The organism is Synechococcus lacustris str. Tous, from assembly GCF_003011125.1.
GTDB lineage: Bacteria > Cyanobacteriota > Cyanobacteriia > PCC-6307 > Cyanobiaceae > Synechococcus_D > Synechococcus_D lacustris.
The window spans coordinates 1-56,501 of the sequence record NZ_PXVC01000003.1 but is presented as its reverse complement, the minus strand read 5'-3'; the positions used below and the strand labels follow the sequence as shown (position 1 = coordinate 56,501).

At 54.4% G+C, this 56,501-nt stretch carries 66 protein-coding genes, 1 tRNA gene and 1 pseudogene (1 of these 68 running past the window's edge); 30 read left to right on the top strand and 38 right to left on the bottom strand.

The genetic code is table 11. The annotated features are described in order from the left end of the window. The 4 genes from C7K08_RS01530 to C7K08_RS01515 all read left to right on the top strand — a co-directional run. Positions 1-796, top strand: partial view of an ammonium transporter gene (locus C7K08_RS01530; RefSeq protein WP_193464800.1) — the 3' portion only. 629 nt of this gene lie to the left of the window's left edge; the window shows 796 of its 1,425 coding nt (coding positions 630-1,425); its start codon lies beyond the left edge, outside the window; the stop codon is at positions 794-796. A gap of 43 nt (positions 797-839) precedes the next feature. Continuing rightward, positions 840-1,178 carry a P-II family nitrogen regulator gene (locus C7K08_RS01525; RefSeq protein WP_106498888.1) on the top strand — a complete coding sequence of 113 codons (339 nt, stop codon included), beginning with the start codon at positions 840-842 and terminating at the stop codon, positions 1,176-1,178. 36 nt (positions 1,179-1,214) lie between these two features. Further along, positions 1,215-2,411: a 4-hydroxy-3-methylbut-2-enyl diphosphate reductase gene (locus tag C7K08_RS01520; RefSeq protein ID WP_106498900.1), complete on the top strand. Its 1,197-nt coding sequence runs from the start codon at positions 1,215-1,217 to the stop codon at positions 2,409-2,411. Positions 2,412-2,485: 74 nt separating this feature from the next. Continuing rightward, positions 2,486-3,001: a DUF1997 domain-containing protein gene (locus C7K08_RS01515; protein WP_106498899.1), complete on the top strand. Its 516-nt coding sequence runs from the start codon at positions 2,486-2,488 to the stop codon at positions 2,999-3,001. Between the two features lie 3 nt (positions 3,002-3,004). On the opposite strand, the gene C7K08_RS01510 is transcribed toward C7K08_RS01515, so the two are convergent. After that, positions 3,005-3,463, bottom strand: a complete 459-nt coding sequence (locus C7K08_RS01510; protein WP_106498887.1) for a DUF4079 domain-containing protein — start codon at positions 3,461-3,463, stop codon at positions 3,005-3,007. 55 nt (positions 3,464-3,518) lie between these two features. After that, positions 3,519-5,042, bottom strand: a complete 1,524-nt coding sequence (gene purH / locus C7K08_RS01505) for a bifunctional phosphoribosylaminoimidazolecarboxamide formyltransferase/IMP cyclohydrolase (RefSeq protein ID WP_106498886.1) — start codon at positions 5,040-5,042, stop codon at positions 3,519-3,521. A 67-nt stretch (positions 5,043-5,109) separates the two neighbouring features. Between purH and C7K08_RS01500 the strand changes: the two genes are divergently transcribed. Further along, positions 5,110-5,682: an alpha/beta hydrolase gene (locus C7K08_RS01500; protein WP_106498885.1), complete on the top strand. Its 573-nt coding sequence runs from the start codon at positions 5,110-5,112 to the stop codon at positions 5,680-5,682. Between the two features lies 1 nt (position 5,683). On the opposite strand, the gene C7K08_RS01495 is transcribed toward C7K08_RS01500, so the two are convergent. Further along, positions 5,684-6,052 (bottom strand): DUF3155 domain-containing protein, encoded by a 369-nt coding sequence (locus C7K08_RS01495; protein ID WP_106498884.1) that lies wholly within the window; start codon positions 6,050-6,052, stop codon positions 5,684-5,686. Between the two features lie 400 nt (positions 6,053-6,452). Between C7K08_RS01495 and C7K08_RS01485 the strand changes: the two genes are divergently transcribed. After that, the gene (locus C7K08_RS01485; RefSeq protein ID WP_241536955.1) at positions 6,453-7,583 is read left to right on the top strand and encodes a sensor histidine kinase; all 1,131 of its coding nucleotides are present in this window, start codon (positions 6,453-6,455) and stop codon (positions 7,581-7,583) included. Here the strand turns inward: C7K08_RS01485 and C7K08_RS01480 are convergent. Then, the gene (locus C7K08_RS01480) at positions 7,558-8,316 is read right to left on the bottom strand and encodes an adenosylcobinamide-GDP ribazoletransferase (protein WP_106498882.1); all 759 of its coding nucleotides are present in this window, start codon (positions 8,314-8,316) and stop codon (positions 7,558-7,560) included. The two genes, C7K08_RS01485 and C7K08_RS01480, sit on opposite strands and share 26 nt — an antisense overlap. A 65-nt stretch (positions 8,317-8,381) precedes the next feature. On the opposite strand from C7K08_RS01480, the gene tgt reads away from it, so the two are divergent. Then, the gene (gene tgt, locus C7K08_RS01475; RefSeq protein ID WP_106498881.1) at positions 8,382-9,518 is read left to right on the top strand and encodes a tRNA guanosine(34) transglycosylase Tgt; all 1,137 of its coding nucleotides are present in this window, start codon (positions 8,382-8,384) and stop codon (positions 9,516-9,518) included. A gap of 37 nt (positions 9,519-9,555) precedes the next feature. Beyond that, positions 9,556-9,699, top strand: coding sequence for a photosystem II reaction center protein K (locus C7K08_RS01470; RefSeq protein WP_117434625.1), 144 nt, complete (start codon positions 9,556-9,558; stop codon positions 9,697-9,699). Here the strand turns inward: C7K08_RS01470 and C7K08_RS01465 are convergent. After that, positions 9,638-10,411: a WecB/TagA/CpsF family glycosyltransferase gene (locus C7K08_RS01465; protein ID WP_106498879.1), complete on the bottom strand. Its 774-nt coding sequence runs from the start codon at positions 10,409-10,411 to the stop codon at positions 9,638-9,640. The two genes, C7K08_RS01470 and C7K08_RS01465, sit on opposite strands and share 62 nt — an antisense overlap. A gap of 32 nt (positions 10,412-10,443) precedes the next feature. Here C7K08_RS01465 and C7K08_RS01460 point away from each other — a divergent pair, with 32 nt between their 5' ends. Next, complete coding sequence (locus tag C7K08_RS01460; RefSeq protein ID WP_106498878.1) at positions 10,444-13,608, top strand: glycoside hydrolase family 15 protein; 3,165 nt, start codon at positions 10,444-10,446, stop codon at positions 13,606-13,608. A gap of 1 nt (position 13,609) precedes the next feature. Here C7K08_RS01460 and C7K08_RS01455 read toward each other — a convergent pair whose 3' ends face one another. From C7K08_RS01455 to C7K08_RS01445, 4 genes are all read right to left on the bottom strand, one after another. Then, positions 13,610-14,605 (bottom strand): Gfo/Idh/MocA family protein, encoded by a 996-nt coding sequence (locus C7K08_RS01455; protein WP_106498877.1) that lies wholly within the window; start codon positions 14,603-14,605, stop codon positions 13,610-13,612. Between the two features lie 37 nt (positions 14,606-14,642). Continuing rightward, positions 14,643-15,947, bottom strand: coding sequence for a hemolysin family protein (locus C7K08_RS01450; protein ID WP_193464799.1), 1,305 nt, complete (start codon positions 15,945-15,947; stop codon positions 14,643-14,645). A gap of 61 nt (positions 15,948-16,008) precedes the next feature. Then, positions 16,009-16,081: transfer RNA gene (locus tag C7K08_RS15350), tRNA-Ile, on the bottom strand. A gap of 21 nt (positions 16,082-16,102) precedes the next feature. Then, positions 16,103-16,546 (bottom strand): Occludin/ELL family protein, encoded by a 444-nt coding sequence (locus tag C7K08_RS01445; protein WP_106498896.1) that lies wholly within the window; start codon positions 16,544-16,546, stop codon positions 16,103-16,105. Positions 16,547-16,608: 62 nt separating this feature from the next. Here C7K08_RS01445 and pyrE point away from each other — a divergent pair, with 62 nt between their 5' ends. Continuing rightward, entirely contained in the window at positions 16,609-17,157 is a 549-nt protein-coding gene (pyrE, locus tag C7K08_RS01440) for an orotate phosphoribosyltransferase (protein WP_106498876.1), read from the top strand. After that, positions 17,150-17,998 (top strand): CAF17-like 4Fe-4S cluster assembly/insertion protein YgfZ, encoded by an 849-nt coding sequence (gene ygfZ, locus C7K08_RS01435; protein WP_106498875.1) that lies wholly within the window; start codon positions 17,150-17,152, stop codon positions 17,996-17,998. The genes pyrE and ygfZ overlap by 8 nt, the downstream gene beginning before the upstream one ends. On the opposite strand, the gene C7K08_RS01430 is transcribed toward ygfZ, so the two are convergent. Further along, on the bottom strand, positions 17,956-19,368 hold the full coding sequence (locus C7K08_RS01430) for a TM0106 family RecB-like putative nuclease (protein ID WP_241536954.1): 1,413 nt from the start codon (positions 19,366-19,368) through the stop codon (positions 17,956-17,958). The two genes, ygfZ and C7K08_RS01430, sit on opposite strands and share 43 nt — an antisense overlap. Positions 19,369-19,397: 29 nt before the next feature. Here C7K08_RS01430 and C7K08_RS01425 point away from each other — a divergent pair, with 29 nt between their 5' ends. Then, entirely contained in the window at positions 19,398-20,846 is a 1,449-nt protein-coding gene (locus C7K08_RS01425; protein ID WP_106498874.1) for a phosphohexomutase domain-containing protein, read from the top strand. On the opposite strand, the gene C7K08_RS01420 is transcribed toward C7K08_RS01425, so the two are convergent. Further along, the gene (locus tag C7K08_RS01420; protein WP_106498873.1) at positions 20,825-21,616 is read right to left on the bottom strand and encodes a glycosyltransferase family 2 protein; all 792 of its coding nucleotides are present in this window, start codon (positions 21,614-21,616) and stop codon (positions 20,825-20,827) included. The genes C7K08_RS01425 and C7K08_RS01420 overlap by 22 nt on opposite strands. A gap of 339 nt (positions 21,617-21,955) precedes the next feature. Between C7K08_RS01420 and rdgB the strand changes: the two genes are divergently transcribed. Beyond that, positions 21,956-22,591 carry an RdgB/HAM1 family non-canonical purine NTP pyrophosphatase gene (gene rdgB, locus C7K08_RS01415; RefSeq protein WP_106498872.1) on the top strand — a complete coding sequence of 212 codons (636 nt, stop codon included), beginning with the start codon at positions 21,956-21,958 and terminating at the stop codon, positions 22,589-22,591. Here rdgB and C7K08_RS01410 read toward each other — a convergent pair. From C7K08_RS01410 to C7K08_RS01400, 3 genes are read right to left on the bottom strand one after another with little or no spacing between them, the layout of a single operon-like run. Further along, positions 22,565-24,034, bottom strand: coding sequence for a carotenoid oxygenase family protein (locus tag C7K08_RS01410; RefSeq protein WP_106498871.1), 1,470 nt, complete (start codon positions 24,032-24,034; stop codon positions 22,565-22,567). The two genes, rdgB and C7K08_RS01410, sit on opposite strands and share 27 nt — an antisense overlap. Before the next feature lie 40 nt (positions 24,035-24,074). Beyond that, positions 24,075-24,695 (bottom strand): imidazoleglycerol-phosphate dehydratase HisB, encoded by a 621-nt coding sequence (hisB, locus tag C7K08_RS01405; RefSeq protein WP_106498870.1) that lies wholly within the window; start codon positions 24,693-24,695, stop codon positions 24,075-24,077. Between the two features lie 4 nt (positions 24,696-24,699). Next, a complete protein-coding gene (locus tag C7K08_RS01400; RefSeq protein ID WP_106498869.1) occupies positions 24,700-25,566 on the bottom strand; it encodes a bestrophin family protein in 867 nt (288 codons plus the stop codon). Positions 25,567-25,763: 197 nt separating this feature from the next. Here C7K08_RS01400 and C7K08_RS01395 point away from each other — a divergent pair, with 197 nt between their 5' ends. Then, entirely contained in the window at positions 25,764-26,285 is a 522-nt protein-coding gene (locus C7K08_RS01395; RefSeq protein ID WP_241536953.1) for a carbonic anhydrase, read from the top strand. 27 nt (positions 26,286-26,312) lie between these two features. On the opposite strand, the gene fabI is transcribed toward C7K08_RS01395, so the two are convergent. After that, positions 26,313-27,095 (bottom strand): enoyl-ACP reductase FabI, encoded by a 783-nt coding sequence (fabI, locus tag C7K08_RS01390; RefSeq protein ID WP_106498894.1) that lies wholly within the window; start codon positions 27,093-27,095, stop codon positions 26,313-26,315. A gap of 54 nt (positions 27,096-27,149) precedes the next feature. On the opposite strand from fabI, the gene C7K08_RS16285 reads away from it, so the two are divergent. Next, positions 27,150-28,490 (top strand): FAD-binding domain-containing protein, encoded by a 1,341-nt coding sequence (locus C7K08_RS16285; RefSeq protein WP_106498867.1) that lies wholly within the window; start codon positions 27,150-27,152, stop codon positions 28,488-28,490. Position 28,491: 1 nt separating this feature from the next. On the opposite strand, the gene C7K08_RS01380 is transcribed toward C7K08_RS16285, so the two are convergent. Beyond that, complete coding sequence (locus tag C7K08_RS01380) at positions 28,492-29,013, bottom strand: hypothetical protein (RefSeq protein ID WP_341272122.1); 522 nt, start codon at positions 29,011-29,013, stop codon at positions 28,492-28,494. Between the two features lie 57 nt (positions 29,014-29,070). Here C7K08_RS01380 and C7K08_RS01375 point away from each other — a divergent pair, with 57 nt between their 5' ends. Continuing rightward, complete coding sequence (locus tag C7K08_RS01375) at positions 29,071-30,267, top strand: DegT/DnrJ/EryC1/StrS family aminotransferase (RefSeq protein WP_106498866.1); 1,197 nt, start codon at positions 29,071-29,073, stop codon at positions 30,265-30,267. A gap of 2 nt (positions 30,268-30,269) precedes the next feature. Here C7K08_RS01375 and C7K08_RS01370 read toward each other — a convergent pair whose 3' ends face one another. The 9 genes from C7K08_RS01370 to C7K08_RS01330 are packed head-to-tail and all read right to left on the bottom strand — an operon-like array spanning position 30,270 to position 37,699. Continuing rightward, a complete protein-coding gene (locus C7K08_RS01370; RefSeq protein ID WP_106498865.1) occupies positions 30,270-30,740 on the bottom strand; it encodes a CYTH domain-containing protein in 471 nt (156 codons plus the stop codon). A gap of 15 nt (positions 30,741-30,755) precedes the next feature. Beyond that, complete coding sequence (locus C7K08_RS01365; RefSeq protein WP_106498864.1) at positions 30,756-31,703, bottom strand: NAD(+) kinase; 948 nt, start codon at positions 31,701-31,703, stop codon at positions 30,756-30,758. Between the two features lie 6 nt (positions 31,704-31,709). After that, entirely contained in the window at positions 31,710-32,030 is a 321-nt protein-coding gene (nuoK, locus tag C7K08_RS01360; RefSeq protein WP_161955792.1) for an NADH-quinone oxidoreductase subunit NuoK, read from the bottom strand. Beyond that, entirely contained in the window at positions 32,027-32,647 is a 621-nt protein-coding gene (locus C7K08_RS01355; RefSeq protein ID WP_106498862.1) for an NADH-quinone oxidoreductase subunit J, read from the bottom strand. Before C7K08_RS01355 ends, nuoK begins: the two co-directional genes overlap by 4 nt. Continuing rightward, complete coding sequence (ndhI, locus tag C7K08_RS01350) at positions 32,647-33,246, bottom strand: NAD(P)H-quinone oxidoreductase subunit I (RefSeq protein WP_106498861.1); 600 nt, start codon at positions 33,244-33,246, stop codon at positions 32,647-32,649. Before ndhI ends, C7K08_RS01355 begins: the two co-directional genes overlap by 1 nt. A 47-nt stretch (positions 33,247-33,293) precedes the next feature. Next, positions 33,294-34,427, bottom strand: coding sequence for an NADH-quinone oxidoreductase subunit NuoH (gene nuoH / locus C7K08_RS01345; protein WP_106498860.1), 1,134 nt, complete (start codon positions 34,425-34,427; stop codon positions 33,294-33,296). A gap of 23 nt (positions 34,428-34,450) precedes the next feature. Continuing rightward, complete coding sequence (locus tag C7K08_RS01340) at positions 34,451-35,632, bottom strand: citrate synthase (RefSeq protein ID WP_106498859.1); 1,182 nt, start codon at positions 35,630-35,632, stop codon at positions 34,451-34,453. 38 nt (positions 35,633-35,670) lie between these two features. Beyond that, positions 35,671-36,168, bottom strand: coding sequence for a SixA phosphatase family protein (locus C7K08_RS01335; protein ID WP_106498858.1), 498 nt, complete (start codon positions 36,166-36,168; stop codon positions 35,671-35,673). Positions 36,169-36,172: 4 nt separating this feature from the next. Next, the gene (locus C7K08_RS01330; RefSeq protein ID WP_106498857.1) at positions 36,173-37,699 is read right to left on the bottom strand and encodes a DUF3352 domain-containing protein; all 1,527 of its coding nucleotides are present in this window, start codon (positions 37,697-37,699) and stop codon (positions 36,173-36,175) included. A gap of 48 nt (positions 37,700-37,747) precedes the next feature. On the opposite strand from C7K08_RS01330, the gene C7K08_RS01325 reads away from it, so the two are divergent. Next, on the top strand, positions 37,748-38,089 hold the full coding sequence (locus C7K08_RS01325) for a rhodanese-like domain-containing protein (RefSeq protein ID WP_106498856.1): 342 nt from the start codon (positions 37,748-37,750) through the stop codon (positions 38,087-38,089). 18 nt (positions 38,090-38,107) lie between these two features. Next, positions 38,108-39,139 (top strand): HrcA family transcriptional regulator, encoded by a 1,032-nt coding sequence (locus tag C7K08_RS01320; protein ID WP_106498855.1) that lies wholly within the window; start codon positions 38,108-38,110, stop codon positions 39,137-39,139. Here C7K08_RS01320 and trpB read toward each other — a convergent pair. Both trpB and C7K08_RS01310 read right to left on the bottom strand, forming a co-directional pair. Next, positions 39,119-40,366 (bottom strand): tryptophan synthase subunit beta, encoded by a 1,248-nt coding sequence (gene trpB, locus C7K08_RS01315; protein ID WP_106498854.1) that lies wholly within the window; start codon positions 40,364-40,366, stop codon positions 39,119-39,121. The genes C7K08_RS01320 and trpB overlap by 21 nt on opposite strands. Positions 40,367-40,390: 24 nt before the next feature. Continuing rightward, positions 40,391-40,594 carry a hypothetical protein gene (locus tag C7K08_RS01310; RefSeq protein WP_133165136.1) on the bottom strand — a complete coding sequence of 68 codons (204 nt, stop codon included), beginning with the start codon at positions 40,592-40,594 and terminating at the stop codon, positions 40,391-40,393. Positions 40,595-40,632: 38 nt separating this feature from the next. On the opposite strand from C7K08_RS01310, the gene C7K08_RS01305 reads away from it, so the two are divergent. Continuing rightward, complete coding sequence (locus C7K08_RS01305; RefSeq protein ID WP_106498852.1) at positions 40,633-40,965, top strand: translation initiation factor; 333 nt, start codon at positions 40,633-40,635, stop codon at positions 40,963-40,965. Here the strand turns inward: C7K08_RS01305 and C7K08_RS01300 are convergent. Beyond that, positions 40,962-41,384 carry a hypothetical protein gene (locus tag C7K08_RS01300; protein WP_106498851.1) on the bottom strand — a complete coding sequence of 141 codons (423 nt, stop codon included), beginning with the start codon at positions 41,382-41,384 and terminating at the stop codon, positions 40,962-40,964. The two genes, C7K08_RS01305 and C7K08_RS01300, sit on opposite strands and share 4 nt — an antisense overlap. Before the next feature lie 27 nt (positions 41,385-41,411). Here C7K08_RS01300 and cysC point away from each other — a divergent pair, with 27 nt between their 5' ends. Beyond that, positions 41,412-42,029 carry an adenylyl-sulfate kinase gene (cysC, locus tag C7K08_RS01295; RefSeq protein WP_106498850.1) on the top strand — a complete coding sequence of 206 codons (618 nt, stop codon included), beginning with the start codon at positions 41,412-41,414 and terminating at the stop codon, positions 42,027-42,029. Here cysC and C7K08_RS01290 read toward each other — a convergent pair. Together C7K08_RS01290 and purE are read right to left on the bottom strand one after the other, a co-directional pair. Further along, positions 42,007-43,056, bottom strand: coding sequence for an AI-2E family transporter (locus C7K08_RS01290; RefSeq protein ID WP_106498849.1), 1,050 nt, complete (start codon positions 43,054-43,056; stop codon positions 42,007-42,009). The genes cysC and C7K08_RS01290 overlap by 23 nt on opposite strands. A 1-nt stretch (position 43,057) precedes the next feature. Then, positions 43,058-43,582, bottom strand: coding sequence for a 5-(carboxyamino)imidazole ribonucleotide mutase (gene purE, locus C7K08_RS01285; RefSeq protein WP_106498848.1), 525 nt, complete (start codon positions 43,580-43,582; stop codon positions 43,058-43,060). A gap of 38 nt (positions 43,583-43,620) precedes the next feature. Between purE and C7K08_RS01280 the strand changes: the two genes are divergently transcribed. Both C7K08_RS01280 and bchM read left to right on the top strand, forming a co-directional pair. Beyond that, complete coding sequence (locus C7K08_RS01280) at positions 43,621-44,787, top strand: N-acetylglucosamine-6-phosphate deacetylase (RefSeq protein WP_106498847.1); 1,167 nt, start codon at positions 43,621-43,623, stop codon at positions 44,785-44,787. Positions 44,788-44,798: 11 nt separating this feature from the next. Further along, positions 44,799-45,503, top strand: a complete 705-nt coding sequence (bchM, locus tag C7K08_RS01275) for a magnesium protoporphyrin IX methyltransferase (protein ID WP_106498846.1) — start codon at positions 44,799-44,801, stop codon at positions 45,501-45,503. Between the two features lie 313 nt (positions 45,504-45,816). On the opposite strand, the gene C7K08_RS01265 is transcribed toward bchM, so the two are convergent. From C7K08_RS01265 to C7K08_RS01255, 3 genes are read right to left on the bottom strand one after another with little or no spacing between them, the layout of a single operon-like run. Continuing rightward, positions 45,817-46,788, bottom strand: coding sequence for an RluA family pseudouridine synthase (locus C7K08_RS01265; protein WP_106498844.1), 972 nt, complete (start codon positions 46,786-46,788; stop codon positions 45,817-45,819). Next, positions 46,785-47,549 (bottom strand): response regulator transcription factor, encoded by a 765-nt coding sequence (locus tag C7K08_RS01260; protein ID WP_106498843.1) that lies wholly within the window; start codon positions 47,547-47,549, stop codon positions 46,785-46,787. The genes C7K08_RS01265 and C7K08_RS01260 overlap by 4 nt, the downstream gene beginning before the upstream one ends. 5 nt (positions 47,550-47,554) lie before the next feature. Further along, complete coding sequence (locus tag C7K08_RS01255; RefSeq protein ID WP_133165135.1) at positions 47,555-48,052, bottom strand: hypothetical protein; 498 nt, start codon at positions 48,050-48,052, stop codon at positions 47,555-47,557. A 59-nt stretch (positions 48,053-48,111) separates the two neighbouring features. Between C7K08_RS01255 and C7K08_RS01250 the strand changes: the two genes are divergently transcribed. Continuing rightward, positions 48,112-49,251 carry a cysteine desulfurase family protein gene (locus C7K08_RS01250; protein WP_106498841.1) on the top strand — a complete coding sequence of 380 codons (1,140 nt, stop codon included), beginning with the start codon at positions 48,112-48,114 and terminating at the stop codon, positions 49,249-49,251. A gap of 10 nt (positions 49,252-49,261) precedes the next feature. Here the strand turns inward: C7K08_RS01250 and rsmH are convergent, their stop codons facing one another. Next, complete coding sequence (rsmH, locus tag C7K08_RS01245; RefSeq protein ID WP_106498840.1) at positions 49,262-50,149, bottom strand: 16S rRNA (cytosine(1402)-N(4))-methyltransferase RsmH; 888 nt, start codon at positions 50,147-50,149, stop codon at positions 49,262-49,264. A 94-nt stretch (positions 50,150-50,243) separates the two neighbouring features. Between rsmH and C7K08_RS01240 the strand changes: the two genes are divergently transcribed. Together C7K08_RS01240 and C7K08_RS01235 are read left to right on the top strand one after the other, a co-directional pair. Next, entirely contained in the window at positions 50,244-51,428 is a 1,185-nt protein-coding gene (locus C7K08_RS01240; RefSeq protein ID WP_106498839.1) for an NAD(P)H-quinone oxidoreductase subunit H, read from the top strand. Between the two features lie 106 nt (positions 51,429-51,534). Beyond that, a complete protein-coding gene (locus C7K08_RS01235) occupies positions 51,535-51,846 on the top strand; it encodes a DUF2752 domain-containing protein (RefSeq protein ID WP_241536952.1) in 312 nt (103 codons plus the stop codon). Between the two features lie 6 nt (positions 51,847-51,852). Here C7K08_RS01235 and C7K08_RS01230 read toward each other — a convergent pair whose 3' ends face one another. Then, complete coding sequence (locus C7K08_RS01230; protein ID WP_106498837.1) at positions 51,853-52,527, bottom strand: hypothetical protein; 675 nt, start codon at positions 52,525-52,527, stop codon at positions 51,853-51,855. 85 nt (positions 52,528-52,612) lie between these two features. On the opposite strand from C7K08_RS01230, the gene C7K08_RS01225 reads away from it, so the two are divergent. Genes C7K08_RS01225 through C7K08_RS01215 form a run of 3 tightly spaced genes read left to right on the top strand, consistent with a single transcriptional unit; the run spans position 52,613 to position 53,787 of the window. Then, positions 52,613-53,047: an acyl-CoA thioesterase gene (locus C7K08_RS01225; RefSeq protein WP_106498836.1), complete on the top strand. Its 435-nt coding sequence runs from the start codon at positions 52,613-52,615 to the stop codon at positions 53,045-53,047. Between the two features lie 9 nt (positions 53,048-53,056). After that, positions 53,057-53,395, top strand: a complete 339-nt coding sequence (locus C7K08_RS01220; RefSeq protein WP_106498835.1) for a nucleotidyltransferase domain-containing protein — start codon at positions 53,057-53,059, stop codon at positions 53,393-53,395. Next, the gene (locus C7K08_RS01215) at positions 53,392-53,787 is read left to right on the top strand and encodes a HEPN domain-containing protein (protein ID WP_106498834.1); all 396 of its coding nucleotides are present in this window, start codon (positions 53,392-53,394) and stop codon (positions 53,785-53,787) included. The genes C7K08_RS01220 and C7K08_RS01215 overlap by 4 nt, the downstream gene beginning before the upstream one ends. Before the next feature lie 116 nt (positions 53,788-53,903). On the opposite strand, the gene C7K08_RS01210 is transcribed toward C7K08_RS01215, so the two are convergent. Continuing rightward, on the bottom strand, positions 53,904-54,170 hold the full coding sequence (locus C7K08_RS01210; RefSeq protein WP_106498833.1) for a hypothetical protein: 267 nt from the start codon (positions 54,168-54,170) through the stop codon (positions 53,904-53,906). Positions 54,171-54,311: 141 nt separating this feature from the next. On the opposite strand from C7K08_RS01210, the gene C7K08_RS01205 reads away from it, so the two are divergent. Continuing rightward, entirely contained in the window at positions 54,312-54,611 is a 300-nt protein-coding gene (locus C7K08_RS01205) for a nucleotidyltransferase family protein (RefSeq protein WP_106498832.1), read from the top strand. Positions 54,612-54,776: 165 nt separating this feature from the next. Next, positions 54,777-54,935, top strand: a pseudogene (locus C7K08_RS01200) (HepT-like ribonuclease domain-containing protein); the annotation flags it as partial. Positions 54,936-54,942: 7 nt separating this feature from the next. On the opposite strand, the gene C7K08_RS01195 reads toward C7K08_RS01200, so the two are convergent. Next, a complete protein-coding gene (locus C7K08_RS01195) occupies positions 54,943-55,152 on the bottom strand; it encodes a hypothetical protein (protein ID WP_106498830.1) in 210 nt (69 codons plus the stop codon). A gap of 74 nt (positions 55,153-55,226) precedes the next feature. Beyond that, a complete protein-coding gene (locus C7K08_RS01190) occupies positions 55,227-56,375 on the bottom strand; it encodes an AMP-binding enzyme (RefSeq protein ID WP_106498829.1) in 1,149 nt (382 codons plus the stop codon). Positions 56,376-56,501: the final 126 nt, after the last annotated feature.

The window sequence follows — 56,501 nt, the reverse complement described above, 5'->3', positions numbered from 1 at the left end:
CGGACCATTTGGTGAAATTGGCGCCATCGACTTCGCTGGTGGCACCGTKGTKCACATCGCYGCCGGTGTGGCAGCCCTRGTTTCAGCTGCAATTGTTGGACCYCGCASCAGCTAYCCRGAATCAARSCGKCCACCCCACAACGTGCCRTTCATTCTTYTAGGWGCTGGYCTGCTCTGGTTTGGTTGGTTTGGTTTCAATGGCGCTAGTTATTTCGCTGCTAARGGTGCTGGTTTCTCTTTCCTCACCACCACCGCCTCTGCTTCAGCTGCCTTGCTCACCTGGTGCCTAATTGARTGGTTCACCGATGGCAAACCAACAGCTGTTGGTGCTGCAACCGGTGCGGTGGCAGGCCTTGTGGGTATTACCCCCGCTGCTGGTTTTGTTTACATGGGCCCCGCCCTTTTGATCGGTGCCCTTTCCGCTACGGCCTGTTTAATTGCCGTGCGGGTGAAGATGGCCACAAAACTAGATGATTCCTTGGATGCCTTCATGGTGCATGGCATCGGTGGCACCGTTGGTGCCTTGCTCACTGGCTTATTAGCTGCCCCAGCGCTTGTGCCCGCCGACTACTTCCCAAAATCCGCTGAAATCCTGGCCAAAGGCGGCAATATCGCCCTCTTTGGAGCCCAGTTCAAGGCAGTGCTAATCACCTTCGGCTTTGTGGGCCTTGGYACRGCRATCATCCTTTGGATTGTTGGYKCTGTAGTKGGTTTGCGKGTTAGCCCCMAGGAAGAGGAGCGTGGGCTCGATTTTGTTGCCCATGGCGAAGAGGCCTACGACCCGATGACTTTTTGATATCTAGTTTTTTCTTTTCTCCTAAATCCTTTGCTGTACTGCCATGAAATTGATCACGGCTGTGATTCGTCCATCCCGTTTAGATGCGGTAAAAACCGCCTTGGTTGATGCCTCAATTGTTGGGATGACAGTGTCCGAGGTGCGGGGCTTTGGCCGTCAGAAGGGTCAGGTGGAGCGCTACCGCGGCTCCGAATTCACGATTGATTTTTTGCCCAAGGCAAAAATTGATGTGGTGGTGGAAGACGGCCAAGTTGAAACAGCGATTGCCGTGATCGAAACCGCAGCCCGCAGCGGTGATATCGGGGATGGCAAAATTTTTGTTGTTCCGGTGGAGCAGGTGGTGCGGGTGCGCACCGGTGAAAGGGGCTCCTCTGCCCTTTAAACCAATAGATTGGCYYAACCGGCGCTTTTTCCTGCCATGGACACCCGCGCCTTTAAGCGCTCCCTCCACCATTCGGAGCGTTATAACCGCCGCGGGTTTGGCCGGGCAGAAGAGGTGGCCAGCAGCCTTGAGGAGGCTTACCAGAGCGATCTGATTCAAAGCCTTCGCGATAACGGGCATCAGCTTCAACAGGGTCGGGTAACGATCCGCYTAGCCCAGGCCTTTGGTTTCTGTTGGGGGGTGGAGCGGGCCGTGGCAATCGCCTACGAAACCCGTCGCCATTACCCCACAGAACGGATCTGGATTACCAACGAAATCATCCATAACCCATCCGTTAATGCCCACCTGCGCCAGATGGATGTGCTTTTTATCCCWGTGGAAGGTGGCGTAAAGGATTTTTCAGCTGTTGATAARGGMGATGTGGTGATCCTGCCGGCCTTTGGTGCCACCGTGCAGGAGATGCAGCTTTTAAATGAACTGGGCTGCCACATYGTGGACACCACCTGCCCTTGGGTTTCAAAGGTGTGGAACAGCGTTGAACGCCATAAAAAGGAATCATTCACCTCTGTTATTCACGGCAAGGTGAAGCACGAGGAAACCCTTGCCACCAGCTCTTTTGCTGGCACCTATCTGGTGGTGCTTGATYTAGCGGAAGCCCAATTGGTTTGCGACTACATCCTTGGTAATGGCAACCGCAGCAGCTTTTTAGAAAAGTTTGCCGGTGCCACCTCCCCTGGATTTGATCCCGACCTTGATTTGGTGCGCATTGGCGTTGCAAATCAAACCACCATGCTCAAAAGCGAAACGGAGGAGATCGGCCGCCTATTTGARCGCACCTTGCTGCGTCGTTATGGCCCCACCGAGCTGAACAACCATTTCCTYGCCTTCAACACCATCTGTGATGCCACCCAGGAGCGCCAAGATGCGATGTTTTCCCTGGTGGATGAACCCTTGGATTTGATGGTGGTGATCGGTGGTTACAACTCCTCAAATACCACCCACCTGCAGGAAATCGCCATCAGCCGCGGCATTGCATCGGTGCATATCGATGCACCCGAACGGATCGGCCCTGGTAATTGCGTTGAGCACAAACCATTGGGTGGTGAGCTCACCACCATGAGCCCATTTCTGCCCGAAGGTCCCCTGCGCATCGGCATTACTTCTGGGGCCTCCACCCCTGATCGGGTGGTGGAAGGCGTAATCGATCGATTGTTGCAACTCTCTGAGCTGTAGCGCCCGTTAGATTGGTTGAACCAAGGGTGGATAAAGAGAAGTTGCGCCGTTATGTGAGCAATTTTGCTGATGTGATGGAGATGCGGGCCCCGGCAGCAGCGGTGGCTTCCTACCTCGATGTGCATCAGGGCTGGTTTGTTAGGTGCGCTGCACCGATGCAGGTTGAACCGGTGGGGCAGAACGGCTACCACCTGATCTTGGGTAAGTTTGGCAATTTTGGCTTTGAACTTGAGCCGAGTATTGATCTCGAACTGCTTCCCCAAGCGGAGGGGATCTATCGGATTGAAACGATTCCCKCCTCCCGTTTAGCGGTGGAAAAAGATGGYTATGCCGTTGATTTYCAAGCCAGCCTCCAACTTGTTCCAGAAGGCGAATACACCTTGGTTGAGTGGGAGCTAGACCTTGAGGTGGCAATTCGTTTGCCCGCCTTTATCGACCTGTTGCCCGATGGCTTGGTGCAATCGAGCGGCGACCATCTGCTGCGACAAATTGTGCGGCAGGTTTCCCGGCGGCTCACCTGGAAGGTGCAGGAAGACTTTCACTCCCAGGCTGGGCTTGTGTGCCCTCCCCAAAAAACAGCTTTGTTTTAAGCCTTAACGGTTGGTCCAGATCTTATTAACGATCTGCACACCGCTCACCGCCTGCCAAAGGAAAAGGGTCATCACCAGCATGTTCATGCCCACATGGGCTTTACGGGCAATCAAATTGCCCTGCTGCATCAAAGGTGCAAGCGAGGCTGCTATGGCGATCAAAGCAGTCATGCCAAGGCCCGCTAGCAGGTGGGGCCCCACAAATAATTTGCCGTTGTTTAGGTAAGTAACCGCCATCCCGCCGATGCTGCCCAGCACCATCACCGCCAACACCAGGCTGCCCATGAAGTAATGCCGTTGGGCGAATTTGCCTTTAATCAGTTCCTTGCGCTGTTCTGGGGTGCCGGTGCGGGTTTTCTTTGCCTTGATGCCAAGAAATAGGGCATAGGCAGAAGCCGCCAGCAGGCTCCACATCAGCAGGGGATGCACAAAATTGAGATTAAAGGCAAGGGCCTCAGGCATGGGAAATAACGAAACTGATTTCAACTGTATGGGTAGGGGGCGGCTAAAAATCGGCTTAATGCAAAAAATGACGGCGGCCCGTGAACACCATCGTTAAACCGGCAGCGTTGCAGGCTGCTATCGAATCGGCATCCCGTTTGCTGCCCCCGGGTTGGATAAAGGCGCTAATGCCATGCTGAGCAGYATTTTCTACGGTGTCGCTAAAGGGRAAAAAGCCATCGCTTGCCAAGCTCGCCCCCTTTGCTGCTTCCCCAGCGGCCCCAAGGGCGATCGCCGCTGAACCCACTCGGTTCATTTGGCCAGCTCCAATGCCAAGGGTTACCCCCTGGCGGGCAATAACAATGGCATTGGAGTGCACATGCCGCACCACCCGCCAGGCAAAGCGCAGATCAAGCCATTCCTCTGGGCTGGGGGAGCGWTCTGTAACCACTTGCCATTGCTGCTCCTGTTGAGGTTCGTGGTCTTGTTGCTGGGCCAGCACACCACCTAAAACGGAACGCAGCTGTAGATCAGCTGCTGTGTTGCATAGCTCCGCCGGTAGTTCCAGCAGGCGCAAATTTGGTTTTGCCGCCAGTATTTGCCTTGCTTCTTTGCTGATSGCGGGCGCCACTAAACATTCCAGAAATAAACCCTCCAAGCTGGCGCAGGCAGCTGCATCGAGGCGTTGATTAACTGCCACGATGCCGCCAAAGGCTGATATGGGATCAGCGCCAATCGCTTTTGCTAGGGCTTCAGCCAAATTTTCGGCGATGGCAACACCACAGGGRTTGGTGTGCTTCACCACCACAGCGGCCGCGGCTTCAGCCGCGGGGAAGCGCAGCAGCGCCCCTTGGGCAGCATCGAGATCCAACAAATTATTGAAGCTCAGGGCCTTGCCCTGCAGTTGCAGCGCTGCCCCCCAGCCCTGCTCTGGCTTGCTAAACCAATTAGCTGCCTGGTGGGGGTTTTCGCYGTAGCGCAAACTTTCGCGCAGGGGCAAGCAAAGCTGCAGCTGCGCTGGTTCCCCCAATTGAGCCGCAAGCCAGGTGCTGATGGCAGCGTCGTAGGCGGCGGTGTGGCGGAAGGCTTCAAGGGCAAGTTTTTGACGTTCCTCAAGGCCAATGGGCCAGGCCGCCAGGAAGGTTTCGTATTGGTTGGGATTGGTTAAAACCGCTGTGTGCTGATGGTTTTTTGCTGCGGCCCTCACCATGGCTGGCCCGCCGATATCAATTGTTTCGATCGCCRTTGCCCAACTCACATCAGCCTGGGCAATGGTTTTTTYAAACGGATAAAGATTCACCACCACCAGATCGATTTTTGCTATTTGCTGGGCTTCTAAATCAGCCAGATCAGCCGCTTCATCCATGCGGGCCAAGATGCCGCCATGGATGCGGGGATGGAGGGTTTTAACCCTGCCCCCCAACATTTCGGCAGCGCCGGTGTGGTCTGCCACTTTGGTAACGGGAAGCCCAGCTGCAGCAAGGGCGGCGGCGGTGCCACCGCTGGAGATCAAGGAAAATCCATGCTTTTCCACCAGGGACCTGGCGAATTCCACCACCCCTTGCTTATCGGAAACGCTGATTAGGGCTAAAGGGGCCATGGCCAGTGCTTAAGGGAAAACCGCAATAGGAATGGTATGGGTAGAAGCTGCAGTGGCAGCTTGAACCATGCGGCTAATCCTTTTGCACGGTTGGGGTGCCAGCGGYAATGATCTGGAGCCGYTGGGGGAAAACCTGTTGCAATTGCTGGGGTTAAACCCTGCTGTTGCAACCCTGCGYTGCCTGGAGGCACCAGATCCGCACCCGGCCGGTGCTGGCGCACGCCAGTGGTACAACYTGCAGCAGCCGGGTTGGCCTGAGCTGCCAGCGGCAGTGCAGGCTTTGAAATTGAGGTTGGAGCAGGAAATATTGGCTGCTGGCAGCGATCCCGTGGTGGTGTTGGGTTTTTCGCAAGGGGGCGCSATGGCCCTTGAAGTGGCCACAYCAATGCCTGTGGCTGCCGTTTTGGCATTTAGCGGTTATCCCCATCCGGATTGGCAGCCTGGAKYAGATGGGTTGGCGCCCGTGTTTTTGGCCCATGGCAGCAATGATCCTGTGGTGCCCCTAGGRGCCCACCAAGAAATCTGCAAACGACTGGAAGCAGCTGGCGCTACGCCGGTTTCCTATGTGTTTAACGGTGAGCACAACATTCCCCCTGGGGCCGTGGCGGCGGCGGCCAAATTCCTCAAGGGGTGCCTTTAATTCAAACGAAGGCGTATTCGTACTCTTCCATTTCTTCCCAATCGTCGGCAACGGCCTCTAGGCCGGCAAACAGGGTTTCTTCACCCACCGAGTCAACGATGGAGCGCAAAGAGGGAAAGAGGAAATGATTTTCTTCAGCGTATTGCGCGCTAAACAAGCCCTTTTCGCCCCAAAAGAAGCGATCGGTGGTGTGCTCATTACGGCGCACATTGATTAGAGCCGGCGGCATCAAGCTTGATTCAGCGATGTAGCGCCGCGCGGCTGTAACCGGTTTGTGTTCACCGGTTTCAAGGTTGAAAGTTGGCACGTGAGCTAAAACCCGCTGGCCTGCTAGGCGGCGGCGGCTGACGCGTTTGCGCTTCTTCGACATGACAAAACCCCCCAACTTGGTGGAGGCGTAATCGGAACGGGATTTTCAAGTCGCTCGGGGCCGCTAAGGCGGACCGGTTTCGGCTTGGGAGCAGGTGGGCCTGCGGCGCCCAAACGTCTGTTGTGCGGAAATTGATCAAAAGATCAAAACCCAGGGGGTGGAGCGAATCCGCCCGTTGCTGCCGCAAAACGGCGAACAACAGAGAGTGAACTACATCTGGTGTAGCCTTTTCGAGAGAAAAGCGCCACAAAAGCTGCAGTGTGTGCTGGATCCAACTCCACGGCACCAGGCTTTCGGCACTGTGAAGTGTTGGTCGTAACRATGATCTTAAGACTTTCTCCGGATTTTGCAACCCCCCTGGGTCACTCGTTTTTTGATCTTTTTTCGGCTTTGAGCGGCTGTGGCTTCTGTGATTTCTGAGGGCTTTCGCCGCTTGGTAAGCCAGCAATTAGTCCAATTTTTAGACCGGCCTGAATTGATTTCCTTAGGGGTTTACCTGGCGGTACCCGATGCCTCCGGGGAACTGCAATTGCAGCCAGTGGAGGTTTGGCCCGCCAATGCAGAGCGGCTTAGCCCCGCCGCCAGCGATGAATCCCTGCTGCTTGCCGAGCAGCAGCGCCGTTGGTTGCCCCTRAGGCGGGAATCCCTGGTGATTGGTGCCCTAAGAGTTGATAGCAACATCAACCCTTGGCCCCAGTTGCTGCAGGAGCGCCTGCTGGGGGCGGCCCAGCTGCTCACGGAAGCGCGGCTWTTGGATCTTGAGCAGCAGCGCTGCCAGGCCCAGCTCCAGCAAGATCGGCGCCAGCGCTCCCTTCTGGTGCATCAAATGCGCAACCCCCTTGCGGCTTTGCGCACCTTCACCCAGCTGCTCTTAAGAAGGCTCGATCCCGCCGAWGAACGTCGCGATTTGGTGGAACACCTGCTGCAGGAGGAACTCGCCCTCGACCGTTATCTCGAGGCCCTAGCCCAACCGGAAGCCAGCCCCAGCCTCWCCGCTGAACCGGAAGCTCCCTTGTTGYTGCCGCCGGCCCTCACCCCCGACCGGGCTGAACCCCTTAGTGCTGCTTTGCAACCCCTCATGGCCCGGGCCAGCGCCACCGCCAGCCTCCAGGGGCGCCCTTGGCATGGGCCCCAGCAGTTGCCTCAGCTCAATCTCCCCGGCGCGGCAGCGGTGGCCGAAATCCTTGCCAATTTGCTTGAAAATGCCTTTCGCTACAGCGATTCCCAAGCACCACTTGGGCTTTGGTGCCAACGGCGCGATCAATCCCTTGCCCTTGCCATCTGGGATAGCGGCCCAGCCATCGCCTTGGCTGAGCGGGAACGCATTTTTCAGCGGGGCCAACGGGGCAGCAGCAGCCAGCAGCAGCCAGGTTCAGGCCTYGGTTTGGCCCTGGCCCGCGACCAGGCCCAGGCACGGGGCGGCTCCCTTGAGTTGATTGTTCCCGCCAGCAAGCTTGATCCRAAACTGCCCGCCGCCGGCAATGCATTTCTGCTGSTGCTTCCCCTCAACCCMAACCGAGCAAACCAATAAGCCAAATCAGCCATAGGGCTAKGGCTTCTGTCCATTCAACACAGGCGCCATAGCTATCACCGCTGTGGCCCCCGAGGCGCTTGCCAAGCCAAAATGGCACTGCCACAGCTGGAATTAGGCCGCTGATGCCCGCCCCCAGGGGCAGGTTGGGAACRGCAAGGCTCAAGCCCACCATKAGGGCAAAGGCAAAGGCGCTTGGCCGTAGTTCACGGCTGAGGCCCTSRCTATGTTCCCGGTGAAAGCCAGCGCTGCCGCCGGGCCTTAGRTAWGGGAAATGGGCAATCGCCAGCAATGGCGAAACCCTGCCCCAAAAGGCGCTCCACAAMAGCGCTGCAGCCGCAGCTCCTGGGGCTAAAGCGATCARGGCAGCACCCTTGAGCAACAGCAGGATYAACCCCGCCACCAGGCCACTGGCGCCGATGCGGCTATCGGCCATGGCTTCCATTTGGCGCTTGCCAGCGCCGAGGCCATCGCCGCAATCCAGCACTCCATCAAAGTGCAAGCCACCGCTCAGCCAGAGGCCAAAGGCAATCACAAGGGCTGCCAGGCTTGCGGTTGGGAGCCCTAGGGCGCTTCCAGCTAGCCATAGGCAGGCCTGGGCGCCACCTATGAACAGGCCAATCCAGGGGGCAAACCTGGCGATTCGTTCAAAGCGCGGTTGCAGATTTTTGGCTGCCGGTAGGCAGCTGTAGTAGATCCAGCTGCCAAGCAGATCGGGCCACCATTGGGGCACGGCCGCGCCATGCGATTACCACCATCCTGGCGGCCCATAGGGTTAGGTAATTCGACGGCATCAATGTGACCAGCAGCGCCGCTCCGTTTAGCTACGAAGTGCTGCATCAATGCCCCCATACCAAAGCCCGCGTGGGCCGTTTTCACACCCCCCATGGGGTTGTTGATACGCCGCGCTTTATGCCCGTGGGCACCGCCGCCACGGTRAAGGGAATCAGCAKTGATCAATTGCGCAGCACCGGAGCGCAGATGGTGCTCAGCAACACCTTTCACCTGCACCTGCAACCGGGGGAGGCAGTTGTTGCCGCCGCCGGTGGCCTGCATCGCTTCATGGGTTGGCACGCACCAATGCTCACCGATTCCGGCGGCTTTCAGGTTTTTAGCTTGGCCAGCCTCAATGCCATCTCCGAGCTAGGGGTAACTTTCAAATCCCCCAGAGATGGCCTGGTGGTGGAGCTCACCCCAGAGCGGGTGATGGCGATTCAAAACAGCCTTGGCGCCGATGTGGCAATGGCATTTGATCAATGCCCGCCCTATCCGGCCAGCCATGCCGATGTGCAGGAGGCAACGGAGCGCACCCATCGCTGGCTTGAGCGTTGTGTTGCCGCCCAYAACTGCGCCAACCAGGCCCTGTTTGGCATCGTGCAGGGCGGCTGTTACGAGGATTTGCGCAAGGAATCRGCCCGGGTGGTGGCTGGWTTYRATCTGCCCGGWGTGGCKATTGGTGGGGTGAGTGTGGGGGAGCCTGCCCTTGCAATGCATGAGGTGGTGCGCTGGGTGACACCGCTGCTGCCACTCCACAAACCCCGYTATTTGATGGGGGTGGGCACCTTGCCGGAGATGGCCCAGGCGGTGGCCGAGGGGGTGGATTTATTTGATTGTGTGCTGCCCACCCGCCTTGGTCGCCATGGGGCCGCCCTGGTGGGTGGTGAGCGCTGGAATTTAAAAAATGCCCGCTTCCGCAACGACCACAGCCCCTTAGACAGCACTTGCCCCTGCCCCACCTGCCAGCAGCACAGCAGGGCCTATTTGCATCACCTAATCAAGAGCGATGAAATCCTTGGGCTCACCCTATTGAGCCTCCAYAACCTCAGCCAGCTTTTGCGCTTTACCAATGCCATGGCCATGGCCATCAGGGATGGTTGTTTTGCAGAGCATTTCGCTCCGTGGGAGCCGGGCTCCGCGGCTGCTCACACGTGGTAGCGTCGCTTGGTTTCACCCCCTGATGGTGACTGCTGTTATGCCATTGGCTGTTCTTACCCACCTGGCCCAGCTGCCTGAGGCCTATCGCGCCTTCGCACCCCTGGTGGATATCTTGCCGATCATCCCCTTGTTTTTCCTGTTGCTTGCTTTTGTTTGGCAGGCTTCGGTGGGTTTCCGYTAAGCACCGCTAAGGCRAATTGGGGCAAGGCCAACATGCGGCGCCAACGGCTTGGTTCTTGAACGAGTCGGTAGAGCCATTCGATTTGTAGGGCCCCCATCCAACGGGGAGCCCTTTTCTTTTGGCCACTCCACACATCAAAACTGCCGCCAACCCCCATCCAAAGGCCAGCCTGGCCCTGATGCAGGTGATTGATCCAGGTTTCTTGGCGCGGGATGCCAAGGGCCACCAGCACCAGATCTGGCTGCAATTGCAGCAGTTKTTGCTCCAATTGCGGCCAACGCTCCCTGGGTTGGTAGCCATCAATTGTTAGAACAAGTTGGAGGCCAGGGTGTTTTTGGGGCAGCTGTTTTTTTAGTAGCTCCATTACCGCTGCTGAACTACCCACCAGGGCTACCCGCCAGTTGCTGCGAGCGCTATGGGCCAACAACTGATCCGCCAATTCAATGCCGGGGCTGCGTTTTACGCGAATGCCTTGACGCCTCAGGGCCCACACCACCCCAGCGCCATCGGGAATCACCAGCTCCGCTTGGCTGATCGCAGCCCCCAGCTCCGYTTGGGCCAGGGCGGCCATGGTCATTTCAGCGTTCAGCGTTACCAGCTGGCCACCACCTCTGCTGTGCAAAGCAACAGCCGCTGCCAACACATCAGCGCTCACGTCAACTGGCAAGCCGAGCACTTGGCAGCGTTGGGGGATTGTGGGAATGGCTGCCATGGAATTTGGAGTTACCGGAGAGAATCTGGCGGATGACATCACCACTGACAACAAAACAGCTCGCTGCCCTGGGGCAAATCGATGCGGCCGTTGATCGGGTGTTGCTGCAAAGGCAGCATCCAGTGTCTGGTTTGCTGCCCGCCAGCACCGCCCACAACATCCACGGCAATTACGGCGACGCTTGGGTGCGGGATGGGGTTTATACGATCCAGGCGGTGTGGGGGCTGGCAATCGCCTGGCGCCGGGAGGGTTCCAGGCCCCAGCGGGTATTTGAACTAGAGCAAAGCGTATTGGCTTTGATGCGCGGCTTGTTGCGGGCCTTGATGGGCCAGGCGGCCAAGGTGGAACGCTTTAAGCAAAGCCTTAAACCCCTAGAYGCCCTCCACGCCAAATACAACACAGCCACCGGTTTGCCTGTGGTTGCCGATAACGCTTGGGGGCACTTGCAGCTTGATGCMACCGCCCTGTTTTTGTTGCAGCTGGCCCAATTCAGCCGTGCCGGTTTGGTGGTGGTGGCCAATCGCGCCCAGGTGGCCTTTGTGCAAAACCTGGTTTTCTACCTCAGTAGGGCCTATCGGGTGGCCGACTACGGCATCTGGGAGCGGGGCGATAAGGGCAATAACGGTGCTCCAGAACGCAATGCCAGCTCGATCGGTTTGGTGAAAGCTGCCCTGGAGGCGGCCCAAGGTTTGGATCTCTATGGGCCCGAGGGAGATGGCAGTGCCCTGCTTTGGGTGCCACCGGATGCAATCGTGCGGTTGAGGCGGGCCCTGGAGGGCCTGCTGCCGCGGGAATCCGCCAGCAAGGAGGTTGATAGCGCTTGCCTCACCACCGTTGGTTATCCCGCCTGGGCCGTTGATCGCCCCGACCTGCGCCAACGCACCTTGGAGGTGATCAGGCGCCAACTGGCCGGCAGCTATGGCTACGCCCGCTTTCGCCGCGATGGCCATCAAACGGTGCTGGAAGACAGCAGCCGTTTGCACTACGAACCGGATGAACTGGCYTGTTTTGAAGCGATTGAATGCCAATGGCCCCTGTTTCTTGCCTTTGAACTGMTCAGTGCCTGCATGGAGGAGCGCTGGGAAGARGCCAGCGCCTTTCAGCAACGGCTCACCGCTTTGGCCTTGCCCCAGGGCAGTGAATTGCTACTGCCTGAGCTCTACCGGGTGCCCTTGGAATTCGTTGAGGCCGAACGCCGCTATCCGGGCAGTCAACCGCGCCAACCAAATGAAAACCTGCCCCTGTTTTGGACCCAAAGCCTTTGGTTGTTGGGGCAATTATTGCTAGAGGGTTTGGTGCTGCCTGAACAGCTCGATCCCTGCGGCAGGCGCCTGCCCCGGGTGTTGGGTTGCAACAAGGTGAGGATTGTTTTGGTGCCAGGCGATCAAAGCGTTGCTGCAGCCCTGGCGGCAGAGGGCATCCCCATGGCCACACCAGGTGATGCTGGGGTGGAAGTGCAGCCCTCGGCCCGTTTAGCTGAGGCCTTGGCTGGGGTTGGGGCATGGCCTGCCCTGGGCCTATCCGGGCCAGGGGTTGGTGGGGTGGCCACCTTGGCCGTAACAAGGCTTTATCGCTGCGGTGGCGTGCCCACAGCATTTCTGCCGCCCGTGTTGGAGGAGGGCATTTTTTATCTGGCCGACGACCCGGAACARCTGGCTGATGCGGTGCTGGGCGAATTGCGCATGTTGCAACGCCATTGGCGYGATCAAGGCGATCCCYTRTTGCTTGTGCCCCTGGCGGCAACTGCATTTGCCAGGCAGCCAGCCGGTTTTATGGCCCTGGCGCGGCAAYTSCACAGTGGATCCCTTGATGGGGTGGCCGTAGCTGTGGGCACCTTGGCSGARCACTTGCCGGCTTTGTGCTGGGAGCCGATCCAGTTGCCAGCCCTGTCGCGGGTAATGCCAGCGCGGGTAAGCCCGCTGCGGCTGGCGGAAGCGCGCGGCCACCGCTCCCTCTCCGTTGCCCAAGAGCAACAACTAGAGCTGGAAACCACCTCCGTGCTTGATCTGGCGGCCCAGTTGTGGAGCAGCACCCTGTTGCGGGAACAGGCGGAATTATTGGAGCAATTGCAATTGCGCCTAGGCCCAAGCGGACAACTACAGGCCCCCGACCAGGGCCTGCCCGTTGCCCTATCGCAACTGTTGGAGGCTGTTTATCACCGCAGTTTGGAGGCGGGCGATTGGGAGCCGGTGCGCCGCTGCGCCGGTTTACTCGGTTTGGTGCATCCCCACCTGGAGGATGCCTTAGATGATCTACTGGCCCGCCATAAACAATTGGTGGTGGGCCGTAATTACACGCACCAATCACGGATTAAAGAACCCCTTGATAGTGCTGGCATTGCAGCCCGCATCAGGCGTTTCAGCGGTGAGGACGGCCGCGAAACGATCCTKCAGCAGGAATTGCTGTTGGCCCTTGAGGGCTTAGCAAGGCAAAGGCCAGCCCTATTGCAAGGCACGCTCACATTTCAACTTGGCCAGTTGCTTTTGTTGCTCACCAGTGAACTGGCTACAGAACGCCAACTCACCCCCTCGGAAGCCTTTGAAGCCCTCTGCGCTCTGCCACCCCATGGCATTTCACGGCGCTTGGGGGTGGTGCTAGCCGACCTGGATCGAGCCAGGGCTGCTTTGGATCGTTGCGAGCAGTTGCATGTGAGTGGCCAGGTGCTCTGGCAAGCGCCGGCTCCAGCGGATGAAAAACCGATGGGCGGCTGCTGGTTGCAACACCGCATGCGCCAGGGGGCACTCCAACGGGTGCCAAGGGATTTTTATCCAGGTGTGTGGGGGCTATTGCAACACTGCCGCGGCCTATTAATTGGAGATAAATTAGAGCGACGCAATCGCTTAGATAGTGATTTATTAGCTGAAAAAACACCGGGGGAACATAATTTTGCTGTTCTTGTGGATCACTTGCTCAGCAAGATAGAAGCACCTGAATATCGTCAACTTACGATTGAAGCACTGCTTTCTTTAATGGCATTTTTTGAAGCAAACCCAAAGGTTCGCTTTGAAGATCAGTTGGCCCTTGATGTGGTGATTGGCCATGGGGTGAGGCTTGGCTGGCTAGATGAAAACCAACAACTTCCTGCGGCCGCCTACGGTTCCCATAAAGCTGCTGCCTGGCAATCTTTTTACCGTTATTCCCCCACCCGCTGCCGTGAATTGGTGGTGGCAGCATTGCGTCAATTAACTGGCGTTTAGTTCAAAGGGGTTGGGGTAGTTGTTGCAAACTTTGTTGCGGCTGCTCCACCGCTTTTTCGATTAGATCGGCCAGCTGTAGGGCCCTTGAAGCCTGCAAACCATCCACCGCTGGGATTTCAAGGCCCCTCACGCATTGGAGGAAATGCTCCAGTTCTGCATAAAGCGGTTCGGTTGGAGTGATGCTTACCTCTTCAATAAAGCCATCGTGGCGATAGAGCAGTTCACCCCTGTTGGCTGAATACGACTCCTGGGCGCGGCGATGAATGCGTAGGTTGCGATGTAAAAAATCAGCTTCGATCAAGCTGCCGCGGCAATGGGCGCTCAAGCTGCGYACTTTGCGGTGGCTCATCTTGCTGGCGGTGAGGCTGGCGGCCACCCCATTGGCAAAGGAAAGGGTGGCTGTTACGTAATCGATGGGTCCCTCGGTGCTTCTACCACCGGCGGCGGCAAAACCCACCACTGGCGCCTGGGCTAGTTCCAGCACCAGATCGATGTCGTGAATCATTAAATCCAACACCACAGACACATCATTGGCCCGATCGGCATGGGGGCTATGGCGCCTGCTTTCAAGCACCATTACCTCCTCGTTTGTAACCACATTCAGCAATTCGCGAAATGCGGGGTTAAAGCGTTCGATATGGCCCACCTGCAATAGGCGTGAGGCCGCACTGGCGGCAGCGATTAGTTCTGAGGCTTCCTGCTGGCTGGCGGCAATTGGTTTTTCAATCAGCACATGCACCCCAGCCTTGAGGCAGGCCATGCCCACCGGGTGATGCAACAGGGTGGGAACAGCGATGCAAACCGCCTCCACCTCATTGATCAAGCTGCTGTAATCGGCATACCAGCGGCAGTTGAATTGGGTGCTGGCAAGGCGTCCCCGCGCTTCATCGGGGTCGGCAACACCAATTAACTCTGCATCACGCAASAGGCTCAGCACCCGGGCGTGGTGCCAACCCATGTTGCCAATACCGATCACACCTACCTTTACCGGTTTCATGGGCGGGTGTGGGTGCAGGGTTGTGAGTGCAAGGTATCTARTCCTTCTGGGGGGTCATTATCACTGCATTCTCGCGGTGGCCTAGCCAGATCTTCACTTCTTCGATRCGAGGCCCATCCATGGTTAGCACTTCGAAGTGATGGCCCCCCCAKCGCAAGGCCTCACCGGGGGTGGGGATGTGTTGCAACCTCTCTAAGAGAAAACCAGCCAARGTGTGATGYCCATCGGCTTCAGGCAGCTTTAACCCMAGCTGACGGTTGAGTTCAAAAATCTCCAGATCGCCCGCCACCAGCCAAAGATCTTTGCCGAGGGGTTGCAGATCCGGCGGACTGCCGTCGTCTTCCAATAATTCATCACCAACGATTTCACCGGTGAGATCGGCAATTGTTACGAGCCCTTCGGTGCCGCCGTGTTCATCAACCACCACCAGCAGGGGTTCGCCATTGCGGATCACCGGCAGCAATTCAGCCAGGGAAGCACTCTCTTGAATCCGTTCCACATTGCGGATGTAKGCGGCCAATGGGGTGTGTGGTTGCAGTTCACCGCGGGAAAGTGGTTCCGCCAACAGCCTTAGGTCGAGCAGGCCGCGCACATCATCCAAGGAATCKCCGATCACAGGGAAACGGGCATGGTTGGTGCTGAGCACCGCCTGCATCAATTCGGCAAAGCTCACCCCGAGCGGGAGGGTAACCATGCCGTTGCGGGGCACCATCACCTCCCGCACCTGGGTATCWCGCAGCGAAAACACCCCCTCAAGGATGTTGCGTTCATCCGGTTCTAAACCGGTTACTGCATCGTTTTCAATCAAATTTTCCAATTCACCCGCCGACAGSGCTGGCACTAAACGGTCCCATTCCCGCGGGAGGCCAGTGAAAAGCAAGAGCATTTCCGCCAGCCGCTCCAGCGGCGCCAATAGCGGCGTTAAGCATCGATTAACCGCCTCCAGCAAGGGGCCTATCCGCAGGGCTGAAGCCTCTGGATCCCGAAGCACCCAAGCCTTTGGCAGCACCCCACCCAACAGGGTGGCAACGATGGCAAGGCTTAAAAAAACCAACAGCTCCAAGTAGGGATGAAGGCCGTTGGTTGCCAGGCCCACCAAYAATTTGTGAACGCCCCAGCCGAGGGCCAATAGAGAAAGGCTTACCCCTAATTGGGTTGCCACCAGGGCGCGCCGCAGGTGCCTTTGTAAGCGTTCAACGGCCAGGGCCCCGTAACTGCCATTTTCAGCTAATTCCTGCACCCGGGTGGGCCGCAGGCGAATTAGGGCAAATTCCGAGGCAACAAAAAATGCCAGCAATGCCAGCAGCAGCACCAGGCCAAGCAACCGCAGGCTTAAACCCATGGAAACCGCTTACCGCGATAACGAACTAAGTGAATTATGGATGTAGAGCGAAAAATTGGAATGGGGGTCCCGAGGATCGAACTCGGCTAAGGCGAATTATGAGTTCGCTGCATTCACCAGATTGCTAGACCCCCACGTTTCTATTCTTCCAGATTCTATTTACCCATGTTGTTGGGGCTATCAGCCACCCGCAGGGGAATCGGTTTGCTTTGCTCTTGCATGAGGGCCTTGGTGGTGTTTTCAACGGCACTGCCGTCCCAAACGATGGTTTGATCGGGAAAACCAAAACCCATCACCTTGGTGCCATCGCCACCACCCATGCTGATGCCGAGGATATCGGTGATTTGATGGGTGATATCAATGCCTCTGGCATAGGGGGAGCTGTAGGAGAAAAAGCGTTGTTCGATTAATTCATTGCTGGTTTGCACTGCACCGCAACGGGTTACCTCCACAGGCATCAGTTTTGAATCAACGCTGCTGGCGGATGGTGCTTCAAAACTGGTGGTGCACACCACAGGGCCAGCAATTGCACTGGAGCTGTTAGTAATGGCTACCAGGCCAAGCAGTCCCAACAGGGTGCAGCGGGAGCTGAAATTCATGCTTGGTGCCACCTTGCTTACGGGCCAGGTTAAAAACAAAGCATCCATTTCGCCAGTGAGCAATTTTGAGCGCTGATCCCCTACTTCAACTACTGGCGATCCATGCCTATCGGCGTGGCCAGTTCACCTTGGCTTCCGGTGCCAGCAGTGAGCACTATGTGAATTGCAAACCAGTAACCCTTAGCGGTAGRGGTGCCCTGCTTTTGGCACCGCGGCTGTTGGAGCTGGTGGAGCCTGAAGCGCTAGCGGTGGCAGGGCTCACCCTTGGGGCTGATCCAATGGTGAGCTGGGTTGCCCATGCTGCTGCCTTAGCCGGCCGCAACCTCGATGCATTGATCGTGCGTAAAGAAGCAAAGGGCCATGGCACCGGCGCTTGGCTTGAAGGCCCCCTACCCCCAACTGGTTCATTGATCACCCTTTTGGAAGATGTTGTTACCACTGGTGGCTCAGCCCTTAAGGCGGTGCATCAATTGCGGGCGGCAGGCTATGTGGTGCAACGGGTGGTGGCGATTGTTGATCGAGAGGAGGGTGGTGAAGCAGCCCTAGGGGCCGAAGCTTTGCAATTGCATTCGCTATATCGCCTCACTGAGGTGGCTGCMGCCCATGGCTAGTGAAGATTTKAATCCATGGGCCTTGATGCCATTGCCCTGGCGGTTTTGTTTTGAAGTAACCCGCTTGCCAATGCAGGGCCAGGGCAGCTTGCGATTACTCCACGGCCAAACCAGCCAAGCTCTTTTGGATTTAGCGCCTGGGCAGCAGCGTTCCACCTGTTGCCTCAATGCCACAGCCTGGTTRTTTGCCCTTGGTGAGGTATCAGCAACAGTTRACGGAGCGGAATTGCTGRTTACCGCAGGGGYGGGCGCTGAGGTTTATCGCGCTTTGGATCGGGTTATTTTTCCGGCGGATCAGGTGCACTTGCAACAGCCAGAGCAATTGATTTGGCATGGCTTAGTGGAGGCGGARGGGCCCCCAAMTCAAGCGGGTTGGGGTTTRCCKGGCCGCCATTGGCTGCTGCCACCAGAAGCGCCYCTGCCGGAAGCGCTGCAGCAGGTGAAGCAATTAACGGCCCCTGAGCAGGAATGGTTGCGCTTTCGCCAGGGCATTCCAGCCGTACCTGGCGAACTAAATGCAGGCTTAAATCCATTTGAATTGGGCCTTAACGAGCGGGTAAGCCTTGAAAAAGGTTGTTATTTAGGCCAAGAAACCCTTGCAAAATTGCAATCCAGATCTGGGCTAAAGCAGCAACTMCGCCGTTTTTATGCACCACCAGGGGTAAACATCCCAGAAACGGGAGCCAAGCTCTTTGGCCCCGGCGGTGAACGGGCTGGCACGGTGAGTTCCTGCCAAGCCAATTGGGGCCTTGCCCTAATTCGCCGTGATTGGTGGCAATGCCAGGAATTGGCAGGTGTTCAGTTGTCGCTGCCGGAGGCGGTGCTGTTYAACAGCCAGTGAGCCACTGCCCAGGTGGCAAGGCAGTCGTCGCGGTTGTATTGAAATATGCGTTTTAGTTGGTGGCGATTACCGCGAGCTAACCATTGGCGCCACCAGAGCACGCAACGGGCGCCCTCCGCTGTTGGTTGGCTCCAGCGAAAACCCCGCCAGCTGGCWACGGCCTTAAGGCCGTAGCTATCCACGGGTAAACGCCAGTGTTGCCGCACCCTTTTATGGAGGTCGATCAACCCCAGCGGCGCTTCAGCACCCTGCCTTGCGGCTAACCGGCTCAGGGCAATGGCCTCTGTTTCGCCGTAGTGCAACACCGGCCAGCCTGGGTAGGCGGCAAAAAGGCGTTGCAGCCGCAGCCATAGGCGAGCTTCGCCATGGTGTTKGAGGGCGAGCAGGGGCCGGTAGGAGGCGTTAGCCGCGCTGGGCCATTCAGGCTTGGCACCCCTGCGCAGGATTAAAAAGCCGTGTAAGAAATCATCTCTGGCATCGGGGTCGGATTCGATGTCGTAGATCAAAACGCCTGGTGCCGTAGCTAATTCAGGCAGGCCATTTTCATCAGCTTGGCTTAGGCGTTCAGCCTGGCCTGCTTCCTGCACCCTGGCCTGGGCAATCAATTCCAGCGCTAATTCCGGGCGTTGTTCACCATTGGCTTCCAGTTGCGCCATCAAGCGATTGGGATCGATGGCGGCAAGGGCGGCGCGGTTGGCAATACCCAGTTGCTGTAGTAGCTCTTGACGCTTACCGCCAATCCCGCTCACTTGGCTCAACTCCCCTGCGGCCTCTGCCACTTGGTTGCAACTGCGGCGCCAGCAGCAAAGGGTGCACTTTTTGCGGTCTTGGGTGAGGGGTGGTGCTTGYTTTTGTTGAAGGTCGATGGCAACGCGGCTAAGGGCTTGATCCAGTTGACGGCTGATTTGGCCGCYTAAGTTCACCGGCTCCTGTTGACCTTGGGGGGTGATCAGGAGTCCGTGGGATACGGCAGCGCCCTGGTGGTGTTCCACTAAACGACCCCAAAAAGCAAGGGTGAGCCGATGTTCGCGGGTGCCGTGGCGGCCCGGCTGCAGTAGTGCAGGTTGATAACTGAAGTTGCCCAGTTGGCTGGCTTTTGGCCTACGCAAGAGCAAGGTGGGTCTACCGAGCAATCGGCCGTGCTGCAGCAGCATTTGCCTGATGGCGCCTGGATTTTGCATTTGCGCTTGCAAGCGCAGTTCCTGGTCGGCTAACTGCAGAGCCCGATGGGGATTCCAGATTTTTTCATTGGGGTTGCCGTGGCGATCGAGCCAGGCTTTGCGGTGGCAGCGCAGCCAGCTACGCAATTGCCGGTCGGTGAGCAGCTGGGTCTCCGGCACCTGCCAACCCCTAGCGGCGGTATTGATCACCCACACTATGGCCAGCTGAATCCAGCCTGATGGCCTCYGTTCCTCTGCCGTTGGAGGCAGCTCCAATCGCCTTTGGCACCGATGGCTGGCGCGGCATCCTCGGCGTAGACATAACCCTGGAGCGTTTATTGCGGGTAGCTGCAGCCGCAGCAGCGGAATTGGCCCATTCCGCCCCCGCAGGGCTTGATAGCCGCACGGTGATAATTGGTTTTGATCGACGGTTCCTTGCCCCTGAATTAGGGGCTGCCATTGCAGCGGCAGTGCGCGGCGTGGGTTTAGAGCCGCTGCTGGCCCAAGAGCCCCTACCCACCCCCGCGGTTAGTTGGGCGGTGGTGGAGCGCAAAGCCTTGGGCGGTTTAGTGATTACGGCAAGCCATAACCCCGCTGAATGGTTGGGTTTAAAGATCAAGGGCCATTTTGGTGGTTCGGTGGAGCCGGAATTCACCGCCAGGGTGGAAAAACGTTTAGCTGCTGGTGGCATCAGCKTGGCGGARGCGGGAGAAACCGAATGYTTCGATGGTTGGGCTGAATATTTAAAGGGCCTGCGCAGCAAAATAGATCTCAAGGCCCTAAGCCACGGCCTAGAAGCAATGAATATTGCCGTGATTGTTGATCCAATGCATGGTTCTGCCGCCGGCGGYTTACCTGCATTACTTGGCAATAATGTGCAGGAAATACGCTCAAATCGCGAYCCATTATTTGGCGGAAATCCMCCTGAACCATTAGCTCCTTATTTGAGTGAATTAATAACAGCTGTAAAACAATCCACGGCAGCGGCTAAACCAGCAGTGGGAATTGTTTTTGATGGAGATGGTGATCGGATTGCCGCAATCGATGAACGGGGAMGATATTGYAGTACGCAGTTATTRATGCCCTTATTTATTGAYCATCTCGCCAGGGCAAGGAATCTGCCAGGCAAGGTGGTGAAAACGGTTAGTGGATCGGATTTAATGMAGTTGGTGGCTGAAGATCTGGGTAGGGAAGTTTTGGAGATGCCGGTGGGATTTAAATATATTGCCACTGAAATGTTGAGCTCTGAAGTGTTGGTTGGCGGTGAGGAATCCGGCGGGGTTGGTTTTGGCATGCACCTGCCAGAACGGGACGCCCCCTTTGCGGCACTKCTATTGCTCGAGGCTTTGGTGGAGGGTGGTAARCCCCTGGGCGAAAGGTTGGATCAATTGCAAGCCCGTTGCGGCGGGGCCAGTTTTTACGATCGCTTAGATCTACGCCTTAAAGATATGGCGAGYAGGCGGCGGCTTGAGCAGCAATTGGCMGAGGCACCACCAGCTGAGGTGGCCGGTGTTGCAGTTAAGGAATACATCCGCACCGATGGCTTGAAATTAAGGTTGGGCTTAAACCATTGGTTGATGCTGCGTTTTTCAGGTACGGAACCCTTGCTCAGGCTTTATTGCGAAGCGCCAGATMCTGAAAGGGTTGCGCTTGTATTGAAATGGGCTCAGCAGTTTGCAGAGGCGTGATTTAAAGTTKGAATTGAWCCAGTTATTACTGATCCAGWTGCTACCGATCCATTTGAMGTTAATTTRTTCGATTGCTTGATGATATTTTCACCCCKCGCCCAGGCGGCATTGCGGGATAGAAGTTCTAATTCATCAAACCAAGTGGTTTTAGTCATTTGGCCAGGGTGAATGCGTATGTGATACACATAGGAATCAACAATAATACCCGGTGCCGTTGATGTAACCGCGATCATCATGCCTATATCTTCCCCCTGGGGAAGCCCCATCCAGCCGCCCACACTTTTTAAAAGGTTCGATTCAACCAGGAGAGTTGTGGGGCCGAGCGGAATACTTGCTTTTGGTGTGGGCCAAGCGCGCCAAACATCCCCGGCGGAGCWGGGGCCTGCTGCGATAATTATTGGATCGAGTTTRTGGTCATCGGTGCAGTAGCCCGCAGCCCACTTAGCAGCTTGAGAGCTGTTAATAGCCGCTAATCTTTTATCTATTGATAGGGGATATAGCCAGTCGTCATCGTCGGCGCTTGTGATCCAATTGCCACGGGCAATAACCAAACCTAAATTGCGSGCCGCCGCTTGCCCGATGGGCCTTGCGGTTGAAATGATGGTTGCTTGCTTGGCAAGATCACCAGGTAAATTTGCGGCRTCTTTACCGTCTATMACAATTACATGTTCCACATCGCAGTTATTACTGCTAAGGCTTRCGTTAAGTTCCACCAGCATATCAAGCCGATCAGGCAAAAGCCTGGTGGGGGTGATCACGCTAACGCTCATTTATTTGCCTGGAAAGTAGTTAGAAGTTAAAAAGATTAAATATGCTTACAGCTAAACAAGCCTTTGCTCATAAGCCCTTTAAAAGTATAGTACATTTTTGCTAAAATTGCCCGTGATATGCATTAGAATTCGAATTCATTGCTCAAAACCTACCCTTGGCYGATAACAACAAAAAATCYGCCCCCTGGGCTGGCCCCTTGATTACCTTGGCTGGATTAGGTGGTTTTGCTCTGCTGGCCTGGCTAAGCATTGTGATGCTTGATCTAAAGCACCTCAATACCTCTGGCTTTACACTACCCTGATAATAGCTTACCTTGGGAAATAGCTAATCTTGATAAAATGATTGAAGCGACTTCTTTTGATTTTAGTAAACTTATCATTGCAACCAATAACATTGGCAAGCTCAGGGAGTTTGAGGCATTGCTAGTTGATTTGCCGCTAGTGATTGCAGGGCAACCACAGGATTTAGATGTGGATGAATCCGGCAATAGCTTTGCAGCTAATGCACGCATAAAAGCKGTTGCGGCAGCCCTTGCMACAGGGGAATGGGCCCTCGCCGATGATTCGGGGCTTAGCGTAAAYGCTCTTAACGGTGCACCTGGCATATATTCGGCCCGTTATGCAAACWCCGATTCGRAAAGAATTAATCGCTTGTTGATAGAACTTGAGCAGGCCCAACTTTTAAATCCAGAATTTGACCGCACTGCCCAATTTGTTGCTGCTTTAGCCCTTTCAGATCCTAGCGGTAGGGTTGTTTTGSAGGTGGAGGGTTGCTGTAATGGCGAAATCCTTGAGCAGCCMATAGGTGAGGGSGGTTTTGGTTATGACCCAATATTTTTAGTGCCTGAACTGTCTTTAAGCTATGCACAATTAGATAAAGGAACAAAAGCACTTGTTGGCCATCGCGGCAAAGCTTTTGCTCGATTATTGCCAGAATTGCAAGAACTATTAAGCATCAACCCAGCTGCCATGTAAGCCATAGGGAATTGCAAGCGGTAATTCCACAATTGCCTCTTCACTTAAATCAGCGGCATTGAGAATTACTAAGTCGCTGGCGCAGCGTGCACCGTTCCACACAATGCACAACACCCAGCCGTCATCTTCTATGGCTGAATCAGGCCTTGGCACCATAATAGGCTCGCTAACAAAACCCTTGGGCCCAGCACTCCAAATRTGTTTGGAGCCATTAAAYAAATCAAGCTTTTTAATTGCTTGCAACGGRGCATTGCCCTGTTCCCTTTCGGCTATTGCCATCCATCCGTAGCGGGCTTTTTCACCTTCTTTGTGTGGRTTAACCATCGCAAATTCGCAGCAGCGTTCACTTAATCTTTCGGTTTCAACGCTGTTGGWTTCTAGGTTGATACTGCAGCGCTCTAAAAGRCCCTCTGGGATTAAWTCAAAATCAACCTCTCGGAAATCTTGATCTGGGCCAATCGAGGGGAAATCTGCATAGTAAATACTTTCAACYACTAAATTATTGCCATCCTCCCATGCATTTAGGTGGTGAAAAACAAATCCAGCTGGTGCGGGTATCAGCCTGGGCTGCTCGCCGGCATGGGCTCCTTCCGCCCTTGGAATTAACCAGAATTGGGCTTCACCGCCMGCTTTTGATTGCAGGCATTGGGCKGCACCCTTTTGGCCAAAAACAAAAGGCAATGGATTAAATGCAATCGCATTTTGTAGAAATATTGCCCAATTCGGTGTAATTGCAAAATCATGCAGAAAGGCAAAACCTGGAAATGTGTCTTGGCGATCGTGTAGTAATTGTCCAGCTTTAATTCCATTGCTTGGATCGGCTTTGCAGGCAAATTCCATTAAMCGTATGGAACTGCGSGGGCCRGTTTTTACACCAAAAGTAACCATCTTTTCTTTGCCATGGTGGCCTGGATCAAAGCGGGGATGGGCGCTGAATGCCTCTCCGGGTTTGAGCACTCCATCCAGCAAACAGAGGCCTTTGGTTTCTAAACTGATTGGATCAAGGGCATAGGGCTCAGCTGCTTCCCAAAGGGCTAAMAGTTGATCACCTAGGCGTACAACATGGGTATTTGCAATATTTTTTAAGCGGAGATCAAAGGCATTTGCTAACAGTCCGCCYGGTTTTTTACTGCCAAATACGCCCCGATATAAAACTTTGTTTGCTTTCTCCTCCGCCAGCCAGCCTTCCGTGCGCACAAAGCGRTTACTTAACTCAACCCCTTGCTGGTGAAAGCGCAGGGCCGTAACCATGCCATCACCATCAAAGGGATGATGCACCCAATGGCCGCCGCGCTCTAAACGGCCAGGGCCATTGCGGTAGAGGGTGCCCGCTAGTTCCTTGGGTATTGAACCGCTAGTTGCTTTGAGGGSGGCGCCAGTGAGCTCTTGCCCCACGTTGCGAAAGGCACTGGCCCAATCGGCACGGCTATAGGCAACTGTCATGGCGAGCTCAAAGCTGCCGCCATCCTCGCGTAACGGAGTGTTAAGTGTGGGCTTGGCCCGCCTGCTCCAAAACCCCTTTGCTGCTGGGTATCGCCCCTGCCCGGCGTGGATCAATTTCAACCGCYAGGCGCAAGGCCCTTGCAAAGGCTTTAAAGCAGGCCTCCACGATGTGGTGTGAATTAACGCCAGCCAACTGGCGGATGTGCAGGGTTAGGCCGGAATTATTCACTACGGCTACAAAAAATTCCTTCACCAATTCGGTGTCGTAGCTGCCGATTTTGGCGGCGGGTATTTGCAAGCCATAGCTGAGGTGGGGCCTACCACTGCAATCAAGGGCCACCTGCACAAGGGCCTCATCGAGGGGGGCCACAAAGTGTCCAAAACGCTGGATGCCGCGCCGATCCCCCAGGGCTTGGCTTAGGGCTTGCCCCACGGCAATACCAACGTCTTCATTGCTGTGGTGATCATCAATATGGGTGTCGCCAACGGCAGTGATCTCCAGATCCAGCAGGCCGTGGCTGGCGAGCTGGTTGAGCATGTGATCWAGAAARGCCACCCCAGTGCTCACTTGGCAGCGGCCAGTGCCATCGAKATTTAGTTGCACTTGCACATTCGTTTCAGCGGTTGTGCGATGCACCTGGCCCTGGCGGTTTTTGGTCATGGAGTTAGGTCCAGATGAGTGCAGATTGATTTTGCGGGGGTGTGGCAAGCGGGTGATTAGCAGTTAGCAGATTACTGCTAATCGTGGCGCAAATGCGATTCATGGGTAGGCCAAATATTCCATCAACAAATGGAYTTTCYGTGTAGGCACCAAGCCTTTCTGCCAAAACAAAACCAAATAGGCAAAGAAAGCCAATAAGGGCACCGCCTGGMTCGTGCATGGAATCAAGGCGAATAAATAATAAATAACCAAATATCCACACAATTGCTTTGATAAAAAGATCGTAGGATGCGGGTAGWGGCTGATTGCGAATGCGCTCAAGCCCACCCAAGRAGTTGCATGTTTCTTCCTGAACATTTAGTAAGTTGAGCCGCCCGAGGCCGTCAATGCGGCCAAGKTCGCACAACTTAAGAAGCTCAGCAGACAATAATTGCAATAAATCCTGACTGCTGCTGTTCTTGCCAAGGCCAAGCTGTTGGCGTAGATCATCTATTTTGSGGGCACAAGTGGGATGATAAGAGCCTCTTAGCTCTCCGTTTAAGGTCCAAACAAGTAATACTTGYAGCCCYAMAAGTTTGTTTAATTCCGCTGTTCTATCGCTGTCGTTTGGTAGTAGMGCCAGCAAGCCGTTGCGCCAGTTGCGGCTGCCGTTAACCAGGCCGCCCCAAAGGGTTCGTGCTTCCCACCAACGGTTGTAGGCCTGAGTGTTTCTAAATGCAGTAAATACAGAAACTGATATGCCCAGCACYGGTAAAAGTATCTCAGGCAATATTTGTTTGGCCAGATTAGGAGCTATTGGAATGCTGATAAAGCAAAGCACTAGGGCAAATAATATTTCTTTGCCCATCGATTTAACTATCCACCAAGCCATCACAAGGAAYGACCAGCGGCCAACGGGATGAAGCAYGGGGGATAATYTGTTTACACAAAGATTATCTCCCTATGGCCGCCGCATCCCCGTTGCAACAAAATCCCCAGCAAGTTTTTGAATTGTTGTTGGAKGGTCACCAACGYTTTTTGGATGGCCATTCGCTTCATCCCCAYTCCAGTSTTGAGCGGTTACATCAAGTGGCTGCAGGGCAACACCCCATGGCAGCGGTGCTGGGCTGCGCTGATTCACGGGTGCCGTTGGAATTGTTATTTGATGCGGGCCTTGGTGATTTATTTGTGGTTCGCAGTGCTGGWAATACGGTTTTYACTTCAGCGATCGGCTCTTTGGAGTATGCCGTGGCGCATTTGGGTATTGGTTTAATAATTGTGTTGGGCCATGAACGCTGTGGTGCGGTGTCTGCTGCCCTTGATTTTTCAACACATTTGCCCCCTGCCCTCGGCCAGGTTGTGGGCCAGGTGCGGATGCAATTAATGGCGGGCGGAGTGCTACCTGAAAATCAMRCTTCTCAAGATCAAAATTCAAAGGATATCCTTCTTGATCGGGCYTGCAGGGCTAATGCAATGCAATCCGGGTGTAATTTGGTTAATTCCAGTGTGTTGTTAACMGATCGGGTGCGCGCTGGTTCATTGCTGGTRAAAACCGGCCACTACGACCTTGATACAGGTGAAATTGACTGGCTGGATTCAGTTCAAGCTTAGTTTTATTAAAAACTATTTTTGCMCATTTCACATCCCTGTTATGCAGTAACCAGCATCCACATAGAGCACTTGGCCTGTAATTCCTGAACTCAATGGGCTTGCCAAAAAGGCTGCAGTGTTGCCAACTTCCTCTTGGCTAACCGTGCGGCGTAGGGGCGCCTTTTCTTCAACATTGTGAATCATRTCGAGGATGCCGCCGATGGCACTACTTGCCAATGTGCGGATTGGGCCTGCACTGATCGCATTCACCCGCACCTGTTTTTCTGGCCCCAATTCAGCAGCTAGATAGCGCACAGATGCCTCTAGGGCCGCTTTAGCAACACCCATCACGTTGTAATTGGGGATCGCCCGCTCAGAACCCAAATAACTCAAGGTGATCACACTCCCACCCGGATTAAAAAGCGGTTTGGCAAAGCGGCATAGGGGAGCCAATGAATAGGCGCTCACCTCAAGGGCTCGGCTAAAACCCTCGGGGCTGATGGCGCTGTAATCACCAATCAATTCCTCCTTGCCAGCAAAGGCAAGGCAGTGCACCAGCACATCAATGGAACCCCATTGCTCGGCAACCCGCTTGAATACGGCCTCAATTTGGGCTGGATCCTGCACATTGAGGGGTTCAAACAAGCTTGGTGYCAGTGGTGCTGTGAGTTCACGCACCTTGCCTTCAAATCGRCCCTTTTCATCGGGTAAGTAGGTAACCCCTAATTCACAGCCTGCCCGATGCAGCTGCTGGGCAATACCCCAGGCGATTGATTTGTTATTTGCAATACCGGTAACTAGGGCTTTCTTGCCGCGGAGATCAAGGAGCATGGAAAAGGCACCAACTATTAGGCGATTCTCCCCCAGCGGCGGCAGCATGGGGAAATGGCCCTGCATCGATCCCTGCCTCTACCCGAAGAGGGCGACTTAACCCGGGGCTTCCCCGATCGCAATTGCCTGCTGCAATACCTGCGCCAGGAATTTCCAGCTGCGGCTGCCATTGATGGCCAGCTGAGCCCAGTTATTGGTGGCCGCAAGGCGGCGGAACTAGCCCTGCGCCGGGTGGATCCTCTGGCCTATGGCCGCAGCCGTAATTTTTTAAAAGGGGCGGTTACGCAACTCTCGCCATATATCCGCCACGGCCTGTTGGGTTTAGCAGAATTAAAGCAATGGTTGGTTGATCAAAAGCGACCCTGGCGGGATCAAGAAAAATTAATTAGCGAGTTGGCTTGGCGAGATTTTTGGCAGCGGGTGTGGCAACAATTTGGAGACGGCATTTGGCAAAATATTGAAGAGCTTAAAACAGGTCATTCAGCCGAAAKTTATGGCGATTCGCTACCTTTAGATCTGCGCAATGGTGAAACAAAACTTGCGTGCATTGATGCTTTTCAACGGCAACTAGTTAACACCGGCTGGCTCCATAACCATGCCAGGCTYTGGCTTGCTGCCTATGTGGTGCACTGGCGCCGGGTGCGATGGCAAATGGGCGCCCGATGGTTTTTGCAGCACTTGATCGATGCAGATCCAGCTAGCAATAACCTCAGCTGGCAGTGGGTGGCGAGTTGTTTTAGCGCTAAGCCCTATGTATTTAATCGGGCCAACTTGGAGAAATATGCTGGCGATAGCTTTTGCCGCAGTTGCGCGATGGTGAATTCCTGCCCATTCGATGGCAGCTATGAACAGATTCAGRGGCAGCTTTTTATTCCARTACAGCCTAACACTAATAAATTAAATGACAACAAGTTTCGGGCAGAAAATAGTAATTTAGCTAATCATAATTTAGGTAAAGAAAAGTTAGTTAAACCTTTGCTTTGGATCCATCAAGAGAGCTTGGGTCCCGCCAATCCCCTCTGGCGTGCCTGGCCTGAGGCGCCTGGCTTATTTGTATTTGATCGAGGCKGCATTGAGSATGGRCAGATCGGTTTAAAACGGCTGGGTTTTGTATATGAAAGCCTTCTGGAATTGCCTCTGGTGTTGCGCAATGGTGATCCGGTGCTTGAAATTCAAGCATTTGCTAAACGCTGTGGYTGCGATGGTGTGCTAACTCAAGCCCCATTGGATCCACATTTAAAAAGWATCATTGCCGCTCTSCAGCAACAGCTTCCTGTGGTTGAAGTGGCTTGTGAACCATTTGTTGATTTGCCCAGCCCACCCCAATTGCAAAGGTTCACGAAGTTTTGGAAATTAGCTGAACCTTTATTGCGTGAACAGTTCATCAATGAATAATTCAAAGTTTGCTGCCTTCTAGCATTTTTTGCTCCTCTTCCCGGATCAGATTTGGATCCGGCAGCAGGTCTTGCTCTTGAAGGGCTGGCAGGGGTTCAGCCACCACTTCAGATGCCCTGCGGGGCGGGCTTTGCCATTGGAAGCTTGCCTCTGGAGCGCGGCTTTTACAAAGCGCTTCGCTTTCGTGCCGCAACTGGTTTTTCACTTGCCAATGGCCCACTGCCTCAAAAAATTCCCTGCGGCTGGCTAGRCCTGAACTAAAAGGTGMGGATCCATTGCCATTGAATAGGCGGGCGGGATCGGCGGTCCAGCGCGGTTTGCAAATGCCAGCTTCAGTGGTGTTGGTGTCTAACCAAATGTGGATGCCATAGCCATCCGGTTGATTAACTACCGCAAGGCCRTCGTGGGGTTCATGGCGGCTTAGGGGATAGGTTTTCCAGCCCAATGGCGATTTGCTGGTGCCAACTACGGCCACAAATATCAAGGCACCGCCAATGGCTAAGGCTTTCCAGGGCATATCCATGGTGTTAAACAACAATTTTCGGCAAGAGGCATCCATGGAGCATTTAAGGTGGGCCCCATGGCAATTCCTCCCTTTGATCTGAGTGTTCAGCTGGCCGAGCTGGGGGAGGAGCTCGATCAGGCGGTGCTCCAGGTGCTCCGCAGTGGTCAATACATAGGCGGGCCAGTTATTGCCAGCTTTGAAGAAGCATTTGCGGCTGCTTGTGATGTGCCCTATGCGATTGGCTGCAACAGCGGCACCGATGCCCTAGTGCTTGCTTTGCGGGCCCTTGATGTGGGGGTTGGCGATGAGGTGATCACCAGTTCATTCAGCTTTTTTGCTACGGCAGAAGCGATCAGCGCCGTGGGAGCCACGCCGGTTTTTGTAGATGTAAACCCCAGCACCTATTTGATCGATTTGGATCAGGTGGAAGCTGCCATTACCCCCGCCACCAAAGCGCTGTTGCCCGTCCATTTATTTGGCCGMCCAGTGGATATGGAGCGGTTGATGCAATTGGCTAATCGCCACAACCTATTGGTGGTGGAGGATTGCGCCCAAGCCACCGGTGCTAGCTGGGCKGGTAGAGCGGTTGGTAGTTGGGGGGATGCCGGTTGCTTTAGTTTTTTCCCCACCAAAAAYCTTGGTGCAGCGGGAGATGGCGGAGCAGTTACCTGCCGTGATGGGGCCCTGGCCCAAAGGGTGAGGGAATTGGCAGTGCACGGTATGCCCAAGCGCTATTTACACACGAATCTTGGCTACAACAGCCGCCTTGATGCCCTGCAGGCGGCGGTGCTGCTTGTGAAATTACCCAAATTGCAGGAGTGGATCCAGCGCCGCCGGGCCATAGCCAGCGCCTACCTTGCTTCCCTTAGCGATTTAGCCAATCTGCAAGTGCCAGATCCTGGCCCTGAAGGCCATAGTTGGAATCAATTTGTATTGCGTATTCCGGCCTGCCCGAATGGCGCTAATGCTTGTGATAATGCACATTCAGCAACTTGTATTGCTTGCCCCACCAGTGAGATGCATGGCCTACCTGAAGGCCGTTGCCGCAATTGGTTGCAGAGTCAATTGCAACAGCGTGGTGTGAACACAATTATTTATTATCCAATTCCAATTCATCGCCAACCCGCCTATGTTGATCTTGGCTATGGCCCCGGCAGCCTGCCAGTTACTGAGCGCTTGGCTTCTGAAGTGCTCAGTTTGCCGATTTTTCCAGAATTGAATAATGCGCAATTGCAGCAGATATTAGAGGCGCTGGGTGTTGAATTTAATTAGTTTTAAGTTCTATGGCCCCAGGGATTTAAAGCTAGYGCAGCATTGCTCAAATCACCCCTATCGCTGATTTCTTCGCCGCACCAATCTGGARTATTAATGTTGCTATCTGCTGCAGTTAATTCCACTTCTGCAATAATCAGGGGTGCATTTTCCTCCTCAAATACATCTACCACCCAATYACCACCAGCCAGGTGAAGGTGATGGCGAATTTTTTGTAATTTGCATGGGGCTAATGACAGTAATTGCTTTGCTTCCCCATGGGGCATGGCCAGTTCAAATTCATGGCGCACCACCACATCAGCGGTGGGTGCCTTCAATGTGAGCCAGGCTTCCTCTGCGCTGCAGCGCACCCTTACGGTGAAACCACTGCTGCCTTGGCTGAGGTAGCCCTGCTGCAAGGGTTCTGACCGTTGCACCAATGGTTGCCAGCCATCATTAATAACAAAAAATCGCCGTTCAATTTCTAAGCCCATGGTTKGATTAGTTGCTTAGTTTTGAGATGGCATCGCATCACTGAGGCTGCCGGCCCAATGCAGCTTGTGGCTGAGATTACTGAAATAGGAGGGTTGTTGATCCAACGACACCAAGAGCGCGTGGTGATCAGCCTGACGAATCACACAGCGATCACCGGGTTCCAATAYGGAAGCAAGGGCACCATCTTTCCAAAGCTTCACCCGCCGATTGCTTTCCCCTAGGGGCCAAATCGCCAACACCGAGCGGGGGGGCACCACCACCGGCCTGCTGGAGAGGCTCATCGGACAAATTGGGTTAACAACAATCGCATCAATTGAAGGATGCAGGATCGGCCCACCCGCTGCCATGGCATAGCCGGTGGAACCCGTGGGTGTGGCGATGATCAAGCCATCACCTTGGTATTGACCAACYACTTCCGCATCAATTTCTAGTTCCAACCTGCAKGTGGGCGACGACTCCTCCTGGGCYGGACGCATATAGAAATCATTCAAAGCCAGATGACAGGGTTGGCCTTGGCTGTCTTGATGGTCGCCACTATCAGGTATGCCATCGCCACGATCGATACTGGCCTGCAACATCAAACGGCGTTCGAGGGCGTAATGACAATCGAGCAGCCGTTGGCAAAGGCCATTGCCATCTTCCGCCAACAGGTTGCTGAGCAAACTGCTTTCGTGGGTGAGAAAACCAAGGTGCCCGCCAACGTTGAAGCTGAGTAGTGGCACCCCCAAGGGCCCCATGTAGCGGGCGGCCCCCAGCACCGTGCCATCGCCCCCCAAAACAAGCACCAAATTTGGTAATTCCCCTTCGGCCAGTAGGCCKGGAAAGGGATTGGCATTTAAGCCACTCATGGCAATGGTTACTTGGGAACCGCGCAGCCGCAGCAGTTCAGCGCAACGGCGGGCCATGCGTTCAGCGCTTTGGCTACCGCTGCGAAACACCACCCAAACGTGGTTTAGTTCCATGCGGAATTACCAGCGCAGCAGGTTGAATTGCTCCATATCCACCGTGTCGCGGTTGCGATATAGGGAAAGCAAAATCGCCAAGCCCACCGCCGCCTCTGCTGCCGCCACTGTGATTACGAAAATTGCATAAACTTGGCCRCGAATTTCATTGCCATCTAGGTAGCTGGAGAAAGCCATTAAATTAATATTTACTCCGTTCAACATCAGTTCAATACTCATCAATACCCGCACCGCATTGCGGCTATTGATTAAGCCCCATACCCCTATGCAAAACAACAGTGCTGCCACCGTTAGATAGGCCTCCAGTGGCACTGAGAGGTTTGTCATCGTGTTGATTGCTCCATGGTTGTTTTTTCTACTAATAGGGGGCTGCGGGCTTTTTCAATTAGGGCTTGATCAACCGCTTCTCCAGTGCCCACATCGGTGGCAAACACATCCCTGCGGGCCAACACAATCGCGCCAATCATCGCCATCAGCAGCAGCACTGAKGCAAGTTCAAATGGCAGTAGGTAGTCGCTAAAGAAATGCTCACCTAAGCGAATAACCGCATCTTCACCGATGGATTGGGGTCCGGGTGTTGCCCAAGGGGTGGTGAAYGCCACCCGCAGCAGCAGAGTTAGTAAGCCAAGGCAAACCCCACTTGAAAGCAASCGCCTTAAGCCCATGCCAGGGGATGCAGCCATGGCTTCTTTTTTGTTAACGAGCATGATCGCAAACAGGATCAACACATTAACGGCGCCCACATAAATGAGCACCTGAGCTGCTGCAATAAAGCTGGCATTAAGCATTAAATAGAGCCCGGCCACCGCCAGGAACACACCACCCAGTAAAAAGGCGGCATACACAATATTGGGTAGCAGCACCACCCCTARRGCACCAATAACAACGGCGCCAGCGAGCAGAACAAAAACAATTAGTTCTGTGATTTCAGCAATGGGTGGCATCAGCTTTGATCCTCAGATTTAGCCATGCYGGCTAGCAATTCAGCCGGTAGTTTGCCTGCCCTGGGGCGGCTTGGATCCACTCCATGGGGATCCATTTCACCTTTGGGCAGGTAGGCCAGTTCCCTAAGGGCTTGCACYGCCGGGTCGCTGGTAACGCTGGTGGGCAGCCTGCCAAGGGCCACGTTGTCGTAATTGAGGCTATGGCGATCAAAKGYGGCCATTTCGTATTCCTCAGTCATCGATAAACAATTAGTGGGGCAATATTCCACGCAATTTCCACAAAAAATACACACACCAAAATCAATTGAATAATTGCGCAGTTCTTTTTTCTTAGTGGCYTTATTCATCACCCAATCCACCACGGGCAGGTTGATTGGGCACACYCTTACRCAAACCTCACAGGCAATGCAYTTRTCAAATTCAAAGTGAATCCTGCCCCGATAGCGCTCAGAGGGAATCAGTTTTTCGTAGGGGTATTGCACAGTTATCGGCCTGCGGCGCAGGTGATCGAAGGTTACCGATAACCCCTGGGCGATGTTTTTGCTAGCGCTCACCGCATCACGGGTGTAGTCGCCCACCTGTTTAAGAAAGCCGAACATGGAGTGGCAGCAAAGGGAAGGGGCTTAAAAGGAAGTGTGGTGAGGCCTTAGGAACTAATTCCACCCATGATGCCTGGAAAGGCTAATTTCAGGGCAGCTGTTAGCAGCAGATTCACAAGTGAAATTGGTARCAGGAATTTCCAGCCAAAATTAAGCAGTTGGTCGATCCTCACCCTGGGCACTGTCCAGCGCAGCAGGATTGCTATAAACACCARCAGATAGGCCTTTAATACTGTCATCACGATGCCAAGGGCTCCCGTGAATACCTGCAGCACGGGGTTATCAACCGATTGGCCAAGCCAATCAGCCAGGGTTTCAACCGGAATCGGGAAGCCCCAGCCGCCCAGGTAAAGCACCACCACTAGTAGGGCGGAAAGTACCAAGTTGATGTAGCTACCCAGGTAAAAAAGGGCGAATTTCATGCCGGCATATTCGGTTTGGTAACCAGCCACCAATTCCTCTTCCGCCTCTGGTAAATCGAAGGGCAAGCGTTCACATTCCGCTAGGGCGCAGATCCAAAACACCAGGAAACCCACCGGTTGGCGCCAGATATTCCAGCTCAAAATTCCAGCGGTGTTTTGTTGATCAACGATGGCAACGGTGCTGAGCGAATTGCTCATCATCACCACCGCAAGCACTGCAAGAGCAAGCGGAATTTCATAGCTGATCGATTGGGCTGCAGCCCTTAGGCCACCGAGTAAGGAATATTTGTTGTTGCTGGCATAGCCGCTCATCAACAGCCCAATCGGTTGGATGCTGCTGAGGGAGATCCAAAGAAATATGCCAACGCCCACATTGCTGATCAACAGGTGTTGGCCAAAGGGCACCACCAACCAGGAAAGGATCACAGGAACTACCACCAGCACAGGCCCGAGGCTGAAAAGCAGCCCGTCGGCCCTAGCGGGGATCACATCTTCTTTAAATAGCAACTTGAGGCCATCGGCCATCGGTTGCAGGATGCCTAAGGCGCCTGCGTATTCAGGGCCGATGCGTTGCTGGGCAGCGGCGGAAATTTTGCGTTCCAACCAWACGGTTACAAGCACCCCCACCACCGCTGAAATAAGCACCAGCAGCATCGGTAGGGGCAGCCAGAGCAAACGGCTGGCAGCAGGGCTCAGGCCCGCAGTTTCCAGCAGGCTGCGGAAGCCAGATTCCAGATCAAGTGTGAGGGCAGGGGCCATAGCGCCGATCCGATGGGGGCAACCTACCCAGGAGTAGGCCCAAGTGCTTCACCATTGTTGCTGCTCCGCTGCTCTAAAGGCAGCCAAGCGCGGTTGGCAACACCTGTATAAATCTGGGTTGGTCGATAGATACGGTTGGCCCCCAGCTGTTCTCGCCAGTGGGCTAGCCAGCCGGCAGCTCGGGCGATGGCAAAAACAGGGGTGAATAAATCGGTTGGGATGCCGAGCTTGCGATAAACCAAACCGGAATAGAAATCCACATTTGGAAAAATTCCTTTGGGGCCGAGGCGCTCGGTGGCCAAGCTTTCAAAGCGGCGTGCCACGTCATACATCCTGTCGTGGCCAAAGCGATCAAACAGCTGTTCCGCCAGTTTTTGCAGAATCGTGGCGCGGGGATCCTTCACCCGATATTCGCGGTGGCCAAAACCCATCACTTTGCGTTTTTCAGCAATCGCTTTGTTGAGATAAGCCTCAACGCGATCCTCAGTGCCAATTTCCTCGAGCATTAACAGCACATCCTCGTTGGCYCCGCCGTGCAGGGGCCCCGCCAAGGTGCCAACGGCGGATGCCACCACCGCATAGGGATCGGTAAGGGTGCTGGCTGTTACCCGGGCGCTAAAGGTGCTGGCATTAAGGGTGTGTTCGGCATGCAACACGAGGCAGGCATCAAAGATGCGGGCGGCAAGGGGATCCGGCTCCTGTTCCGTGAGCATGTATAGAAAATTTGAGGCATAGGGCAGATCTTCCCTGGGCTGGATTGGATCTTGGCCGCGGCGAATCAGTTGAAAGGCAGCCAGCATTGTGGGGATTTTGGCCAGCAGCCGCACCACTGCTTCGCTGATGTAATCGGGATCATCTAAGGCGCGATTTGAATAAAACAACCCCAAGGATGCTGCGCTTGCCTGCAGGGCATCCATGGGATGGCCGCTGGCGGGAAAGCACTTCATCATGTCGCGGATGCGAAAGCTCACCCGCCGGTGCATTTGCACGTTGTGTTGAAAGCTCCGCAAGCTTTCTGGATCGGGCAGGGTGCCCCAAATCAAGAGGTATGCGGTTTCTAAAAAACTGCTATTTGCAGCCAGATCGGCGATGTTGTAGCCGCGATAGCTAAGTATTCCCAACGTGCCATCGATGTTGCTGATGGCCGATTGGGTTGCGGGGATACCCTCTAGGCCTGGGCGGAAGCCAAYGCTTTCCAAAGTCATTGCCAAAGGCTAGGCCGAACTTGGAAAAATAATTTGTGTTAGCCCTTACCGTCTAGCAGCACCTTGGGACTTAGCAGCAGCCGCAATTGGCCTGAGCCKGGTTCAAGCAGTGGTTCATCAAGGGCAAGAAGGGCAACACCCGCTTTTTTAAGTTGGAGGCCAAGGGTTTGGCAGCCCAGCAGGTGGCTGGCTAACTGACCCATGTCGGGTTCATGGCCAATCAGGCCCACACGCTCCCATGGCTCCTCCCACAGTTCCCGCAAAAGGGGCATCGGGTTTTGGCCTGGCGCTAGCGCTTCACTAAAAGAGAGGCTTTTGCCCAGTTTGCGCTCGAGGGCAAGTTCGGCCGTTTGACGGGCCCTCACCAAGGGGCTGCTAACCAGTGGACCGCAGGCCAGCCCCAAGCGTTCAAGCCGCTCCAGCACCCGKCGGGTGCGGGCCCTGCCCTCTGAGGTGAGGGCACGCTCCTCATCGGTGGCGGTGCTGCCCCTTTCCACMGCGATGCCATGGCGGATTAGTAGTAATTCACGGGCCATGGGTTTAGCTAAAGCGCAAGGTGGCCTTGAGGCCAAGGTTGGTTTGGTCCTCTTCCAAGGAATACTCCAATGCCCCTAGGGCTGGGCTAAGGGGACGGGCRGCCACCAATTGCAAGCCTTGCCAAAACGACCAGCTACCCAGCAGCTTTCTGGTTGGTTTTACACCCAGTTGAACTACTGCAACTGTGTTGCCAGCAAGTTGACCATTGTTTTTATTGCCGGCATTGGCTTCCAGCTGGTTTTGCAGCGCATCAAGATTGTTGCTCCACCAGCGCAGATCCGCTTTGCTGCCGCTGGCCCCAGCCAAAATTGCCTTCAGTTTGCCGTCGCGGTCGCTTTGGCCTGATAGGCGGCTCCAAACCTGGAGCTTATCGATGCTGGTGGGATCAAAGCCGGCTCGATGCAGCGGTTCATCAAGGGCAGCTGGGCTGGGCTGGSCTTCTGGTGTGGCCGCAAGCCATTGATCTTGGTTATCAAGCAATGCAAGYAACAGAGGTGTTTGGCCTTGGTTTTGCAGTTCAGTGAGCAGGGGGCCTGGTTGTTCAACCACCACAGGTAGGAAAGATTTCAGGCTGTTGTTGCTGATGCTGAGTTTGTTGAAGCTGGGTTTGAGCTGTTGCAGTARATGGKTYGCTTGATTKCCTAAGGGCAGATCAGCGCGTTCTAGGCCTGTGCTGATTTCGGCTGTTAGCTGTAAACCCCTGCCCTTAAGGGCAATTGAGCCCAMCAATTCCTCTAACTGTTCTGCCGCCACCAGCTGGGCTGGCAGGCCAAGCAATTCGCTGATGCCGGTGGCATCACTGCGCAGTAGGGCTACGCCTTTGCGTTGCTGTTGCAACCAACCTTGAAGTTTGGGGTCGTTGGCTTGATTTAGGGCATCAACCTGGGAGCTATCGAGGGCATCCTCAAGGGCTTCCCGCTGGGAGGCCAGCAACACCAGTTGATCGTTGATTAAGGCGGTTGCCAGCGGCGCCTTTGGATCGCTGCTGCTGATTAGGCCGAGTCCCCTGTAGCTGCTGATTTCAAGATCACCGCCAGCAAGGCTGCGGTTTTGCCAGAACCGCTGCAGAAATTCCCTTGCACCCATGGGGGTGCGGCTGGAGAGGGCAAGTATCCAATTCGGTTGCTCCTGGGGGTTGCTGTTAGCAAGCAGGGCTAATGCCGTTTCAGAACCRAGCCAATCGCTTAGTTCGCTGTTGTAGTTGAGCCCCGTAATGGCAAAAAGGTTGTTGCGTAATTCAGCCAAAGCCAGCGCGGCGTTTTTACGTTGCTTTGCAGTGGCAATGGCCCGGCCATAGGCAGGCAGTTGGTTGGRATCTAATTGCAGATAGATGCTGAGATTTGCTTTGCGGGGCAGAAACTTTGCTGCCGCTGGTGTGTGCAGTWGTTCAGCTTGAATATTTAGGGGGCTATTGCGCTGCAACCACCACCAACCCCCCAGGCCAATGGCGGCAAGGGCAATGGTGATGGCCAAAAGGATGGCCCCAAATTTGCTGCTGAAGTTTGGTAGCTGCAAGCGGAAATTATTCATAACCCGTTGTTGCCGTGATCATCCTGGAAGATCACTTACAACGATGCTATGGCCCAGCCCGAAACGATTTCAGCCAAGCAGCTGGCGCAGCGCTTAGCAACGGGAGAAGAATTTGTGTTGCTGGATGTGCGCGAGGCAGAGGAGTTGGCCTTGGCAGCCCTACCGGGGGTTATTCATCTGCCGCTCAGCCGTTCCCAAGAATGGTTGGAAACCTTGCCAGAACKCCTAAGCCAAGAAAAAAACCTAGTGGTGATCTGCCATGGCGGYATTCGCAGCTGGCATTTTGGCTGCTGGTTAATCGACACCCACGGCTACACAAAAGTGTGGAATCTGGAAGGCGGGATTGATGCTTGGAGTGTGCAGGTGGATCCAAGCCTGCCGCGCTATTGATGGCGCGGCGTAGCATCAATGGCGGTTGAATATCCCCTTGTGAAACCACTGCCTCGCCGCCAGCAGCAGGTGTTGCAGGCCACGGTGAGGCACTACGTAGACACGGTTGAACCGGTTGGCAGTCAAACCCTGGTGCGACGGTTTGGYTTGGATGCCAGCCCCGCSACGGTGCGTTCCGCCATGGGTGCCCTAGAGCAACAGGGTTTGTTAACCCAGCCCCACACCTCAGCAGGCCGGGTGCCAAGCCCAAAGGGTTATCGCCACTACGTTGATTGCCTATTRCCYGCCCCGGGGCCAGCGGCGCAACAGTTGGATCGGGAATTGGCGGAACTCAGCCTGCAGTGGGCTGCCTTTGAGGATTTATTGCAACACCTGGCCCGCCGGCTGGCTGATTTCACCGGTTTGATGAGCTTGATCACCCGTCCGCAAAGGATTGAACCAAGGCTCAAGGCGATGCGTTTGGTTTCCAGTGGCGATCGCTTGCTGGTGTTTTTGGTGGAGAGTGCAGCTGTTACCAGCAGCCTCAACCTGCGCTTGCCAGAGGTGGGAGCAGGCCAATTGGAAGCATTAGAGCGCTGGCTTGCCGAGCAGCTTGAACATCCAGCTGGTTTGCCGGGCAGTTCAATTCCTTGGAAAGCTCTGCCACCTCAATTGCAACCGAGTGGGGCACCGCTGCGGCGCGCTTTAGATGGTCATAACCGCAGCCGCAATCGCTCTGCGGAGGGTGCCCTAACCATGGGTTTAGCCGGGCTGCTGGGCCAACCTGAATTCAGCCAAACCGCCAGCTTGCGGCCCCTGTTGCAACTGGTGGAACAACGGCCCCATGAATTACTCAACCCCCCGGATTTGATGGCACCTGGGGGTGTGTGGATCGGCGCCGAACATCCAGATCCCGCCCTAGGTAGTTGCGCGGTGGTGCAGGCCCCCTATCGCGCTAAGGGCGGCGCTGAGGGCAGGGTTGCCTTGATTGGCCCGATGCGAATGGCCTATGCCACGGCCCAGGCGGCGGTGCGCAGCGTGGCGGCCCGYCTAGAGCGCTTGCTTTCCTAAGGCATCAGCAACGGTATTTACGTCTTTATCGCCACGGCCGGAGCAGTTGATCACCACTTCACTGCCTGGGGCCAGCGTTGGGCAGAGCTGTTCAAGCCAAGCAAAGGCATGGGCTGTTTCAAGGGCGGGGATGATCCCCTCTAATTGGCTCACAAGTTGCAGGGCCGTTAGTGCCTCGSTGTCCGTTACGGCGGCATATTCGGCCCGGCCGATCTCATTGAAATAGCTGTGTTCGGGTCCCACGCCGGGGTAATCAAGGCCAGCGCTGATYGAATGGGCTTCGATTACTTGGCCTTCGCTGTTTTGTAGCAGCAAGCTCATGGCACCGTGCAGTACCCCCACCCGCCCTTCAGTGATGGTGGCGGCATGGCGACCGCTGGCAACGCCATCACCGGCGGCTTCCACGCCGATCATTCGCACGCTGGTGTTTCCCACGAAGGGATGAAATAGGCCCATGGCATTGGAGCCACCGCCCACACAGGCCAAAAGCACATCGGGCAGGCGGCCAAAGGCTTCAGCGCATTGACGTTTGGTTTCTTCACCGATTACGGCATGGAAATCCCGCACCAACATCGGATAGGGGTGGGGGCCAGCCACGGAACCAAGGATGTAGTGGGTGGTTTCCACATTGGTTACCCAATCGCGGATYGCTTCACTGGTGGCGTCTTTAAGGGTGGCGCTGCCGGCGGTAACAGCTTCYACCTTGGCGCCTAACAGGCGCATGCGAAATACGTTTAATGATTGGCGCCGCATRTCTTCAGCGCCCATATAGATCACGCATTCGAGGCCAAAGCGCGCGCATACGGTTGCTGTGGCAACGCCGTGTTGACCAGCGCCGGTTTCAGCGATTATTCGCTTTTTGCCCATGCGCAGGGCGAGCAATGCCTGGCCAAGGGCATTGTTGATCTTGTGGGCACCGGTGTGATTTAGGTCTTCCCGCTTCAACCAAATGCGTGGTCCCCCTTCGGGCCTGCGGTAGTGGGCGCTGAGGCGCTCTGCCTCGTATAGGGGGGTTGCCCTACCCACATAGGTTTTAAGAAGGTGATTTAAACGGTTTGTAAAAGCCGGATCAGCCCAGGCTTCAGCAGCTGCCTGTTCCAGTTCGGCCAGGGCTGGCATCAAAGTTTCTGGCACATATTGGCCGCCAAACCTGCCGAAACGACCCAGGGCATCTGGCCGCACCGAACGATCTAATTGGGCCGCAGATAACAATTCGGTAGGGGTCATTTTTATAAAAGCTCTTAGCGCAGCCTAAGGAGCGGGTGGGGTTAAAGGTGGCCAGCCATAGGGTTCAACGATGCGAATGCCGCCTTTACCTTGGCGGCAAGTGCTCGTGGCCTTTGGGCCGATGGGGGCATTATTTAGTTTCAGGCCCACTTCAGCGCAACTCTCAGGGCCATGGGGATCTGCAAAACGCAGATTCACCACATTTAGGTTCATCGGGGGCATGTCCATAGCCAATATTAGCTGGGGTTTGCAATAGGGAGAAGCGGATGGAACCCAAATCCCGCAAAGKGCCATGGCAGGAATTCAGCAGCGATATGGGCGCCCWGCAGCGGCCTGATATCGAACCTTTGCCAAAGGCCCAACAGGTAGTTCGRGTGCAGCGCACAAAAGCGGGTAAAGGCGGCAAGCTTGTAACGCTGATCAAGGGTTTGGCAGCCCCTGAAGYGGAGCTAAAACAGCTGTTAAAGCAGCTCAAGGCAGTTGCTGGCACTGGCGGCACCCTGAAAGAGGGAGTAATTGAGCTGCAGGGCGATCAAATAGCAGTGGCGCTAGCAGCACTGGAAAAAGCCGGCTACCGGCCAAAACAAGCTGGCGGCTAGGTTTTACAGCGTTGCCGCAAYAGTTTCACAAGAATTGAAGGGGCATTGGTTTGCCCTTGCAAGCTGAAGGCTTCCTGTTCCAAAACCCGATCTTTTACGTGGTAGTTACTAAAAAGAATTGAGTTGATTTCCTGGGCGATTAAGGGGCTAACAGGCGCAGCAATGCCAAGCCTGGTGAGGTTGCCTTGGGGGCAACTTTGGGCTGCATGCACCGCCTCGTGCAGGAGCGTTTGACGGCTAATGCCAAGCTCAAAAGTGATTGGATGCACCCAAAGTGTGCGGCTGCGCGCCTCGAATAAGCCATAMACCCCAATTTTTGGAGGTTGCTCAAAGCGAACCTTGAAACCATGGGCTTTAAGTTCCCGCAATAGGGGCTGCAGATTTGCTGCGATTGGTTGGGGTGGTGCTGGTTGATCCACAATGGCGTTCCGTTTTCGCAGAGAGCTATGGGTGCCGCCACCAATATTGTTTGGCATGAGGCCTCCGTTGATCGGGGTGCCCGGGCCCAGCAGCGGGGCCACCGCAGCGCGATTTTGTGGTTCACGGGGCTTTCCGGCTCCGGTAAAAGCAGCCTTGCAAATGCCGTGAATGCGGTGCTGTTTGAGCGGGGCTTAGCCACCTATGTGCTCGATGGCGACAACGTGCGCCATGGCCTCTGCAAAGACCTTGGTTTTAGTGATGCTGATCGAGAAGAAAACATTCGCCGCATCGGCGAGGTGGCAAAGCTGTTTTTAGATGCTGGCGTAATCACCCTCACCGCATTTGTGTCGCCATTTCAGGCCGACCGCGATCGGGCCCGGGCCCTGGTGGCAGAGGGTGATTTTATTGAGATCTACTGCGCTGCTGAACTTGAAGTTTGTGAAGGCCGCGACCCCAAGGGCCTCTATGCCAAGGCGCGGGCTGGGGTAATTAAAGACTTCACAGGAATTTCAAGCCCCTATGAAGCACCTTTAAAGCCCGAATTGAGACTCAATACCGGTGCAATGGCCCTTGAGCAAAGCGTGGCCCTTGTTATTGATTACCTCGAAACTCAGGGTGTGCTCACTGCACCTTCTCCAACCTGAGATACAACTCATCAAARAAGRTTTTAAGCACGCTGGCCACAGGAACAGCTAATAGCAAACCAAGCAATTCACCAAAACCCAGCAAGCTGCCAGCGCGAGCGCCTAGGGGTAAACAAAACAGCAGCCAGGCCGGTTGTAGCCCCACRATGCTRCCCATCAAACGGGGGCTRATKAGTTGATCCACTACTTGRCCMACRCTKATGGCWGCSRCRAGCACYTCAAGGCCCGTRCGGGGATCCTCCACTGCCAACACAGCGCTCACCAGGATGATCGTGAGTGCACTGGCRTAGGGCACCAGGGTGGTGAAACCAATAAGTAGTGCAAACACCACCCCRTAGGGAATTTGCAGCAGGGTAAAAACCACCAACTGCAAGCCGCTAAGGATTAAGGCAATYAAAACTTGRCCRGCAAAGTAACCACGAAAGGTGCGATTAATAGTGCTTGTTACCAATTCACGCCAATCGCTCGGCAGCCAACGGGCAAGGCCAGCGGCAATACTTTCGCCACCTAATAATAAAAATACCGCTAAAACCAACACGATCACTGTATTCACGGTGAGGCCAAGGGTGGCGCTAAGCAGGCTAAGTAGTTGTTGGCTCACACTCCGTGCTACGCGGCTACTGCGGGCTAATAAATCATCGCTAAGGGGGCTGAAATCCGTGGGCCAGCCCCTAGCTTCTGCCAAGGATTGCAGTTGGTTTAATAGCTCTTGGGCCTGCACTAACCAGCTGGGTATTGCATTTACTAGTTCTGCTAATTGTTCGATTAAACGGGGCACTAACCATGTGGCGGCAAGGCTTACGCCCCCCAGGGTTATGCCCAATACCAAGCTGAAACTTAGCGGACGCGCTAAGCCCCGTTGCTGCAGCCAGCGGCTTGGCAGATCWAGTAGAAAYGCAATTAAAGCTGCAGTAACAAATAGGGCTGGAAATGGTGCTAAAGGCAACAATAATTGCCGCAAAACAAATAAATTAAGCACCACCAGTGGTAGGGCAAGGCTTAGGCGCAACCAACGGGGAGGCCACATTTTAATTGCGCTCAGCTAARTAGCTGCTACTGCCCAATTGCTGCAGCCTTAGATCTTTTGCTTCCACATTGGTTTGTAATTCMCGCCTATGGGTTTGCAGKGCTTCAGCTAGGGCCTGATCTTGCAAAGCAAGGATTTGCARGGCCAAGAGGCCCGCATTGCAGGCATTGCCGATTGCMACWGTGGCAACGGGTATGCCGGCTGGCATTTGCACAATTGAATAGAGGGAATCGAGGCCGTTTAGGGCYTTGCTCGCCACGGGCACACCGATTACCGGCAGGGTGGTGAGGCTSGCCACCATCCCAGGCAGGTGGGCAGCACCGCCGGCCCCGGCGATCAACACCTGCAGGCCCCGCCCTCGGGCGGATTCGGCATAGCTAACCATTGCCTTTGGGGTGCGATGGGCAGAGAGCACCCTCACCTCATGGGTAACGCCAAATTCCTCTAAAACATCAACCGCTGCCTGCATACAGGGCAGATCTGAATCACTGCCCATCACCACCCCTACCCGCGGATCCCTAGCCATCGGCAGACTGCCACTGTGTGCATTTTCACCTTGATTYCATGCAGACGCCCACAAACAGCAATTGGCACACGAATCTGCGCCTGCCAAGCGCTTGCAGTGGGCAAGATCAACGTTGGCGTTTGTTGATTGATCAAAGCGGCAGGATTAGTTGCCTAGAGCCTTTGGYAAGCCAGGCCGCTGGTGCTGGTTTKAATTGGCATGGGGCCTGGTTAAGCCCGCCAGGGGTGGATTTACAAATCAATGGCGGCCTTGGCTTGGCTTTCCCTGAATTGAAAACAGAGCATCTGCCCAAGCTGCTGGAGCTGTTGGATTTGCTCTGGCGTGATGGCGTAGAAGCGATCTGTCCAACTTTTGTTACCTGCGCTGTGGCGCCCCTACGCGAGGCCCTTGCCGTATTGAGGCAAGCCAGGGAAATGCATCAACCTGGGCGCTGTGCCCTGCTGGGGGCCCACCTGGAAGGCCCATTTTTGGCTCCAGAACGGCGCGGTGCCCATCCCCTAGAGCATTTATGTGCCCCGTCGATTGCCGCCCTCCATGAACGCATAGGCGGTTTTGAGCAGGAAATTGCCCTAGTAACCCTGGCTCCGGAGCTGGAGGGTGCCCCAGAGGTAATAGGRGCCCTAAGGCAATTGGGCATTCTTGTGAGCCTTGGCCACAGCCGTGCCGATGAAGATCAGGCCACAARGGCCTATGGCGATGGGGTGGGGATGCTCACCCATGCTTTYAATGCCATGGCTGGTTTGCACCACCGCGAACCGGGGCCGATTGGAGCGGTGTTGGCCGCGCCCCATGTGGGCTTGGGTTTAATTGCAGATGGCATCCATGTGGCRCCCACCATGGCGGTGTTGCTACAGCGGCTTTTGCCGGAGCAGGTGTTGCTTGTGAGTGATGCCTTAGCTCCCTATGGCCTAAGGGATGGCAACTACCCMTGGGATGAACGGCTTATCAATGTGGAGGCAGGCACCTGCCGCCTAAGTGATGGCACCTTGGCGGGCACYAGTTTGCCCCTATTGGAGGGCGTTAAGCGCYTAGCGGCTTGGGGTGCCATGCCGGCCGCGGCAATTCGGGCGGCCACGGTGTTACCCAGGCGCCAACTTGGTGATTTGCGCCCTGTGGAGCAACAGCTATTGGGAATGGCCTGGGTTGACACCTTGAAATGGCAATTAGATGCTGATAACAAGCTCAGTTGGCAGCGAAACGGGTAGGGTCCCCGGCAATGAGATCCAAACCGATGGGAAATCAAGAAAAAGCTGAAGTGAAGGGTTACTTYGAAACCACTGGCTTTGAACGTTGGAATCGCATCTACAGCACCAGTGGTGATGTGAATCGGGTGCAGCGCAATATCCGCATTGGCCATCAAAAAACCGTAGATAACGTGTTGGCTTGGTTGCAAGAAGATGGCGATCTGGCTAGCCGCAGCTTCTGTGATGCCGGTTGCGGCGTGGGCAGCCTCAGCCTTCCCYTAGCCCAATTGGGTGCGGCGAGCATTGCCGCCAGCGATATTTCTGAGGCAATGGTGAAGGAAGCCACCAGGCGGGCAACCGAGGCAGGCCTTGAGGTTGCCCGTGTGCAATTCAGCGCCTCCGATTTGGAAAGCCTTGGCGGCAGCTACAACACAGTTGTTTGCCTTGATGTGTTTATTCACTATCCCCAGCCCCAGGCGGAGGCGATGGTTAAACATTTGGCAGCGTTAGCCCAGCGGCGCCTAATTGTGAGTTTTGCCCCCTACACACCATTACTGGCATTGCTTAAAAGCATTGGTTCTTTGTTCCCAGGGCCAAGCAAAGCAACCCGCGCCTACACACTTAAGGAAAGTGGCATCATTGCGGCGGCGGCTCAAGCCGGTTTTAAACCACTGCGGCGCAGCCTCAACCARGCACCTTTTTACTTCTCTCGRTTGATTGAATTTGAAAGGATTTAGCTTGTATTAGCTTGGTTTRYRTTGRAAGTRACTTCTACCCTATTGAGCAAACCTATGAATGARATCTTGTTTGTTRTTGAAGAGGCCGATGATGGTRCCTTTCGTGCAAGTGCTGTTGGGGAATCAATCCATACCGAGGCTGAGAATTTGGAAATTTTGCATCAAGAGATTCGTGATGCTGTGCACTGCCATTTTGAAGATGGTAGAGCCCCAGCCTTGATAAGACTTCATCAYGTTTGGCAAGAATTGATAGCGCTGTGAAGATTCCAAGAAATCTGAATTGATTAAAACGTTGGTTGAAAKGATTTAGCTTCTAAKCCTGCAATRKTTTTGGTARTGGCGCYTCCAAGTTGAGCTGTTCGCCATTTGCAAGGGGTATTTGCAGTTGGTGGGCGTGGAGCTGATAGCCGCCATCGCCTGGCAGTGCTTGATCGCAGGCTWGGCCCCCCAGTTTGTAGAGGGGGTCCCCCACTAATGGGGCGCCGGCAGCGGCGCAATGTATGCGGATTTGATGGGGGCGTCCGGTGGCAATCGTTAACTGCACCAGCCAGCCAGCAGCTTGCTTCTCTATTAATTTCAGCTGGCTGGAGGCAGGCAGCGCTCCCTGTTGCTGAGGGCTTGCGGCGGCCCAAATAGTGCCAAGGCGGCCATGGGGCCGCAGGCCGATTGGGGTGTTGAGYTGGCATTCGATCCCAGGCTTTAATTGCAGCAATGGCGAACCCTCTGCTGGCTGTTGCAGTAGCGCCCGATAGATCTTGATGCAGCCATTGGCGCTTTGGTGATTGCGCAAAAGGGCACTAAGCCAGGCGCGACTCTCACTTGAGCGGGCGCACACCAGCAGCCCTGAAGTGAAGCGTCCAAGGCGATGCACGGGTTTGGGCAGCCCATTGGGATCAGCTCGATATTGTTTTTTGAGTAATTCGAGCAGGGTGTGTTCAAGAAARCCGCCGGCTGGTAATACGGGTAGGCCGCTGGGTTTATTAATTACTAGCAAATCATTATTATCATAAATAACATCCCATTTATCCGGCACCGCCTCCTCAAGCCACGGCGGCCGCCGCCATTCCAAATAAGAGCCATTGCATCGGATTTCACCATTGCTCAGCCGTTGTTGCCAATCYTCTATTGAGCTATGGGGCCAACGGCTTGCRTAGAAATTGCAAATTAAATCTGCATAAGCACCAAGGTTATTGTTAATATCTATGTGATGATTTATGCCACTTTTTATCCCTAGATGCGTTAGGCGATCCCTGTATGTGTGACCTTGATTGTAGGTAGCTTTCACTCCACCAAGGCATTTTCAAGGGCATAGCGAACAAGTTCAGTGCGACTCGATGTGCCAGTTTTGGCAAATAGCCTGCTCACATACTTCTCCACATTGCGGATTGATGTTTCKAGCTGCCGGGCAATTTCTTTATTCATTAATCCTTCAGCCACCAATTGCAGAACGCTCGCTTCCCTTGGGGTGAAGGAATGGTTGGCCGGTGCAATCCCTTTCTTGTTATTTCCCCCCTGGAGCATTGAACGAATTTCTGTTATTTGTTTAGCCATTTGCCCCATATCTGTGTCGGCATATCGGGCGGCTTCCCGCAATAGCCGCTCCTGCCGTTGCACCACATTGCGAACCCGCGCCACTAATTCATCGGGGTCGAACGGTTTGGGGATGTAGTCGTCTACGCCGGCTCGAAAACCAGCGATGCGATCGGAGGTCATCCCTTTGGCGGTTAGAAAAATCACCGGAGTGCCACCTAGCCGTTCATCTTCCCGCAGGCGTTTGAGCAGGCCAAAGCCATCCATGCGCGGCATCATTACGTCGCTTAACACCACATCAGGCATCTCCGCCTGGGCCTTTTGCCAACCCTCTTCCCCATCGCTTGCGGTGCTAACGGCAAAACCTTCATCTTCGAAGTAGGCCTGCACAGCTGTGCGAATGCCGGGTTCATCGTCTACCAAAAGCACCCGCGCTGGCCCTGTGATTAGGGATTCAACGGGATCAGGGCTTGGGTTTTGATTGGGGTTTGGATTTGGGGGATTTGAATTTTGCATTGGATTTAGCGGGGATTCCCCGGTAGGAGATGTTCCCGTTCGATGAGATTGCCACTAAAGCCCAATTTGCGCGCCACCGCTTGCAAACTATTGGGGTCTTTACCGGCCTGTTCCGGTACGCAGGCTGCCCACCAGATCAAATGGGATAGGCGGTTATGGCTGCCAACAAATCCGCCAGGATTTAGTTCCAGCATCATCAATTGGCTGCCATTACTGGTAACGCGGGCGGGGGCTGTGGTGTCGCAGCGCAAGGTTTCATTGCGCACTTTTACGTCGTTTACCAGTTCTTGCCACACCTTCAGGCGCTTGCCCCCTGGGATGTCGCTGGCGGGGCGGATTGCATAGATGCCGATCACCTCTTTGCCATAGGGAATCGTGCGCTCCTGCAGGATCAGCATTCCTGGAGGGCGATAGTTTTCCGGTTTTTGCAGGTCGAGGCTTTGCGCTTGGCAGGAGCCTGCCAACAGCAACGCTGCCAGCTGGGGCCGCAAGAAAGGGGCCATCAAACAAACCAGCAAGTTGTTGCCAGCATGGAGCCAACATGAACCCCTGGGTGTTTTAAGTGGCCGCTGCGCCGATCTACCTCGACCATCAGGCCAGCACCCCCTGTGATCCAGCGGTGGTGGCAGCCATGGCGCCCCTGTGGGGTGAGGATTTTGCTAACCCCTCCAGCCGCGGCCATCGGCCTGGCCTTAATGCAGCCCTGTTGGTGGATCAGGCCAGGGAAAGTTTGGCTGCTGCTTTAGCGATCCCGCCCCACACCCTGGTGTTTACCAGTGGTGCCACCGAAGCAAACAACCTGGCCATTAAGGGTTTATGCGAAGCGCGGCTGGCCAGGGGCCGTCATGTGATCACGGTGGCAACTGAACACCGGGCGGTGTTAGATCCCTGCCGCTACCTGGAGCGCCTCGGTCTCAGCCTCACGGTGCTACCGGTGGCAGCCGATGGACTTTTGGATCCTGCCCAGCTCGAGGCGGCCATCGGGCCTAGCACCGTGTTGGTGAGTGTGATGGCAGCCAACAATGAAATAGGTGTGCTTCAGCCCCTGGAGGCCATTGCTGCCATCTGCCGCCGCCATGGAGCCGCCTTCCATTGCGATGCAGCCCAATTAGTGGGCCATCAATTAATCAAACCCTTGGAATTAGGCATTGATCTATTGAGCTTTAGCGGCCACAAGTTCTATGGCCCAAAGGGCATTGGTGCCCTTGTGGTGGCAGAGGATTTGGAATTAGCAGCCCAGATCCATGGCGGCGGCCAGGAGGGGGGGCGCCGCAGCGGCAGTTTGAGCACRCCACTGATTGTGGGTTTGGCAACCGCCCTTGATTTAGCCCTTGCTGATGCCCCTGGCCGCGCCCAGCGCTTGGGGCAGCTGCGGGATCAACTTTGGAGCGGCCTCGAGCAGCTGGGGGGCATTTGCGTGAATGGTGCCCTAGAGCCTCGCCTAGCCCACAACCTCAATGTTTCTGTGGCTGGGGTAGACGGTTCCCGGCTGCACAGTGGTTTAAGGCGTGGCTTAGCCGTTAGTGGTGGTTCGGCCTGTAGCAGCGCCTCTGGGGAGCCGTCCCATGTGCTGATCGCTTTGGGCCGCAGTCGCCAGGAGGCAGCAGCTTCGGTGCGTTTTGGCTTGGGGCGCTCCACCACGGAGGAGCAGATCAAAGAAACCTTGGCTTTTATCAACCAGCTGCTGGCAAAGCTGCGCTGAAAAGTGAATGCTATTCAGGGCCCAATAACTTCTCGCTAACGCGCAATTTGGCAGACCTGGAGCGGCTATTGCTGGCTTCCTCTGCCTCATCTGCCACGAGAGGTTTTCGGGTAATTACCCGCAGGGCAGGGTTGCTTTTAAAGCTGTTTTTTACTAGTCGATCCTCTAAGGAATGAAAACTGATCACAGCAAAGCGGCCGCCGGCTTGCAGCCAATGGGGCGCTTGCTCCAACAATTGCTCAAGTACCCCGAGTTCATTGTTCACAGCAATGCGCAGGGCTTGAAAACTGCGGGTGGCGGCATGGATGCGGCCATGGCGTTGTTTAGGTGGATAGCAACCGGCGATTGCATAGGCCAGGGCGGCAGTGCCCCTTTCGCCGTTATCCCACGGACCCTCCGCCACCAACTTGCGGGCAATGCGCCTGGCTAGTTTTTCTTCTCCGTAGTGAAACAGCAGATCAGCCAGTTCCGTTTCGCTGAGTCGATCGATTAAGGCCGCTGCCGTTTCCCCTAATCCCTCAGGATTCATGCGCATATCGAGGGGTCCATCGCTGCGGAAGCTGAAACCCCGCTCCGCCTGATTTAACTGGTGGCTGCTAACGCCTAAATCAGCAAGCACTGCCACCACTGGGCTGGTTGCTTGATAGCTGGCGAAATTGGTGGCAATGATTTGTACCCGTTCGCCAAAAGGGGCCAAYTTTGTAGCGGCAGCCTTGCGGGCCTCTGGATCTTGATCAAGGCCGATYAGCTGCCAGCCGGGGTGGGCCTCGAGCAATAGGGAGCTGTGGCCCCCTCCCCCCAAGGTGCAATCGAGCAAAACCCCCTCCGCTGGTAAGGAGGCAAAGGCTTCAAGCACCTGGTGGGCTAGCACCGGTTCATGGTTAAAGCCAGGCTGCAACTGGGGGATCGAACTATCCAGGGATTTTGATTTTGGTTAATGCAATGAATGCTCCCACCCCTTCCTAGGATCAGCACAGCAAAGCCTTCGGCCCATGACGCAGCTGGAAACGCGCACCGAGCCGATGGTGCTCAATTTTGGGCCCCACCACCCCTCTATGCATGGGGTGTTGAGGTTGGTGGTAACCCTGGATGGGGAGGACGTGGTGGATTGCGAGCCGGTGATCGGCTACCTGCACCGCGGCATGGAAAAGATCGCTGAAAGCCGCACAAATGTGATGTTTGTGCCTTATGTGAGCCGCTGGGATTATGCGGCTGGCATGTTTAATGAGGCGATCACAGTAAATGCGCCAGAGCGTTTGGCTGATGTGAAAGTACCCCGGCGGGCCAGTTATATCCGGGTGTTGATGTTAGAGCTGAATCGTATTGCTAATCACCTGCTTTGGCTTGGTCCATTCCTGGCTGATGTGGGTGCCCAAACGCCATTTTTCTACATCTTCCGCGAGCRGGAGATGATCTACGACCTCTGGGAGGCGGCCACCGGTCAGCGGATGGTAAATAATAATTATTTCCGTATCGGCGGAGTTGCTGCTGATCTTCCCTACGGATGGCTGGAAAAATGTGAGGATTTTTGTGATTGGTTTGGCCCTAAGATTGATGAATATGAAAAATTAATTACCAATAATCCAATCTTTAAACGCCGCATAGAAGGGCTCGGCCGCATCAGCCGTGAGCAGGCGATTAATTGGAGCCTTTCGGGGCCGATGTTGAGGGCTTCTGGGGTGGAATGGGACCTGCGCCGCGTAGACAAATATGAGTGTTATCACGAATTTGATTGGCAAGTGGTAACAGCCCAGGAAGGTTGTTGCTATGCCCGTTATCGAGTGCGCATTCAGGAGATGCGTGAATCATTGAAGATTTTGCGCCAAGCCTGCCGCCAAATTCCTGGTGGGCCCACCGAAAATCTTGAAGCCYGCAGGCAGCTRGAAGGTAAAACCAGCGAGTTCTATGGATTTGATTATCAAATAGTTGCTAAAAAAGTGGCACCAACATTTAAAATTCCTGAAGGGCAGCTTTATACCAGGGTTGAATCTGGTAAAGGTGAATTGGGAGTGTTCATTATTGGTAATAACGATGTAACGCCTTGGCGCTGGAAAATTAGAGCTGCAGACTTTAATAATCTACAAATTTTGCCCCATCTCCTAAAGGGTGTGAAAGTGGCAGATATCATGGCAATCCTTGGCTCCATTGATGTGATTATGGGTTCCGTTGACCGTTGATTAGGGGGTTGATCTGAACCCTTTCCTAAGCCGCTTAAGGCAAGCCGGTTATTTATTACCCCTCGGCCTTAGCGGTTATTTAATCCTCAAAGGTGCCCACGGGCCATTGCTCGGTTGGCCCTGCCCCCTACGGGCCTTAACCGGTATTCCTTGCCCCACCTGTTTCCTAACCAGGGCAACGGTTGCCGCTTTGCGTGGCAACCTCAGTGAATCAATCCAATTGCATGCTTTTGGACCCTTGGTGGCGGTTGCCCTGATCGCTTGGTGTTATACGGCCATYAGCCARCGGCGCTTAATTCCCAGGGGAATTCCCGCATGGCCATTGGCCGTTGGGGCTGTTGTTTTATTTGCCTATTGGTTAATTCGCCTAATGTTTAGTTATGGCTTAGGTTTTCGCGGTGCACCTGGCTTTCCCTAGCTGGGTTCAGCTAATTAAACCTTTGTGGTAAGCGGCATTTTGTAGATAAAAGCTGCTCACAGGCACTGCCACAAGGGCGCCAAGGCCGCAGGTGCAAATTGATACCAAAGCAACCAATAGCCACGCCAAAATTTCAATTCCAACGAAATTCATACCATTTGGTGAACGGTATACAGCTTGAAATGAACCGCTAAAGGCATCGAGGATTGGTTCATTGCCAAGGAAGATTCGATTCACATATACGGGCATTGTAAGGGCGATAATAATGCCGGGAATAACACAAACTAGAAAACCGATAGTGGTGGCAGCAGAAAATAAAATACCCGCCAACAGATAACGCAAGGGCCTCTGTAATAATGCTGAGAAGGCAGCATTTATGGTGATCACTTCACCGCTGTTGTAGTAGAGGGCAGGCACAGCAACAAATAAAACACCAAGCAAACTTGAAATTATTAGAAACGGAAACTGCCCAGCTATTCCAAATAGGGAAGGCAATGCAGCATCGCTTGAATTTCCGCTTAGCCATGCTGTTGTAATTGTGATAGCCAGTGATGCAAGGAAGCCCAAAACCCCCACTGCAACGCTGGCGATCCAAATCAGCAGCATGGTGGGTATGTGGGCAATAAAATCTTCCCAAGCTCTATTGATAGTGGGTTGTTCGTAGGCCTGGGGCGATGCCATGGATGCTGGTTGAAATCAGTTCCATCTTGGCAACCTTTCCTTTTTTGTCTGCAGAATTAACTAGGAAATTAACTAGGATTGGCGGATGAAATCCAGTGATTTTTTACTGCTCTGCCGCAGCGTTCGTTTTGGCGACACCGATGCCGCAGGGGTTATGCATTTCCATCAGTTACTGCGCTGGTGCCATGAGGCCTATGAAGAAAGCCTCGAAAAGTTTGGCGTTAGCCCGGCTGATTTATTTCCGCGACCTGGCCTGAACCTTGAGCTGTTGCTTCCGATCGTGCATTGCAGCGCTGATTACCTTGCCCCCTTGAGTTGTGGCGACCCATTGGCAATTGCCCTGGTGCCCAAGGGGTTGAATGCCCATAGTTTTGAAGTGAGCTACAGCTTTAGCTCAAGGGGGGAAGCGGTGGCAAATGCTTGTATTCGTAGTGTGTGTATCACCGCTATTGATCGCAAGCGCGCGCCATTGCCTGCTCCGATCAGCCGATGGTTGGCAGCAGCAGCAGTTACGGATTAATTTGTTTTTATGGCAAGCCTTGCAGCTATTCGTGATCGCAGTTATCGCCTTCGATTGGCTGGCCTGCGCAGGGAGATTGCTGATTTAATGCGCCAGTTCCCGGCTGCCGAGGTGTGGTTATTTGGTTCGCTAGCCCGCGGTGACTGGGATGGATTTTCAGATGTTGATTTACTGGCAATCGCCCTCACTGCAAACCAAGCAAATAATTTGGCTGATGCCCTTTTAGGCAATGGCATAGCCGATGATGTGATTGCACTAACTCAAGCTGATTGGCAGTGTTTTCGAAATAGTACTGATCCCTATTGGCGTTCTATTGGCAATGATGCTTTCAGATTGGATCAGCCATGACTCCGCGAGTTAAAGCATGGATGCGTCAAGCGGAAAGTGATATGGCTGTGGCCAAGCTAAATGCAGAGCAAGGGTTTCATTCCCAGGCTTGTTATCACGCAGGCCAAGCGGCTGAAAAAGCTCTTAAGGCTTTGATTGTAGAAGCTGGCAATCCACCTCCCTATAGCCATTCGCTCGATCGACTTGTTGAAACCCTTGTTGAATTGGGCTTCAATATGGAGGCGCTGCAGCAACTTCATCTCAAGGCTCTTAGCCGTATGAATACTGAAACCCGATACCCACGGGCAGATGAAGCTCCTACCGATTTATATGATGCAAGAGATAGTCAAACTTCGCTTGTAATAGCAAATAAAGTGCTTGAACATATACAGTCGATTATTTCTGCAAATTAATTCTAGTTTCATTAAGTGTTGAATTTAAATAGGCAACAATTTTCCTGGCAATGGTGGTTACCAAATCAGCAATGCCACCTGTAGCTACGGGTTCAATTGCTGCGYTTATMTTTAACTCATCCATAGGGGATATCGTTTGAGGATTGCTGCCATTGCGGCCGCTTCAGCAAATATTTGCTTAATGCAATTGGTGCCATGACCCCCTCATACCCCCCGCGACGGTGCACCTCAAACAGGAACTCGAGTTCCTGCTGAAGCGCCCCATTGACCTTGCGCGCTTTCATAAGCATATGAACCCCTCCCTGCGTGCGGCCATCCTTCAGGAAGGCGTCACCGCGTGAGTTGCGATTTACTTTTGCTGCTAACGCCTCTACGGCAGGCAATGGAGAGGATCAAACGAAAGGCACAGCCGCTCTTTCCTGTTCTGCGGGCGCCACGGCTACTGCCCCTTAAGAACTGAGGCAATTGCTGCTCACCACGTGCTAGTCGGTTTAGCCTAATTTTGTGCCCAGGTTGTTCTTTCTATGGCTACCCCCAATCGCCAAGAAGTGCTGAACCTGTTGCAGGAACGTAAGGATCTATGGCGGCAGCGCTATGGCATAACCCGTTTAGGACTTTTTGGTTCCCTTGCAAGGAACGAAGCTGGTCCAGATAGTGACATTGATCTTTGCATCAGCCTTGATCCGCCCAATCCCTTCTGCCTAGTGCATTTCAAACAGGAAGTGGAACAGGCACTACAGGTACCTGTTGATGTGATCAGCCTCTGGGATCGCATGAATCCAGCGCTACGCCGCAGGATTGATCAGGAGGGTATGTTTGTCTAACGAGAAACAATTTAGCCAGGATCTGTTAGAGCAAATTCTGAACCTTGTTGAATCGGTAATAAACCGAATGGCGGCACTTTAGATGCTGTGTGCATGCAATATTTAGCTTTAGGTGAGACTATAAAACAACTCGATAAGCATACCTAGGGGGAATTACTTACACGTCACCCAAGCCAGGATTGGAAAGAGATAATGGGTTTTCGTGATGTACTTGCCCATCAATATTTTAGTGTTGGTCCCGCTCAAGTTCTGTGGATCAGCCGCCAAGCCATGCCGCAATTGCGACTTGAAATCCTGCTGATGATCCAGCAATTAAATAACTAATAGCAGCTCATAGAGACGTTGGTGCAACGCCAGCTATATCTCCTAACCATTGCCGCAATGCCTGCACGCTGATAATTCCCTTCTCTTGCAGCTGCAACATTTCAGCTACTGTTGGAGATGGCTTTGGAGCAGGGGCCATTGGTGATATTTCAACCTCCGCCGCCGCCGGAGGCTGCTGCACGATCAAGCTGGGCTGAGCCCTTAGAAGGGAAAGCATGAATATGTTGCCTTCAGCTATCATAAGCGCTGATTGTGTTGGCGTTAGGCAACATGAAATGATTTGTTCGGGATTTAATAAATCTCACAATCTTTCTTTTTGGCCCATGCAAGCCAGCGTTTGCGTTCCCATTTACCTTCACGATTAGTTTCAAGTTGCGGTGATAAAAACCATTTTTTTGGCCGTTCTGCAGGCGGTAATTTGTTCGCCTCAATGCATAGCTCCTTGATCACTAGCTGCTGATCTGCTCCAGGTTTAATGCGCACTAATGCCACAAGTTTCTCACCCCATTCTGGATCTGGAAGGCCAACTAATAACAGTGCTGCCACCCCTTTGCTGTGGCATAAAGCCGCTTCTACTTGCTCTGGAAATACCGTGGCACCACCACTATTAATCGCCCAATCGAGGCGGCCTGTTATCTCAAGGCCATTGATAGTTAATTGGCCTGCATCTCCACTGCACCACCAACCATTGCTATTGGTAAATTGCTGCAATTTTGCACCATTAATCCAACCACTGCTCAATCTTTCAGTGCGCACTTCGATTGCATTAGAGCTGGAATTGATTTTTAATTCCACATCCGATAAAGCCCTGCCGCAGTTGTTTATTCCGCTTAAAAAATCCYCTGGAGTTAATGCACTAACCATACCTGCAGTTTCAGTGGCCCCATARCAAGGGGCAAGTTGTAATTTCAGGYTGCGAGCTTGAATTGCTGTYGYKTCATTAAGCCTTGCGCCCCCCAKCCAGATSAGGCGGAATTGTTGCAACCAGCAGCAGCCAGCAGGATCTGCCATYAAACGTATGAGCTGGGTGGGCACCATTGAAATAACTAARTTGCGGGTTTTAAAACCTTTCTGATCGTTAAACAGCTCTAATAATGCACTTGGTGTTTTTAGTTGCTCCGTTGGGATATCAAGCACAGGYACCTTCCAAAGCGTTGCCCTYACYTCGGGCATTARGCCGCCCATGTGATRTTTTGGAAGCGGATTAACTACAACTACCCGATCAAGTTCAATCCCGATACTTTCTAACCAAGCTCCACTGCTCAGAGCAGCAGCTTCTAAGTTGCTCCATGGTTGTAAACACCACCGCCTATGGCCGCCGCTGCCGCCGCTGCCAATTACCACCCCCTCAATATCTGGTARTTGCTGGCAATTGTTAAGTATTTGCTCTGCTGCTTTGCGCTCTTGGCTRGATGTAATTAATTGCCAATTACCAGCCATTTAYACCTCTKKGARCTTACACATASCTTGYTGAACTTTAGGCTTCTCCCGCCGCCTCCCATACCTTTTCAGGATTAGCACTTGCCAATGCGCCTTCTGGCCCCCAACCAGGGGCAAGCCCTGGGG

Bases quoted from the DNA above. Each gene is read 5' to 3' on its own strand.
- C7K08_RS01225 (WP_106498836.1), top strand. From the start codon at position 52,613: ATGAAATCCAGTGATTTTTTACTGCTCTGCCGCAGCGTTCGTTTTGGC.
- C7K08_RS01525 (WP_106498888.1), top strand. From the start codon at position 840: ATGAAATTGATCACGGCTGTGATTCGTCCATCCCGTTTAGATGCGGTA.
- C7K08_RS01205 (WP_106498832.1), top strand. From the start codon at position 54,312: ATGGCTACCCCCAATCGCCAAGAAGTGCTGAACCTGTTGCAGGAACGT.
- C7K08_RS01495 (WP_106498884.1), bottom strand. From the start codon at position 6,052: ATGTCGAAGAAGCGCAAACGCGTCAGCCGCCGCCGCCTAGCAGGCCAG.
- C7K08_RS01255 (WP_133165135.1), bottom strand. From the start codon at position 48,052: ATGGCCCCTTTCTTGCGGCCCCAGCTGGCAGCGTTGCTGTTGGCAGGC.
- C7K08_RS01310 (WP_133165136.1), bottom strand. From the start codon at position 40,594: ATGGACATGCCCCCGATGAACCTAAATGTGGTGAATCTGCGTTTTGCA.
- cysC (WP_106498850.1), top strand. From the start codon at position 41,412: ATGGGTGCCGCCACCAATATTGTTTGGCATGAGGCCTCCGTTGATCGG.
- C7K08_RS01215 (WP_106498834.1), top strand. From the start codon at position 53,392: ATGACTCCGCGAGTTAAAGCATGGATGCGTCAAGCGGAAAGTGATATG.
- C7K08_RS01220 (WP_106498835.1), top strand. From the start codon at position 53,057: ATGGCAAGCCTTGCAGCTATTCGTGATCGCAGTTATCGCCTTCGATTG.
- C7K08_RS01230 (WP_106498837.1), bottom strand. From the start codon at position 52,527: ATGGCATCGCCCCAGGCCTACGAACAACCCACTATCAATAGAGCTTGG.
- C7K08_RS01445 (WP_106498896.1), bottom strand. From the start codon at position 16,546: ATGAATTTCAGCTCCCGCTGCACCCTGTTGGGACTGCTTGGCCTGGTA.
- C7K08_RS01195 (WP_106498830.1), bottom strand. From the start codon at position 55,152: ATGCTTTCCCTTCTAAGGGCTCAGCCCAGCTTGATCGTGCAGCAGCCT.
- C7K08_RS01510 (WP_106498887.1), bottom strand. From the start codon at position 3,463: ATGCCTGAGGCCCTTGCCTTTAATCTCAATTTTGTGCATCCCCTGCTG.